This is a genomic window from Collinsella sp. AM34-10, assembly GCF_003469185.1.
Classification (GTDB): domain Bacteria; phylum Actinomycetota; class Coriobacteriia; order Coriobacteriales; family Coriobacteriaceae; genus Collinsella.
Genome location: NZ_QSIL01000001.1, coordinates 1 through 57,671, shown reverse-complemented (window position 1 = coordinate 57,671; position 57,671 = coordinate 1). Strand labels below are relative to the sequence as shown.

47 protein-coding genes and 4 tRNA genes are annotated in these 57,671 nt (G+C 60.0%); 20 read left to right on the top strand and 31 right to left on the bottom strand.

Annotated features, from left to right (window positions below; translation table 11 throughout):
• Window positions 1–203: 203 nt before the first annotated feature.
• The 12 genes from DW823_RS00250 to DW823_RS00195 form a co-directional block, all read right to left on the bottom strand.
• Window positions 204–830, bottom strand: coding sequence for a histidine phosphatase family protein (locus DW823_RS00250; RefSeq protein WP_118079379.1), 627 nt, complete (start codon window positions 828–830; stop codon window positions 204–206).
• A 39-nt stretch (window positions 831–869) separates the two neighbouring features.
• Window positions 870–2,024, bottom strand: a complete 1,155-nt coding sequence (locus DW823_RS00245) for a cation diffusion facilitator family transporter (RefSeq protein ID WP_118079377.1) — start codon at window positions 2,022–2,024, stop codon at window positions 870–872.
• Between the two features lie 140 nt (window positions 2,025–2,164).
• Entirely contained in the window at window positions 2,165–2,473 is a 309-nt protein-coding gene (gene rpsJ / locus DW823_RS00240) for a 30S ribosomal protein S10 (RefSeq protein WP_022094184.1), read from the bottom strand.
• A 61-nt stretch (window positions 2,474–2,534) separates the two neighbouring features.
• Entirely contained in the window at window positions 2,535–4,634 is a 2,100-nt protein-coding gene (gene fusA / locus DW823_RS00235; RefSeq protein WP_118079375.1) for an elongation factor G, read from the bottom strand.
• Window positions 4,635–4,653: 19 nt separating this feature from the next.
• Window positions 4,654–5,127: a 30S ribosomal protein S7 gene (gene rpsG, locus DW823_RS00230; RefSeq protein ID WP_006235013.1), complete on the bottom strand. Its 474-nt coding sequence runs from the start codon at window positions 5,125–5,127 to the stop codon at window positions 4,654–4,656.
• Window positions 5,128–5,200: 73 nt separating this feature from the next.
• Entirely contained in the window at window positions 5,201–5,578 is a 378-nt protein-coding gene (rpsL, locus tag DW823_RS00225) for a 30S ribosomal protein S12 (protein WP_006235012.1), read from the bottom strand.
• 438 nt (window positions 5,579–6,016) lie between these two features.
• A complete protein-coding gene (locus DW823_RS00220) occupies window positions 6,017–10,492 on the bottom strand; it encodes a DNA-directed RNA polymerase subunit beta' (RefSeq protein ID WP_199574269.1) in 4,476 nt (1,491 codons plus the stop codon).
• Between the two features lie 6 nt (window positions 10,493–10,498).
• Complete coding sequence (locus tag DW823_RS00215) at window positions 10,499–13,927, bottom strand: DNA-directed RNA polymerase subunit beta (protein WP_233542958.1); 3,429 nt, start codon at window positions 13,925–13,927, stop codon at window positions 10,499–10,501.
• A gap of 350 nt (window positions 13,928–14,277) precedes the next feature.
• Window positions 14,278–15,186, bottom strand: a complete 909-nt coding sequence (locus DW823_RS00210; protein ID WP_118079369.1) for a UTP--glucose-1-phosphate uridylyltransferase — start codon at window positions 15,184–15,186, stop codon at window positions 14,278–14,280.
• Window positions 15,187–15,499: 313 nt separating this feature from the next.
• Window positions 15,500–15,877 carry a 50S ribosomal protein L7/L12 gene (rplL, locus tag DW823_RS00205; RefSeq protein ID WP_006235005.1) on the bottom strand — a complete coding sequence of 126 codons (378 nt, stop codon included), beginning with the start codon at window positions 15,875–15,877 and terminating at the stop codon, window positions 15,500–15,502.
• A gap of 102 nt (window positions 15,878–15,979) precedes the next feature.
• Window positions 15,980–16,501 carry a 50S ribosomal protein L10 gene (gene rplJ / locus DW823_RS00200; protein WP_006235004.1) on the bottom strand — a complete coding sequence of 174 codons (522 nt, stop codon included), beginning with the start codon at window positions 16,499–16,501 and terminating at the stop codon, window positions 15,980–15,982.
• Window positions 16,502–17,008: 507 nt separating this feature from the next.
• Window positions 17,009–18,145, bottom strand: a complete 1,137-nt coding sequence (locus DW823_RS00195; RefSeq protein WP_118079367.1) for a pyridoxal phosphate-dependent aminotransferase — start codon at window positions 18,143–18,145, stop codon at window positions 17,009–17,011.
• 93 nt (window positions 18,146–18,238) lie between these two features.
• Between DW823_RS00195 and DW823_RS00190 the strand changes: the two genes are divergently transcribed.
• Entirely contained in the window at window positions 18,239–18,898 is a 660-nt protein-coding gene (locus tag DW823_RS00190) for a hypothetical protein (RefSeq protein ID WP_118079365.1), read from the top strand.
• A gap of 1 nt (window position 18,899) precedes the next feature.
• On the opposite strand, the gene DW823_RS00185 is transcribed toward DW823_RS00190, so the two are convergent.
• The 6 genes from DW823_RS00185 to DW823_RS00160 all read right to left on the bottom strand — a co-directional run bounded on the left by DW823_RS00185 (window position 18,900) and on the right by DW823_RS00160 (window position 27,472).
• On the bottom strand, window positions 18,900–19,463 hold the full coding sequence (locus DW823_RS00185) for a DNA-deoxyinosine glycosylase (RefSeq protein ID WP_118079363.1): 564 nt from the start codon (window positions 19,461–19,463) through the stop codon (window positions 18,900–18,902).
• A 3-nt stretch (window positions 19,464–19,466) separates the two neighbouring features.
• Window positions 19,467–20,843, bottom strand: a complete 1,377-nt coding sequence (locus DW823_RS00180) for an alpha-amylase family glycosyl hydrolase (protein ID WP_118079361.1) — start codon at window positions 20,841–20,843, stop codon at window positions 19,467–19,469.
• Between the two features lie 154 nt (window positions 20,844–20,997).
• Window positions 20,998–22,194, bottom strand: a complete 1,197-nt coding sequence (locus DW823_RS00175) for an MFS transporter (RefSeq protein ID WP_118079359.1) — start codon at window positions 22,192–22,194, stop codon at window positions 20,998–21,000.
• A 121-nt stretch (window positions 22,195–22,315) separates the two neighbouring features.
• Complete coding sequence (gene feoB, locus DW823_RS00170; RefSeq protein WP_118079357.1) at window positions 22,316–24,676, bottom strand: ferrous iron transport protein B; 2,361 nt, start codon at window positions 24,674–24,676, stop codon at window positions 22,316–22,318.
• A gap of 446 nt (window positions 24,677–25,122) precedes the next feature.
• Entirely contained in the window at window positions 25,123–26,586 is a 1,464-nt protein-coding gene (locus DW823_RS00165) for a basic amino acid/polyamine antiporter (protein WP_118079355.1), read from the bottom strand.
• A 109-nt stretch (window positions 26,587–26,695) separates the two neighbouring features.
• The gene (locus DW823_RS00160) at window positions 26,696–27,472 is read right to left on the bottom strand and encodes a dimethylarginine dimethylaminohydrolase family protein (protein ID WP_117583089.1); all 777 of its coding nucleotides are present in this window, start codon (window positions 27,470–27,472) and stop codon (window positions 26,696–26,698) included.
• 255 nt (window positions 27,473–27,727) lie between these two features.
• Here DW823_RS00160 and DW823_RS00155 point away from each other — a divergent pair, with 255 nt between their 5' ends.
• Entirely contained in the window at window positions 27,728–28,378 is a 651-nt protein-coding gene (locus DW823_RS00155) for a GntR family transcriptional regulator (protein ID WP_118079353.1), read from the top strand.
• Between the two features lie 246 nt (window positions 28,379–28,624).
• Here the strand turns inward: DW823_RS00155 and DW823_RS00150 are convergent, their stop codons facing one another.
• Window positions 28,625–29,527 (bottom strand): alpha/beta hydrolase, encoded by a 903-nt coding sequence (locus DW823_RS00150; RefSeq protein WP_118079351.1) that lies wholly within the window; start codon window positions 29,525–29,527, stop codon window positions 28,625–28,627.
• Window positions 29,528–29,771: 244 nt separating this feature from the next.
• Between DW823_RS00150 and DW823_RS00145 the strand changes: the two genes are divergently transcribed.
• The 10 genes from DW823_RS00145 to DW823_RS00100 all read left to right on the top strand — a co-directional run bounded on the left by DW823_RS00145 (window position 29,772) and on the right by DW823_RS00100 (window position 41,738).
• A complete protein-coding gene (locus DW823_RS00145) occupies window positions 29,772–30,335 on the top strand; it encodes a PTS glucose transporter subunit IIA (RefSeq protein WP_040359007.1) in 564 nt (187 codons plus the stop codon).
• A gap of 181 nt (window positions 30,336–30,516) precedes the next feature.
• Window positions 30,517–31,920, top strand: a complete 1,404-nt coding sequence (asnS, locus tag DW823_RS00140) for an asparagine--tRNA ligase (RefSeq protein ID WP_118079918.1) — start codon at window positions 30,517–30,519, stop codon at window positions 31,918–31,920.
• 258 nt (window positions 31,921–32,178) lie between these two features.
• Window positions 32,179–32,961 (top strand): hypothetical protein, encoded by a 783-nt coding sequence (locus tag DW823_RS00135; protein WP_118079349.1) that lies wholly within the window; start codon window positions 32,179–32,181, stop codon window positions 32,959–32,961.
• A gap of 160 nt (window positions 32,962–33,121) precedes the next feature.
• Window positions 33,122–34,102, top strand: coding sequence for an ABC transporter substrate-binding protein (locus tag DW823_RS00130; RefSeq protein WP_118079347.1), 981 nt, complete (start codon window positions 33,122–33,124; stop codon window positions 34,100–34,102).
• 204 nt (window positions 34,103–34,306) lie between these two features.
• Window positions 34,307–35,230 carry an ABC transporter permease gene (locus tag DW823_RS00125; protein WP_118079345.1) on the top strand — a complete coding sequence of 308 codons (924 nt, stop codon included), beginning with the start codon at window positions 34,307–34,309 and terminating at the stop codon, window positions 35,228–35,230.
• Complete coding sequence (locus tag DW823_RS00120; RefSeq protein ID WP_117756907.1) at window positions 35,223–36,017, top strand: ABC transporter ATP-binding protein; 795 nt, start codon at window positions 35,223–35,225, stop codon at window positions 36,015–36,017. The genes DW823_RS00125 and DW823_RS00120 overlap by 8 nt, the downstream gene beginning before the upstream one ends.
• 72 nt (window positions 36,018–36,089) lie before the next feature.
• Window positions 36,090–38,126 carry a bifunctional UDP-sugar hydrolase/5'-nucleotidase gene (locus DW823_RS00115; RefSeq protein WP_118079343.1) on the top strand — a complete coding sequence of 679 codons (2,037 nt, stop codon included), beginning with the start codon at window positions 36,090–36,092 and terminating at the stop codon, window positions 38,124–38,126.
• A 128-nt stretch (window positions 38,127–38,254) separates the two neighbouring features.
• Complete coding sequence (locus DW823_RS00110) at window positions 38,255–39,022, top strand: mechanosensitive ion channel family protein (protein WP_118079341.1); 768 nt, start codon at window positions 38,255–38,257, stop codon at window positions 39,020–39,022.
• Between the two features lie 92 nt (window positions 39,023–39,114).
• On the top strand, window positions 39,115–41,031 hold the full coding sequence (locus DW823_RS00105) for a BMP family ABC transporter substrate-binding protein (protein ID WP_118079339.1): 1,917 nt from the start codon (window positions 39,115–39,117) through the stop codon (window positions 41,029–41,031).
• Window positions 41,028–41,738: a metallophosphoesterase gene (locus DW823_RS00100; RefSeq protein ID WP_118079337.1), complete on the top strand. Its 711-nt coding sequence runs from the start codon at window positions 41,028–41,030 to the stop codon at window positions 41,736–41,738. The genes DW823_RS00105 and DW823_RS00100 overlap by 4 nt, the downstream gene beginning before the upstream one ends.
• Window positions 41,739–41,863: 125 nt before the next feature.
• Here the strand turns inward: DW823_RS00100 and rplA are convergent, their stop codons facing one another.
• From rplA to DW823_RS00045, 11 genes are all read right to left on the bottom strand, one after another.
• Window positions 41,864–42,571 (bottom strand): 50S ribosomal protein L1, encoded by a 708-nt coding sequence (gene rplA / locus DW823_RS00095; RefSeq protein ID WP_118079335.1) that lies wholly within the window; start codon window positions 42,569–42,571, stop codon window positions 41,864–41,866.
• A gap of 117 nt (window positions 42,572–42,688) precedes the next feature.
• Entirely contained in the window at window positions 42,689–43,117 is a 429-nt protein-coding gene (gene rplK / locus DW823_RS00090; protein ID WP_022093893.1) for a 50S ribosomal protein L11, read from the bottom strand.
• Between the two features lie 122 nt (window positions 43,118–43,239).
• Window positions 43,240–43,776 (bottom strand): transcription termination/antitermination protein NusG, encoded by a 537-nt coding sequence (gene nusG, locus DW823_RS00085; RefSeq protein WP_099432095.1) that lies wholly within the window; start codon window positions 43,774–43,776, stop codon window positions 43,240–43,242.
• A 3-nt stretch (window positions 43,777–43,779) separates the two neighbouring features.
• Window positions 43,780–44,118 carry a preprotein translocase subunit SecE gene (secE, locus tag DW823_RS00080; RefSeq protein ID WP_118079333.1) on the bottom strand — a complete coding sequence of 113 codons (339 nt, stop codon included), beginning with the start codon at window positions 44,116–44,118 and terminating at the stop codon, window positions 43,780–43,782.
• A gap of 76 nt (window positions 44,119–44,194) precedes the next feature.
• Window positions 44,195–44,270: transfer RNA gene (locus DW823_RS00075), tRNA-Trp, on the bottom strand.
• 13 nt (window positions 44,271–44,283) lie between these two features.
• On the bottom strand, window positions 44,284–44,433 hold the full coding sequence (rpmG, locus tag DW823_RS00070; RefSeq protein WP_102372646.1) for a 50S ribosomal protein L33: 150 nt from the start codon (window positions 44,431–44,433) through the stop codon (window positions 44,284–44,286).
• A gap of 279 nt (window positions 44,434–44,712) precedes the next feature.
• On the bottom strand, window positions 44,713–45,903 hold the full coding sequence (tuf, locus tag DW823_RS00065; protein WP_035137538.1) for an elongation factor Tu: 1,191 nt from the start codon (window positions 45,901–45,903) through the stop codon (window positions 44,713–44,715).
• A gap of 96 nt (window positions 45,904–45,999) precedes the next feature.
• Window positions 46,000–46,076 (bottom strand) — tRNA-Met (locus DW823_RS00060).
• 3 nt (window positions 46,077–46,079) lie between these two features.
• Window positions 46,080–46,155: transfer RNA gene (locus tag DW823_RS00055), tRNA-Thr, on the bottom strand.
• 10 nt (window positions 46,156–46,165) lie between these two features.
• A tRNA-Tyr gene (locus tag DW823_RS00050) sits at window positions 46,166–46,247 on the bottom strand.
• Between the two features lie 403 nt (window positions 46,248–46,650).
• A complete protein-coding gene (locus DW823_RS00045) occupies window positions 46,651–47,484 on the bottom strand; it encodes a MurR/RpiR family transcriptional regulator (RefSeq protein ID WP_158567231.1) in 834 nt (277 codons plus the stop codon).
• Window positions 47,485–47,635: 151 nt separating this feature from the next.
• On the opposite strand from DW823_RS00045, the gene DW823_RS00040 reads away from it, so the two are divergent.
• The 8 genes from DW823_RS00040 (at window position 47,636) to DW823_RS00010 (ending at window position 56,813) form a co-directional block, all read left to right on the top strand.
• Entirely contained in the window at window positions 47,636–49,054 is a 1,419-nt protein-coding gene (locus DW823_RS00040; RefSeq protein WP_118079329.1) for a glycoside hydrolase family 1 protein, read from the top strand.
• Window positions 49,055–49,063: 9 nt separating this feature from the next.
• Complete coding sequence (locus DW823_RS00035; protein ID WP_117646058.1) at window positions 49,064–50,464, top strand: PTS transporter subunit EIIC; 1,401 nt, start codon at window positions 49,064–49,066, stop codon at window positions 50,462–50,464.
• 730 nt (window positions 50,465–51,194) lie between these two features.
• Window positions 51,195–52,403 (top strand): site-specific integrase, encoded by a 1,209-nt coding sequence (locus DW823_RS00030; protein WP_118079327.1) that lies wholly within the window; start codon window positions 51,195–51,197, stop codon window positions 52,401–52,403.
• A gap of 191 nt (window positions 52,404–52,594) precedes the next feature.
• The gene (locus DW823_RS00025) at window positions 52,595–52,801 is read left to right on the top strand and encodes a helix-turn-helix domain-containing protein (RefSeq protein WP_118079326.1); all 207 of its coding nucleotides are present in this window, start codon (window positions 52,595–52,597) and stop codon (window positions 52,799–52,801) included.
• 43 nt (window positions 52,802–52,844) lie between these two features.
• Window positions 52,845–53,003: a hypothetical protein gene (locus DW823_RS09750; RefSeq protein WP_158567230.1), complete on the top strand. Its 159-nt coding sequence runs from the start codon at window positions 52,845–52,847 to the stop codon at window positions 53,001–53,003.
• Between the two features lie 45 nt (window positions 53,004–53,048).
• Window positions 53,049–53,510: a hypothetical protein gene (locus tag DW823_RS00020; protein WP_118079324.1), complete on the top strand. Its 462-nt coding sequence runs from the start codon at window positions 53,049–53,051 to the stop codon at window positions 53,508–53,510.
• Window positions 53,503–54,858 (top strand): hypothetical protein, encoded by a 1,356-nt coding sequence (locus DW823_RS00015; RefSeq protein WP_118079321.1) that lies wholly within the window; start codon window positions 53,503–53,505, stop codon window positions 54,856–54,858. The genes DW823_RS00020 and DW823_RS00015 overlap by 8 nt, the downstream gene beginning before the upstream one ends.
• Window positions 54,855–56,813 carry a type IV secretory system conjugative DNA transfer family protein gene (locus DW823_RS00010; protein ID WP_118079319.1) on the top strand — a complete coding sequence of 653 codons (1,959 nt, stop codon included), beginning with the start codon at window positions 54,855–54,857 and terminating at the stop codon, window positions 56,811–56,813. The genes DW823_RS00015 and DW823_RS00010 overlap by 4 nt, the downstream gene beginning before the upstream one ends.
• Before the next feature lie 177 nt (window positions 56,814–56,990).
• On the opposite strand, the gene DW823_RS00005 is transcribed toward DW823_RS00010, so the two are convergent.
• Entirely contained in the window at window positions 56,991–57,617 is a 627-nt protein-coding gene (locus DW823_RS00005) for a DUF1648 domain-containing protein (protein WP_055287380.1), read from the bottom strand.
• Window positions 57,618–57,671: the final 54 nt, after the last annotated feature.

Below are 57,671 nucleotides of genomic sequence, written 5' to 3'. Positions count from 1 at the left end.
GCACGTTCCCAGTGTGCGGCGGAGGGGGCGGGCCTGAGACATATTAAGGTTGCTGCTCTACAGTCCTGCTCACGACGGAGAGCACATTAAGTGCTCTCCTGTTCGTGCGGAACTCGCGACAACCTTAATATGTCTCAGGCCCGCCCCCTCCGCCGCACACTGGGAACGCCACGTTAATGTCTGCTTAACTCTGCTCGCTCAGGCTAATGACTTTGTTGAGGGTCCACTATTTGCTGGAGGGTGAACTTGCATTGCATTGGCTCGCCTTCTGCTTGTGGCTTTGCTTCGTCAAAATCGAAGATCATGATGGCGCAGTTGGGGAGTTTTGCTGGAAGCTTGAAGCCCTCTGGGGCTGCGGCCCTAATGAATTGGCGGCTGGCGCTGCCGTGGCTTACTGCTAGGAGGGTTTCGGTGTCCTTAGCGCTCATAAGATTGGAGAGGGTGGCCACCATGCGCGCTTGTAGAGCCCGGCTTCCTTCTCCTCCGTAAGGGACCAAGTCCTCGCCTGGATCCCAGACGTCGGTGGGTAGAGCGTCGTGCGGGCCTTCTTCGAAGGTGCCGTAGCAGCGCTCGATGATGCCTTCGCAGGGCTCGACTGCTGCATCCGGACCCAGGAGTTCGCATGCGACGAGCTGAGCTGTGTCCATGGCTCGACCTAAGGGCGAAGAAACCACTTTGTCGGGGACGACGCTGTGGGCCTTGAGCCATGCGGCCGCCATTCCCGCTTGTTTGCGGCCCAGGTCGGTCAACGGTGAATCGCAGCGACCCTGGACGAGCTTTTTAACGTTGAATTCCGTCTGACCGTGACGGAGTAGATACAGCTTCTTCATGCTCTCCCCTTCTGCATCAATAGCTTGCGTGGCTCAATCCTATTCGTGGGTATGCCCTACGTAGTCTTCGTCGATCGTAATCTTGGCAATCGACTTGGGGTATTCCGATTCGACCCTCTGGGCCAGCGCGTGTTTGAGCTCATCGGCACTCATCTGCAGATCCGAGGGACGCACGCAGTCAAAGATCACGTTGGTGTGCGTGGGACCCGGCACGCAGCGCAGATCGTGAATCGAAAGGCGGCTATCAATCTCGTGGGCCATAGCGTTGATGCGCAGGCGCATGCTCGCCACATTTGAATCGTCGGTCACGATGGGATCGTAATGGAGCGTGACGATCATGCCGTCCTCGTCCCTAAACGACTGCTCGATGTTATCGAGCGTGTCGTGACTTTCCAGCGGGCTGGCCTCGGCCGCCATCTCGGCGTGAGCGCTTGCGAACTTCCTGCCCGGGCCATAGTCGTGGACCATCAAATCGTGAACGCCCAAAACGCCGGGATAACTCATGATCTTGTCTCGAATGTGCTTGACCAGCTTAGGATCGGGCGCCTGGCCCAAAAGCGGGCTCACCGTATCCTGGATGAGCTCAAAGCCGCTCCAGCCAATATAGGCGCCAACGGCAAGTCCAACCCAGGCATCAAGATTGATATGCGTCACCTGGGAAACAATCGCGCACGCCAGCACGGCACCCGTGGCCAGGACATCGTTCTTTGAGTCTTGAGCCGTCGCATGCAGCGTATCGGACTCAATACGGTCACCGAGCTTTTGGTTGAGGGCCGCCATCCACAGCTTTACAACCATCGAAAGCGCCAGGACTGCCACCAGGGCAAGCGAGAACTCGACAGGTTCGGGGTGGATGATACGCTCAAACGAAGACTTAACCAGTTCGAGTCCGATCAGCAGCACGAGCGCCGCCACGACCAGACCCGAGAGATACTCGTAGCGGCCATGGCCGTAAGGATGTTCGGGGTCTGCCGGCTTGCTCGCCAGTTTAAAGCCCAGCACGCTCACGATGTTTGAGCTTGCGTCGGATAAGTTGTTCATAGCATCCGCCACAATCGAAACCGATCCCGACAGCACGCCAATTGCACCCTTCGCAGCGCAAAGTGCCACATTGGCGAGAATGCACACCACGCCCGTCAACGTGCCCACGCGCGCACGGTCGCCCTGCGCACGACGAACGATCCACTCGACCATCTATATCTGCCCCCAACAGTTTTACTCATACACCCGTTTGTCGAATAGCTCAGTAGTGTAGACCCTTTATCCCATCGGCACAAAAAAGGCCGCAACCCTTAGGGCTGCGGCCTTGCAAATCGCACTATCGAGCAAAAAGCTTAGAGCTTGATGTCGATGTCGACGCCAGCGGGGAGGTCGAGACGCATAAGCGAATCAACGGTGCCCGAGGTGGGGTCGAGGATGTCGATGAGACGCTTGTGGGTGCGCATCTCGAACTGCTCACGGGAGTCCTTGTTCACGTGCGGCGAGCGGATAACCGTGTACAGGTTGCGCTCGGTGGGCAGGGGGACAGGACCGGAAACGCGAGCGCCGGTCTTCTGAGCGGTCTCAACGATGAGCTTCGCGGACTGATCGACGACCTCGTGATCATAGCCCTTGAGGCGAATGCGGATCTTCTGGGTAGCCAACTTAAACCTCCAAAGAGTGCGAGAAGTGTTCTCGCAGGATTACGTAACAGGGAGCTCGAACTTAGGCGTTCTTGCTCATGACCTCGTCCACGATGGACTTGGGCGCGGGCTCATAAGAGTCGAACTGCATCGTGTAGGATGCACGGCCCTGGGTCTGGGAGCGAAGGTCGGTAGCGTAACCGAACATCTCGCCCAGCGGCACCTTGGCACGGATGAGCTTGCTGTTCTTGCGATCCTCCATGCCCTCGATCTTGCCGCGGCGACCGGAGAGGTTGCCCATAACGTCGCCCATGTACTGCTCGGGGGTCTCGACCTCGACAGCCATGATCGGCTCGAGCAGCTGCGGATCGGACTTCCTGAGGGCGTCCTTGATAGCCATGGAACCGGCGATCTTGAAGGCGGCCTCGGAGGAGTCGACCTCGTGGTAAGAACCGTCGAACAGGGTGACCTTAACGTCGAGGACCGGGAAGCCGGCGATAACACCGGTGTTCAGGGCCTCCTGAATGCCCTTGTCGATGGACGGGATGTACTCCTTGGGCACGACGCCGCCGACGATAGCGTTGACGAACTCGTAGCCGAAGCCCTCCTCCATCTTCTCGAGCTTGATGACGGCGTGGCCGTACTGACCGCGACCGCCGGACTGACGGACGAACTTGCCCTCAGCCTTCTCGACGTCGTGACCAGCGGTCTCGCGGTAGGCAACCTGGGGCTTACCAACGTTAGCGTCAACCTTGAACTCGCGGAGCAGACGGTCGACGATGATCTCGAGGTGCAGCTCGCCCATGCCGGCGATGATGGTCTGGCCGGTCTCGTGGTTGGTGGACACCTGGAAGGTCGGGTCCTCCTCGGCGAGCTTGGTCAGAGCCAGGGACATCTTGTCCTGCTCGGCCTTGGTCTTGGGCTCGATGGCAACGTCGATAACGGGCTTAGCGAACTCGATCTTCTCGAGGACGATCTCCTTGCCCTCGGCGCACAGGGTGTCACCGGTGGTGGAGTTCTTGAAGCCGACGCAAGCGACGATGTCGCCGGCGGCAGCGTCGTCACGGTCGATACGCTCGGCGGCGTTCATCTCGAGGATGCGGCCGAGACGCTCGCGCTGACCGTTGGAAGCGTTGACCACGTAGGAGCCGGACTCGGCGCGGCCGGAGTAAACGCGGACATAGGTGAGCTTACCGACGAACGGGTCGGTCATGATCTTGAAGACCAGGCCGGAGAAGGGCTCGTCGAAGGAAGGATGACGCTGAATCTCCTCGCCGGTGTCCGGATCGGTACCGGTGACGGCCTCGACGTCAAGCGGGCTGGGCAGGTAGTCGACGACAGCGTCGAGCAGCTCCTGAACGCCCTTGTTCTTGTAGGCGGAGCCCACGAAGACGAGGTTGAGCTCGTTGGCCAGAACGCCCTTGCGCAGAGCAGCCTTGAGCTCCTCGACGGTGAAGTCCTCCTCCATGAGGATCTTCTCCATGAGCTCGTCGTCAAAGCTGGCAGCAGCGTCGAGGAGCTCCTCGCGCTTGGTGGCAGCGATGTCGGCGAACTCAGCCGGGATCTCGTCCATCGGCTCGGGGTAGGTCATGCCCTTGTCGTCGGCCTTGAAGTCCCAAGCAGTCATGGTGACCAGGTCGATGACGCCCCAGAAGTTGTCCTCGGCGCCCATCGGGACCTGAGCGGCCACGGCGTTGGCGTCGAGACGATCCTTCATGGTCTCGATAGCGTTGAAGAAATCAGCGCCCACGCGGTCATACTTGTTGATGAAGGCGATGCGGGGGACGTTGAAGGTAGAAGCCTGACGCCAAACGGTCTCAGACTGGGGCTGAACGCCAGCAACGGCGTCGAAGACGGCGACAGCGCCATCGAGGACGCGCAGGCAGCGCTCGACCTCGGCGGTGAAGTCAACGTGGCCCGGGGTGTCGATGATCTGGATGCGGTAGTCGGTACCGTCCTTCTTCCAGAAGCACGTGGTAGCAGCGGAGGTAATGGTTACGCCGCGCTCCTGCTCCTGAACCATCCAGTCCATGGTGGCAGCGCCCTCATGGACCTCACCGATCTTGTGGGTCTTACCGGTGTAGTAAAGAATACGCTCGGTCGTGGTGGTCTTACCGGCATCGATGTGAGCCATGATGCCGATGTTACGGGTATCGGAAAGCTTGTACTTAGGCTTAGCCATGTTAGTTCCTTACCTTAACTTACCAACGATAGTGAGAGAACGCGCGGTTGGCCTCGGCCATCTTGAAGACGTCCTCACGCTTCTTGACGGAAGCGCCCAGGCCGTTGGAAGCGTCGAGGATCTCGTTGGCGAGACGCTCGGCCATGGTCTTCTCCTTGCGAGCGCGGGAGAAGTTGACAATCCAGCGGATGCCCAGAGCGGTGGAACGACGGGAGTTGACCTCCATCGGGACCTGATAGGTAGCGCCACCGACACGCTTGGGCTTAACCTCGAGCGTGGGCTTGACGTTGTCCATAGCCTTCTTGAAGGTAGCGAGAGCGTCGCCACCCTCGGACTTCTCGGCAACAATCTCGAAAGCGGTGTAAACGATGCGCTCAGCGGTGGCCTTCTTGCCGTCAAGAAGGACCTTGTTGATGAGCTGAGTCACCAGACGGTTGTTGTAAACGGCGTCAGGCTGAACCTCACGACGATTAGCTGCTGCACGACGCGGCATGTGAAATCTCCTTAAGTGTCTACCGTGCGGCGCTTAGGCGGCACACGGCGAAAGTATCAAAACGTTATCTGGCTTATTTGGCCTTGGGGCGCTTAGCACCGTACTTGGAACGGGCCTGCATACGGTTCTGGACCGGAGCAGCGTCGTAGGCGCCACGGATGACGTGATAACGGACACCAGGGAGGTCACGGACACGACCGCCGCGGACGAGCACGATGGAGTGCTCCTGCAGGTTGTGGCCCTCACCCGGGATGTAAGCAGTAACTTCGATGCCGTTGACGAGGCGAACACGGGCAACCTTACGAAGAGCCGAGTTCGGCTTCTTGGGGCTCGTGGTGAAGACGCGGGTGCACACGCCGCGCTTCTGGGAGTTGTGCTGCAGAGCAGCGTTCTTGGACTTCTTGGGCACGGAACGACGGCCCTGGCGAACCAGCTGGTTAATAGTAGGCAAAGCGTACTCCTTCTCGAATGATTCCAGCTTTCTGTAAAGTGCAACGGCTTGAATCGAGGGGTCAGCATCCCCCTACGAAACACGCAGTTCGATAGGATACGTGCCGTTAGCTGTGCCGTCAACAGACCACGCCGCCGGGCGTATCCTTAAATAGCCACATTTCCGCAAAGCCTACACAAAAGGAATCCCCTCCTGTGCGCGGGGGTGGATTCCCGGGCCGGGCGGCACAGGGGTTAAGTTTGCTGCTCTACAGTCCTGGCTCGCACGGAGGCCACATTAAGTGGCCTCCGGCTCGTGCGGAACTCGCGACAAACTTAACCCCTGTGCCGCCCGGCCCGGGAATCCGACGTGCTCGTTGGGGCAACGTTCCTCATCAAAAAAGGCCCGCTCCCCTGTTGGGAAGCGAGCCTTTATAAGAACGGTTAACGTACTAGGAAATTACTCCTCGTCGTTGTCCTTGGCCTCTTCGGCGTCGTCAGTGTCCACGAGCTGGTTGAGCAGCTCGTCGAGGGAAGCCATGTCCTCGTTGATCGCGCCGTTGGCGGGAGCCTTCTTGTCGTCGATCGGGGCGCCCAGGAGCTCCTCGTCGGCGTCGGCGTGATGCGTCGGAGCGGAGGTACCCAGCAGGATATCGTCCGGACCGTCGGGGCTAAAGACCATCTGCAGCAGCTGCGAGAGGTCTTCCTCGTCGGCAACGTCGTCGTTGTTCTCGAGGATGTAGAGCAGGTCGTGGGCCTCCAGGCCGTCACGGAGCTCCTCGATCGCCTTGGCACCGATACCATCGATGCGCAGCAGATCCTCCTCGGACTTGCCGACCAGGTCGCCGACCGTCTCGATGCCGACCTCGCTGAACTTGTTGGTCCAGCGCTGCGACACGCCCAGGTCGTCGAACAGGTACAGGCGAGCCTTCTCGGCGGAGATGGTGTGGCCGTTGCGGGTGAACGAACCGTCAGCACCACCGAACTCGTCGTACCCGGCCCAGTCGAGCTGCTGCGGGAGCTGCTCGTCCAGGTCCTTGAGCTCCACAGGAGCCCACTCGGGCAGCGACTTGGCGTTGGGCGAAGCCGGGCCGTCGATGTCCACGTAGCCGTCGGCCGTACGATACGTCAGCTTGGCGTTGGCGTACGGCTTGAGGCCGGTACCGGCCGGGATCTTCTTACCGACGATGACGTTGGACTTAAGGTCGAGCAGGTGGTCGACCTTGCCCTCGATGGCAGCCTCGGTAAGGACGCCGGCGGTACGGATGAACGAAGCGCTCGACAGCCAGGAGTCGATGTTGGACGCGACCTTGAGCGTACCCAGGATGACGGGCTCGGCCACAGGAGCCTGACCGCCCAGACGGGCAACGCGCTCGACCTCGTCAGCAAACTCGTAGCGGTCGACGTACTGACCAAGCAGGTACTTGGAGTCACCGGGGTTGGTGATCTGAACGCGACGCAGCATCTGACGTGCGAGCACCTCGATGTGCTTGTCGTTCAGGTCGACGCCCTGGCTGGTGTAGACGTCCTTGACGCTCTCGACGAAGGTGTGCATCGTCGACTCGATGTCGGTCAGCTTGCGCAGGTTGCGGAAGTTGACGAAGCCCTTGGTGATCTGGTCGCCGGCGCGAACCTCGCAGCCGTCCTCGATCTCGGGCATAAAGCGCACCGAAGCGGGGACGCGACGCTCGTCGAGAACACGGGTGTGGTCCTCGGAGTCGGTGAGCGTCAGCACGTACTCGGACTTCTCGGGCTTAATCGAGAGGTGACCGGAGTACGGAGCCAGCTCGGCCTCGCGACCCAGGATCTTCTCGTTGACGTTGCCGACGATATCGAACATACGGCTGACCGTAGGCAGGCCCTGCGTAATATCGTCGACGCCAGCGACGCCGCCGGAGTGAATGGTACGCATCGTAAGCTGCGTACCGGGCTCACCGATGGACTGGGCGGCAATAATGCCGACCGCGGTACCGATGGCGACCGGACGACGGGTGGAAAGATCCCAGCCGTAGCACTTCTGGCACACGCCGTACTTGGAGCGGCAGGTGAGCAGCGCTCGAAGCTTGACCTTCTTGAGGCCCGCATCGACCATCTTCTGGATGTCGGCGACCTTCTCGATGTAGCCGTCCTGCTCAAAGAGCACGGTGCCATCGGGAGCCACGACGTCCTCAATGAAGCAACGGCCGACGAGGTCGGTGTTGAGGTCGGTGGTGCCGGGGATGATGAGGTTGTAGGTGACGCCCTCGTGCGTACCGCAGTCCTCCTCGCGGACGATGACGTCCTGGGCCACGTCGACCAGACGACGGGTCAGGTAACCAGAGTCCGAGGTGTGGGATGCGGTATCGACCAGGCCCTTACGGGCGCCGTAGGTCGAAATGAAGTACTCGAGCGGCAGCAGGCCCTCGCGGAAGTTCGCCTTAATGGGAAGGTCGATCGTCTCGCCGGACATGTCTGCCATCAGGCCACGCATGCCGCCGAGCTGACGCAGCTGGGTCTTAGAACCACGGGCGCCGGAGTCGGCCATCATATAGAGCGGGTTCTCCTCGTCGAACAAGTCGAGCATGAGCGCTGCAACCTTGTCGGTACAAGCGGTCCACTCGTTAACGACTTCGATGTGGCGCTCCGTCTCGTTGATGAAGCCCTCCTCGAAGTACTCGTTGATCTGGTCGACGTTGGCCTGGGCGCGATCGAGCAGCTCCTGCTTCTCGGCAGGGATGAGAGCGTCCCACACCGAGATGGTGAGGCCGGCGCGGGTAGCGTAGTGGAAGCCGGAGTACTTGATGGCGTCGAGGATCGGGCCGACCTTGGCCTCGGGGTAACGATCGCAGCAGTCGGCAACCAGCTTGGCCACATCGCCCTTGACCATCTTGTAGTTCATGAACTCATAGTCTTCGGGCAGGCACTGGCGGTTGAAGATGATGCGGCCGATAGAGGTCTCGAAGCGCGCGGTCTTGTTGCCGGTAACGTCGTAGTCGACGAACTCGTTCTTGCCGTTCTTGACGCGGAAGATACGGGTGCCGTCCTCGTTGATGACGTTGGCATCGGCAGCGGACACGCGAACCTGGATCTTGGCCTGCATGTCGACCTCGGAACGGCAGTCATAGGCGTGCAGCGCGTCGTCGAAGCTGGCGAACACGTGGTTCTCGCCCGGCAGACCCTCGCGGACCTGGGTGAGGTAGTACACACCAATGATCATGTCCTGCGAAGGGATGTTAACCGGCTTGCCGGATGCCGGCGAGCGCAGGTTGTTCGCAGAGAGCATGAGCACGCGAGCCTCGGCCTGAGCCTGGCTGGACAGCGGCACGTGGACAGACATCTGGTCGCCGTCGAAGTCGGCGTTGAAGGGCGAGCAGACCAGCGGGTGCAGGTGGATAGCCTTGCCCTCGACCAGCACCGGCTCAAAGGCCTGGATGGACAGACGGTGCAGGGTCGGTGCACGGTTGAGCAGCACGACGCGACCGTCGATGACCTCTTCGAGGATATCCCACACAAAGGTGGCACCGCGGTCGATAGCGCGCTTGGCGCCCTTGATGTTCTCGACCTTGCCGAGCTCGACCAGGCGCTTCATGACGAAGGGCTTGAAGAGCTCCAGCGCCATGGTCTTGGGCAGACCGCACTGGTGCAGCAGCAGCTTAGGGTCGGTAACGATTACCGAACGGCCGGAGTAGTCGACACGCTTGCCCAGCAGGTTCTGACGGAAACGACCCTGCTTGCCCTTGAGGGCCTCGGCGAGCGACTTGAGCGGGCGACCGCCACGGCCAGAGACCGGGCGACCACGACGGCCGTTGTCGAACAGGGCATCCACGGACTCCTGGAGCATGCGCTTCTCGTTGTTCACGATGATCGCAGGGGCGTCCAGGTCGAGCAGGCGCTTGAGTCGGTTGTTACGGTTGATCACGCGACGATACAGGTCGTTGAGGTCGGACGCGGCGAAGCGGCCGCCGTCGAGCTGGACCATCGGGCGCAGATCGGGCGGAATGACCGGAATGACATCCAGGATCATGTTCGCGGGGCTGTTGCCGCCCTTCAGGAAGGCGTCAACGACCTCGAGGCGCTTAACGGCCTTCTCGCGCTTCTGCTTCTGGGAATCCTCGTCGGCGATGATGGCCTTGAGCTTCTCGGCCTCGGAGGGGAGGTCGATGGCAGCGAGCAGGTCGCGGACGGCCTCGGCACCCATACCACCCTTGAAGTACATGGAGTAGTAACGGGTCATCTCGCGGAACAGCGGCTCATCGGAGATGAGGTCGCGCTCGGTAAGCTTCATGAAGGCGTTGAAGGCGTCCGTGCGGAGCTGCTTCTCGTCCTTGCACTCTTCCTCGATGTCGACGATGCCAGAGGCGATCTCCTCGGGGGTCAGCGGCTCCTCGTCGGAGAACTCGTCAAAGTTCTCGGGGTTGCCCTGCTCCTTGAGGGACTCGATCTGGCGGGCGCACTCGGCATCGATCTCTTCCAGATCGGCGGCGAGCTCCTCGCGCAGGTCGTCAGCGTCGGCCTCGCGAGCCTCGTAGTCGACCTCGGTGATGATGTAGCTGGCAAAGTACAGAACCTTCTCGAGGTCCTTGGACTTGATGTCGAGCATACGGCTCATCGGGAAGCTCGTGGGGCTCTTGAAGTACCAGATGTGGGACACGGGAGCGGCGAGCTCGATGTGGCCCATGCGGTCGCGACGCACCTTGGCCGAGGTGACCTCGACGCCGCAGCGCTCGCAGACGATGCCCTTAAAGCGGATGCCCTTGTACTTGCCGCAGGAGCACTCCCAGTCCTTGGCGGGACCGAAGATCTTCTCGCAGAACAGGCCGTCCTTCTCGGGCTTGAGGGTACGGTAATTGATGGTCTCCGGCTTCTTGACCTCACCGTGCGACCAGGAACGGATCTGGTCGGCGGAGGCAAGGGAGATCTTTACCGAGTCAAAATCAGTAGCTTCGAAATCTGCCACAGTCAACTACTCCTTATCAGTGGTCGTGGCGGCGACAGCCTCGGGTGCCTCGGCGGTCTCGGCATCCTGGGCCTCAACGTCGGTGTCAACGCCGGCGAGCGCAGCCAGGTCGTCGAGAGCAGAGGTCTCCTCGGCGGTCACAGGGGCGGAGGCGTCCTCGTCGGCATCGTGCATGGGCTCGATGTCCAGTGCGAGGGAACGGATCTCCTTGACGAGAACCTTGAAGGACTCGGGGATACCCGGAACCGGGACGTTCTCGCCCTTGACGATGGACTCGTAGGTCTTGACGCGGCCCACGGTATCGTCGGACTTGACGGTCAGGATCTCCTGCAGGACGTTGGCAGCACCGTATGCGTACAGTGCCCAAACTTCCATCTCGCCGAAGCGCTGGCCGCCGAACTGAGCCTTGCCGCCCAGCGGTTGCTGGGTAACCAGGCTGTAAGGGCCGGTCGAACGGGCGTGGATCTTGTCGTCGACCATGTGGCCGAGCTTGAGGATGTAGGACGTACCCACGGTAATGGGCTCGCGGAACTCCTCGCCGGTGCGGCCGTCGAACAGGCGGGTCTTGCCGCGCTCGTCAAGCTGGGTGACAAACTCGGGGCGCATGTGATCGCCAAAGGCAGCGGTGGCTTTGTTGAGCATGTTCTTGTTGGCGCGACAGATGACCTCGGCGATCTCGTCCTCCTTGGCGCCGTCGAAGACGGGCGTCGAGACGAAGAACGGACCGGGGACATACTTGTCGGAGTCGGCATCCTCGGTATCCCAACCGCAGGCAGCAGCCCAGCCAAGGTGGCACTCGAGCAGCTGACCGACGTTCATACGCGAAGGAACGCCCAGCGGGTTGAGGATAACGTCGATCGGGGTACCGTCAGCCATGTAGGGCATGTCCTCGACCGGCAGAACGTTACAGATAACGCCCTTGTTGCCGTGGCGACCGGCGATCTTATCGCCCTGCTGGATCTTACGACGCTGGGCGACGTAGACGCGCACCTGCTCGTTGACGCCGGGGGCCAGGTCGTCGCCGTTCTCGCGGCTAAAGCGGACGACGTCGATGACGCGGCCATAAGCGCCGTGAGGCATCTTAAGGGAGGTGTCGCGAACATCGTGAGCCTTGGCACCGAAGATGGCGCGCAGCAGGCGCTCCTCGGCGGTCAGAGCGCTCTCGCCCTTAGGCGTGACCTTGCCGACCAGGATGTCGCCAGGGCCGACCTCGGCGCCGATGCGGATGATGCCGTCCTCGTCGAGGTTGGCAAGCATGTCCTCGGAGAGGTTCGGGATCTCGCGAGTGATCTCCTCGGGGCCGAGCTTGGTGTCGCGGGCGTCGATCTCGTGACGGGTGATATTGATGGTCGTCAGCAGGTCCTCGGCCACCAGGCGCTCGGACACGACGATACCGTCCTCGTAGTTGAAGCCTTCCCACGGCATGTATGCCACGGTGAGGTTCTGGCCCAGTGCGAGCTCGCCATGATCGGTCGAAGGACCGTCGGCCAGAGGCTCGCCCTGCTCAACGGTGTCACCGACGCGCACGAGCGGACGGTGGTTGATGCAGGTGGACTGGTTGGAGCGCTGGTACTTGGCCAGGTGATACTCGTCCATGCCGCCGGCGTGCTTGACGATAATCTTGGAGGCGTCGGCATAGATGACTTCGCCGGCGTTCTTGGCCAGGGTAACCTCGCCAGAGTCCAGGGCGGCGCGACGCTCCATGCCAGTACCGACATAGGGAGCGGCGGGGTGAACCAGCGGCACGGCCTGACGCTGCATGTTGGCGCCCATGAGCGTACGCTTGGCGTCGTCGTGCTCGAGGAACGGAATCAGCGTGGCTGCGACGGAGAGCATCTGACGCGGCGAGACGTCCATGTAGTCGACGTCCTCGACAGGCACGTCGGCGGGAGCGCCGAAGGAGCCGTCGAAGTCGCGGGTACGGGCGATCACGGTATGCGGACGGACGATCTTGCCCTCGGCATCGGTCGTGATGAACTCGTTGGTCTTGGGATCGAGCGGCGTGTTGGCCGGCGCGATGACGTGCTTCTCTTCCTCGTCAGCGGTCATCCAGTCGATCTGGTCGGTGGCAACGCCGTTCTCGACACGACGGAACGGGGCCTCGATGAAGCCATACTCGTTGACGCGGGCGTAGAGGGCGAGCGAGCCGATCAGGCCGATGTTGGGGCCTTCGGGGGTCTCGATCGGGCACATGCGGCTGTAGTGCGAGTTGTGAACGTCGCGGACGGCCGTCGGCACGTTGGTGCGGCGGCTGGAGCCCGACTTGTGGCCGGCAAGGCCGCCAGGGCCGAGTGCGGACAGACGGCGCTTGTGAGTCAGACCGGTCAGGGGGTTCGCCTGGTCCATGAACTGCGAGAGCTGCGAGGAACCGAAGAACTCCTTGATAGAGGCCACGATCGGACGGATGTTGATGAGCGACTGCGGGGTGATCTCGTCGATGTCCTGGGAGCTCATGCGCTCACGGACGACGCGCTCCATACGGCTCATGCCGATACGGAACTGGTTGGCGACGAGCTCGCCGACGGTGCGAATGCGGCGGTTGCCAAAGTGGTCGATGTCGTCGACCTTGAAGCCCTGCTCGCCGGCAGCGAGGGACAGCAGGTAGCGAAGCGTAGCGACGATGTCCTCGTCGGTGAGCACCGTGACCTCTTCCTCGGTGGTGAGGTTGAGCTTCTTGTTGACCTTGTAGCGACCGACGCGGGCCAGATCGTAGCGCTGCGGGTTGAAGAGCAGGCCCTCGAGCAGGCTGCGGGAAGCATCCACGGTGGGAGGCTCGCCCGGGCGCAGGCGACGGTAGATCTCGATAAGAGCATCCTCGCGGGTAAGGGCGGTATCGCGCTCGAGGGTGCGCTTGATCACATCGGAGTTGCCGAGCAGCTCGATGATATCGTCGTTGGTGACGGCGATGCCAAGGGCGCGCAGGAACATCGTGGCGCTCTGCTTGCGCTTACGGTCGATGGAGACCATGAGCTGGTCGCGCTTGTCGACCTCGAACTCAAGCCAGGCACCGCGGGACGGGATGATCTGGGCCTTGTAGATCTGCTTGCCCGAATCCATCTCGGAGCTGTAGTACACGCCCGGGGAGCGGACGAGCTGCGAGACGACGATACGCTCGGTACCGTTGATGATGAAGGTGCCCTGATCGGTCATCATGGGGAAGTCGCCCATGAAGACGAGCTGCTCCTTGATCTCGCCGGTCTCCTTGTTGGTGAGACGGACGTCGGTCAGAAGCGGAGCCTGATAGGTCATATCCTTCTCGCGGCACTCCTCGACGGTGTGCGCGGGGTCGCCGAACTGATGCTCGCCGAAGGTAACCTCGAGAACATGGTTCTGGCTCTGGATGGGGCTGGATTCCTTGAACGCCTCACGAAGGCCCTCGTCCTTAAAACGCTCAAAGGATTCCCTTTGAACAGAGATAAGGTTGGGGAGCTCCATGGCCTCCGGGATTTTCCCGAAGCTGACGCGCTTGCGCTCAGTGGCAGTGTATGCGTAGGTCACCAGGTTTTTCCTCCTTCACGGAAATGCTCGGTGGGTTGGCGAGGCATAGCTTCGCCAGTTATCGCAACCTAATAGTTTATCAGGTACCGACCGTTGGGCAAGAAAAGCCTTGACGCGATTGAGTTTTTGGAGTAGCAAAGTTTTTCGACGGAAAACACGCAGGTAGATGTATGTGTATCGAACATCTGTTCATATATTTTCTGTGAACAGGGAGCCAGCAATCGCAGCTCTTATAAAAAACGGGCGCGAACCGAAGTCCGCGCCCGTAAATGTCGATGCCCGAAGGCTTACTTACGCATCAATCCGCCGCGCTCGTCGATGGCGTCCCAGAAGGCGCTGGCAAAGCGGGGGTCGCTTGCAGCCATGAGGGCGTTGGTGGCCATCCAGCCAGAGGGAGTGCCGGTGTCGTAGCCCGACAGCGGGTCGATGACGACTGCATACATGGCCTCGCGGTCGAGCGAACGTGCCATGGCGTCGGTCAGCTGGATCTCGCCGCCCTTACCGGCCTGCTGATCGGCCAGCAGGTCCATGACCAGCGGGCTCAGCAGGTAGCGACCAACGATGTACAGGTTGGACGGAGCCGCCTCGGGAGCGGGCTTCTCGACCAGGCCGCCGATGCGCCAAACGGCACCGGGCTCGTCGTCGGCGGCATTCTCGAAGCCCTCGAGAGAGCCCACGCGATCGCCGGCGATAACGCCGTAGCGGCTGACCTCCTCGGGAGCGCACGCGGCAACGGCGATAACCGAAGCGCCACCGTGCTCCTTGGAAACGGCGAGCATCTTATCGCAGATGTCGCGGTTGGGCACAACGTAGTCGCCCAGAAGAACCAGGAAGTTCTCCCCCGCCACAGCGTCAGCGGCAGAGCGAATGGCGTGACCGAGGCCCTTGGGCTCGTACTGATAACGGAAGTCGACCGGCATACCGCCCGCATGGGCGACGGCGTCGGCATAAGCATCCTTGCCGCGCTCGCGCAGCAGGTTCTCGAGCGAACGATCGGGCTGGAAGTAGCTCAGCAACTCGGGCTTGCCGGGAGAGGTGACGATAATGGCATCATCGACCTCCTCGGGGTCGAGCGCCTCCTCAACGACGTACTGGATGACCGGCTTGTCGAGCACCGGCAGCATCTCTTTGGGCGTGCACTTGGTGCCAGGCAGAAAACGCGTGCCAAGACCGGCGGCGGGGATGATTGCCTTCATGTTATTCAAGGATCCTTTCGCAGGCGCAGGATGCGCCCTGTGCGTGCGGCACGGCGGCCGCAGACCAAATTGCGATACCGAAGTATCTTACCGCCGGAGACATACGTCACCGTAAGGCAAACGCAATTCTTCAGCAGGTCAACGCAAATTATTGCTCGAATGGTGCAATTTTACGCCCCAGCGGTAACGGGATTGGCACGGCGAAGACAACGGTGTTCTGCGTGCCGAGCAATGGGAATGAGAGGCCAAAACAAAAAAGACGGGGCTCGCAATGCGAACCCCGTCTGCAAAGAAATCTGGCGAGAAAGCCTGATTACTTGAGGGTGACAGCAGCGCCAGCAGCCTCGAGCTTCTCCTTGGCAGCCTCGGCGTCCTCCTTCTTGGCACCCTCGAGAACAGCCTTGGGAGCGCCCTCGACGACCTCCTTGGCCTCCTTCAGGCCAAGGTTGGTGAGCTCACGGACGGCCTTGATGACCTGGATCTTGTTGTCGCCGAAGCCCTCGAGCACGACGTCAAACTCGGTCTTCTCCTCGGCCTCAGCAGCGCCAGCAGCGGGAGCGGCGACAACAGCGGCAGGAGCAGCGGCGGAAACGCCGAAGGTGTCCTCGATAGCCTTAACGAGCTCGGAAGCCTCGAGAAGGGTCATTTCCTTAAGAGCATCGATGATCTCATCGGTGGTAAGCTTAGCCATTTCTAAGTCCTTTCGGTTTCCGTGTCTGTGCACGGAGATCAGTTAAAACACGGCGCGAATGCGCCAGGGGTGCGACGTTGCCGCCGCGGGTGAAAGCAGCGACTAGGCTGCCTTCTGCTCGGAGACCTGCTGGATCGAACGAGCGAGACCAGAGGAAACGCCGTTGACGCAGACAGCGATGTCGCGAGCGAAACCGGAGATGAGACCGGCGATCTGGCCGAGAAGCTGATCCTTGGTGGGCAGCTCGGCGATAGCCTTAACATCATCAGCGGAAACGGCCTTGCCGTCGGAGATACCGCCCTTGATCTCAAGGACGCCCTTGGACTTAGCAGAGAAGTCCTTAAGGGCCTTAGCGGCCTCGACCGGCTCGGACTCGTAGAACACATAAGCGACGGGGCCGGCGAGGATCTCGTCGAGCTCGGGCTGCTCCTGGTTCTTGAGAGCGATCTTGACCAGGTTGTTCTTGTAGACCTTCATCTCGGCGCCGCACTCGCGAAGCTGATGACGCAGCTCCTGAGCCTGCTTAACCGTCAGACCGTTGTAGTTGACGACGAACAGACCGGCGTTCTCGGCGATACGGGACTCGATCTCTGCAACCTTGTCGATTTTGTACTGCTGGGGCATGAATTACACCTCCTCGAATTCTTTCCGGGCACGGTCCGCCACAAGGACGTGACGGGGGCATGTCCAAAAAGAAAGCCCCCGCGCTGCATGAGCGACGGGGGCGAGAAGACATATCTACTCGACCACCTCGGCTGGCGGGATATCCCATTAAGCTCGCGGGCGATGCCCGTTTGCACCGGCTGTCTCTGGCAGCGGATTCGTGCGTGAACCGAAAGTATTATGGCGGGGACCCCGGCGTCGGTCAACGGCAACCCTGGCTGCACACAATTCCACCATCTCGGTCGCGCCGCCGAAGGCCAGGCGCAAGCTTTTCGCTCGGTCAGGTCCTGGGCTCGCACGAAGAGCACATTAAGTGCTCTTCGGCTCGTGCGGAATCTACGAAAAGCTTGCGCCTGGCCTTCGGCGGCGCGACCTGCGTCAACTATGGGGCAGCCCGGTTTTCCGTTGGCCGGCGCGCCCCACTCATAATGCTTGGGTCGGTGGGCTGATGTGTTGCGTCCCTGATGGCTACAGGGTTGAAATGAAGGTGGACAGGCGATTTAGGCCTTCGTCCAGATCTTTGTCGGAGACGCAGTAGCTGAGGCGGATGTGGCCTTCGGTGCCGAAACAGTCGCCTGGGACTAGGGCTACGTTTGCTTCTTTGATGGCTTTGATACAGAAGTCTTTGCTGGTTAGGCCATACTGTTTGATGCTCGGGAAAGTGTAGAAGGCTCCTGCGGGCTCTACTACGTCGAGGCCCATGGCGTCTAAGGCTGCGAGTACGCGTTCGCGGCGGGCTCGGTAGACTTTGAGCATGGGGGCTGGGTCGACGGTCAGGGCTCGGGCTGCGGCGTCCATCTCGAAGGAGACGGCGCTCGATACTAGGTATTGGTGAGCTTTTGCGATCTCGGCGATGACGGGGGCTGCGGCTGCGAGCCAACCTAAGCGCCAGCCGGTCATGGCCCAGGGCTTGGAGAAGCTCTCGATAACTACCGTCTGATCGCGAAGCTCCGGGTGACGCTGGGCAAATCGCTCGTAGCCGTCCACGTAGACCAGGCGGTTATATACGTCGTCGCAGATTACGTAGATGCCCGTCTGGTCTGTCACGCGCGCCACGGCGTCGAGCGACGCCGCGTCGAGGATGCAACCCGTGGGATTGTTGGGCGAGCAGATGACGATGGCCTTAGTCGCCGGTGTCACGCAATCACGAAGTGCGTCTTCGTCAATCTGGAATTGTGCAGGCTCTGTATCCAAAAAGACCGCTTTGGCATGATTGGCCACGACGATGCTCTCGTACAGGCCAAAGGCCGGCGTTGGGATAATGACCTCGTCGCCGGGGTTGAGCATAGCCATAAATGTTGCCGACAGGGCCTCGGTCGCTCCGTCGGTCAGGATGACCTCGTCGGCCGAAAACGTAAGGCCCGCGTCCCCCATGTAGGCAGACAGCGCCTCGCGCAGGGCGGGGCGACCGTTGTTGGGCGGATAGTGCGTGTCGCCGCGGCCCAGCGCGGCGGTCACCTCGGCGCTAATCACATCGGGCGTGGGAAAATCAGGCTCGCCAAGCGCAAGCGCGATGCACCCCGGATGCTGGGCGGCGAGCGCATTGATCCGACGGATGCCGGAGGGCTTGAGCGTGGCAAGCGAGGTATTCATGGGCAGACGCATGGCGTTCCTTTCGTAAGGGTTGCACTAGGATAGCGCGGCGAGACGCCGCCAGACGGTGTAACCTAAACGGAAACCAACCGGAAAGGAGGCGGCATGGAGACGACCGCACACGGCGATATACCAAAAACGCTGTATAACATCGCGTTTGTCAGTATTCCCGAGAGCGCCGATCTTGAGTTTTTGCTCTGGGACCTCCAGGATGCCATCGCCGCCTATGCCCAGCTTTCTGGCACCGTACTCCCCCGCCCAGTCAACTTGAAGGCAAATGATGCCGGTGCAGTCGATGGCATGGTGCTCGCTGTTGACGATGCATTTGATGATGAGGCTATGATTGCTGTCGAGCAGATACTCGATCGCCTTGGGAATACAGAGACACGCATCTATGTCGTCGTCCAGGCCCTGTCAAAAAACAACAAGCAGGCGGACGAAGTCCTCGACCGCTTGCACCGGGCATGCATTCTACGTGACCTGCCATGGTGCGACGGCGTTGTCATCTGTGCCGGCAGCGGCATCGCAGCGCTTCACCATTCCCCACGCATGGGCGTCTTGCGCCGACCATTTTCGGAAGCGATGGATAAGCTTGTAGGCGCTGTGCGCATGGGCTGCTCCATCGAGCATGCGCAGCTGCTTGGCGGTGGCAATGCCGGTAGTGTCGATGCCGACGGCATGGTGCGTGCCAGGCCCGCCGTGCCCGCACCAATCTGGCGCGTCATCATCAAACGCCTCGGCACCCGCGCCCAATCAGATATCTAAATTACAGAGCGCCCCAATCAACGGCATCGCGCCAGCGCTCGACAAGGCGTTCCAGGCGCCATGCCGCATTGGCGGGACTTGTCGACGGCAGAACGATGGCGGGCAGCCCGGTGCGTTCTTGTAGATAGCGCCTGTAGAGCCGACCAGCTGTGCCACCGTTGCATATCACCTGCTCAATGGGGGCTGCGCCGGTAATGCACTCGATATGTGCCGGCACAACGTTGCGAATGCTCGCGTCACTCGAGCCCTTAATGTCGCAGCTCTCAATCACATCCCATAGGGCTACGCCGCCGTAAAGCAGCATAGATCGCTTGACGGCAATGGAGGCATCGAGCGCCGCGTGCTCACCGCTTGCCAAAGGATCGCCCTCGTTGGGCGGCACAGGCACACCGAGGCACGCGGCCATCACGCGCCAAAAGCGATTCTGCGGATTGCCATAGTAGAAGGCATTGGCGCGCGAAAGCACCGAGGGAAACGACCCGAGCACCAAAACGCGCGAGTGCTGGTCGAACACGGGCTCAAACCCATGCTCAATATGTTGATAGCCCTCGTCGGACGCCGCCATGATCTAGGCCCTCAACAGATAGCGCACCTCGTAGGGCGCAAGCTCGAGGGTGCCCGTCAGCTCGACCGCGAGCGCGTCGTCGGCAAGCAGATCGACAAAGGAGCCGTTGAGCTCGCCGGCGCCAAAGGTGTAAGGCTCGCCCACGGCGTTCACCGCCACGAGCACCGTCGCGCCGTCACAGGCGCGCTCGAACAGCAGCTGCTTGTTCTGGATCACCACGTTGCGATAGGCACCGTAGTTGAGGGCGCGGGCCGCCGCGCTGTCTGTCGAGCGCAGGTGCGTGAGCTGCTTGATGAAGGCCGTCAGCTCGTTGGGCGCAGGCTCATCGAGCGCAGGTCGCAGCGCCCAGTCGCCATCGGGGCCGCCCTTTTCGCCAGGAATTCCCCACTCGCTACCATAGTAGACGCACGGGATGCCCGGCATGCCAAAGAGCATGCCATAAGCGGGGCGCAGGCAGGACTTGTCCGTCAGGATGCTTGCCAGGCGCGGCACATCGTGGTTGTCGACAAAAGACAGCAGGTGTTTGCCGCGGTAGATGCACCACGGGTCGCCGCCAAACTGACGGTGCAACGAGTGGGCGATCTCGAACATGTTGACCGAGTTAAAGCTGGAGTACAGGCCCTTGTAGCACTCGTAGTTGGTGCAGGAGTCGAGCATCTCGTCGTTGACGATCTGGTTGTAGTCGCCGTGGAGCGTCTCACCAATCAGCACAAAGTCGGACTTGAGCTCACGGGTAAAGGCGTGCAGGCAGCGCATGAAGTCGCGGTCGAGCATATAGGCGACGTCCAGGCGCAGGCCGTCGATGCCAAAGACCTCGGCCCAGTGACGCACGGACTCAAGCAGGTAATCAACCACAGCGGGGTTTTGCAGGTTGAGCTTCACAAGCTCAAAATGGCCCTCCCAGCCCTCGTACCAAAAGCCGTCGCCGTAGCACGAGTCACCGTCGAAGCTGATGTGGAACCAGTCCTTGTACGGCGAATCCCACTTGCGCTCCTGCACATCACGGAAGGCCCAAAAGCCGCGACCGACGTGGTTGAAGACGGCATCGAGCACCACACGGATGCCGTGGGCATGCAGCGTCTCACACACGGCGGCAAAGTCGGCATCCCTACCCAGGCGGCGGTCAATATGGCGCAGGCTGCGCGTGTCGTAGCCGTGGCTATCGGACTCGAGCGGCGGGTTGATGAGCACGGCGCCAACGCCGAGTTCCTGCAGGTAGTCGGCCCATTGGGCGATCTTCATGATGGGAGCGTCGGGATTGGGCGCGGCGTTGGCAACCTGGGCGAGCTCGTCCTCGGCAACGGGCGCGGCATTCTCGTGCGGAGCTCCGCAAAAGCCCAGCGGATAGATCTGATAGAACGTCGTCTCGTATGCCCACATAACAGCCTCCCAGAAATCCTTCACGCAACGCCACCCATTGTATGCCCAGCTTGTATCCTCTTCCCCAAAATAAGTTGCGGTAGAATAGTTCCTGCTTGGGTCTTCAGAGGCCTTAAACAAGAACTATTCCACCGCAACTGATGAGGGGACGTGATTAGGCGACGGGCTTGGCGCGGCGTATGGCCGGGAACAGCACCGTAATGGCGAGGATGACGCCCACGACGGCGATCGCCCCGCCCGCAAAGCCGATCCAAGCGATACCGGGACCCGAAACCACGGCGCCGCCGATCGCGGTGCCCGTGCCAATACCGAGATTGAACAGGCCCGAGAAGATCGACATGGCGACAGCCGACGAATCCGCGGGCGTGTACTTGATGAGCTCGGCTTGAAACGCCACATTAAAGGCCGTGGCGCAGCAGCCCCACAGCGCGCAGACGGCAAGCACTGCCGCGAGCGACGATGCGGCCGGACCCATGAGCAGCAGGGCCGCCGGCACGCCGGAGAGCGTAATTGCAAGGAACGGGAAGCGATGCCCATCGAACAGGCGGCCAAACAGCCAGCTTCCGAGCAGACCAGAGCAGCCGAACGCCGTCAGCGTCATAGTGATGGCGCTTGCGTCGACATGCGCGACCTGAGCCAGGAAAGGCTCGATATAGCTATAGCCCGCGTAATAGCCGGTCGCCATGAACACCGTGACCACATAGAGTGCGATGAGGAACGGGTTCTTGAGCAGCTCGGGCAGCTGCTTGAGCGTAAAACGCTCGCCCGCTGGCATGACAGGAAACACCGTGGCCTGGTAGACGACCGCGACAGCAGACAGCGCTCCGACCACGGCAAACGTCATGCGCCAGCCCACGGCCAAGCCAATGGCGCGACCGAGAGGCAGGCCAAAGATCTGCGCGATGGACGAGCCCGTAGCGATCATGCTGATGGCGAGCGCGCCGTGGCGCGTGTCAACCAGACGCGAGGCCATAATCGAGGCGACCGACCAGAACACGGCATGTGCGCAAGCGACCACCAGGCGCGCGCAGACCAGGATGGGATAGGTCGGCGCCACAGCGGACAGGAACTGACCGAGCGAGAACACGGCCAGCACGCCCAGCAGCATCCGCTTGAACTCAAAGCGCGAGGCGAACACCATGAGCGGCAGCGACAGCAGCATGACGCCCCAGGCATAGACCGAGATCATGATGCCCGCCTGGGCCTCGGTGAGCGAGAACGACGCGGCGATATCAGTCAAAAGGCCGATGGGCATAAACTCCGACGTGTTGAACACGAACGCACAGCAGGTGAGCCCGACGAGCGGGAGCCACTGCCTGAGCGTGATACCGTCTTGCCTTGCCTGACTCATATATAACGTCTCCAATCATTTTGAGCGGAGGCGATTATATAGCAACGGCCCCGCATCCGTCAGCAACAGATGCGGGGCCGAAAACAATTCGATACATAGAGGTTGCGCCGTCAATGCAAAACTAAGCCAACCCCAGCAATAAGCCCGCCGAATGCACGACAAACGCCACGATCCAGGCGACCGTCACCTGAAACGCGAACACGGCCACGGCATAGCGCGCGCCCAACTCGCTCTTGACGGCGCCGATGGACGCCACGCACGGCGGGTACAGCAGCGTAAAGACCAGGAACACGTAGGCGGTAAACGGCGAAAACATGGTCGACAGCACCGCGGGCGACGTTGCGCCTAAAAGCACCGTGAGTGTCGAGATGACACTCTCCTTGGCGATAAGTCCGGTGACGAGCGCCGTGGATGCACGCCAATCGCCAAAGCCGAGCGGTGCCAGCAGCGGCGCGATAATGCTACCCAGACCGGCAAGCAGACTCTGCGACTGGTCGGCGACCACGTTAAAGCGAATGTCGAACGTCTGAAGGAACCAGATGACCACGGTAGCGGCAAAGATAATGGTAAAAGCCTTGGTAATAAAGTCCTTGGCCTTATCCCACGCCAGCATCACCGTCGTCTTGACGCTCGGCAGGCGGTAATTGGGAAGCTCCATAATAAACGGCACCGGGTCGCCCTTAAATGCCGTGCGGTTGAGCACCAAAGCCGCGATGCAACCGACCGCAATGCCAATCAAATAGAGCGAGACCATGGCGGGAACCGTCGCCTGCGGGAAAAACGCCCCGCACAGCAGGCCGTAGACCGGCAACTTGGCCGAACAGCTCATGAACGGCGTGAGCATGACCGTCATCTTGCGGTCATGCTCGGATGGGAGCGTACGGGTCGACATAATAGCCGGCACGGTACAGCCAAAACCGACGAGCATAGGCACAAAGCTGCGGCCCGACAGGCCAAAGCGACGCAGCACCTTATCCATGACAAAGGCCACGCGCGCCATGTATCCGGAGTCTTCCAAAATGGAGAGGAACAAGAAGAGCACGACGATAATCGGTAGGAAGGTCAGCACGCTGCCCACGCCCGTAAGCACGCCGTCGACAGCCAGCGAACGCACCACGTCGTTGGTGCCGAACGCCTTGAGGCCCGCATCGGCCGAGGCGATGATGGCAGCGATGCCGTCCTCCATAAGTCCCTGCAACGCTGCGCCGATCACGCCAAACGTCAGCCAAAAGACGAGACCCATGATCACCAGAAACGCCGGGATGGCCGTGTAGCGACCCGTCAGGATGCGGTCAATCTTGACGGAGCGTACGTGCTCGCGGCTCTCGTGCGGCTTGACGACGCAACGCCCGCACACGTCGCCGATAAAGCCGAAGCGCATGTCAGCCAGCGCAGATAGACGGTCGGTGCCGGCCTCGCCCTCCATTTGGCTAATGATGTGCTCGATGGCGTCGAGCTCGTTGCGGTCCAGGTGAAGCGCCTCGGTCACCAGCTCGTCGCCCTCAACCAGCTTGGTCGCCGCAAAACGCACGGGAATGTGCGCCGTCGCGGCATGGTCCTCGATAAGGTTGGCGATGCCGTGAATGCAGCGATGCAGCGCACCGCCGTCCGGACCATCGGGCGCGCAGAAGTCCAGGCGACCGGGACGCTCGCGGAACCGCGCCACGTGCAAGGCATGATCCACCAACTCGCCAATACCCTCGTTGCGGGCAGCACTAATGGGAACAACAGGCACGCCCAGCAGGCTCTCGAGCAGGTTGACGTCCACGGCGCCGCCGTTGGCCGTCACCTCGTCCATCATGTTGAGCGCGATGACCATGGGTCGATCGAGCTCCATAAGCTGCAGCGTCAGGTACAGGTTACGCTCGATGTTGGTGGCGTCGATGATATCGATGATGGCGTCGGGGTGCTCATCCAGGATAAACTGGCGGCTTACGATCTCCTCGCCCGTGTACGGCGACAGAGAGTAAATGCCGGGCAGATCAGTGACGCTCGCCTCGGGGTGGTTGCGGATGGCGCCATCTTTGCGGTCGACCGTCACGCCAGGAAAGTTACCGACATGCTGGTTGGAGCCCGTCAGCTGGTTGAACAGCGTGGTCTTGCCGCAGTTTTGATTGCCGGCGAGGGCAAAATGCAGCGGTGCGCCCTCGGGCACGGCCGTCTTTGCCGCGCGGGGCGAATACGTCCCCTCGCCCAGGGCCGGATGCTCCGTCGTGCCGATTGCGGCGTTAGCGCGCGGACCCGTATCGGTGTCGTGAATGCCCGCGAGCTCGATGCGAGCGGCATCGTCCTTGCGCAGCGTCAACTCATAGCCACGCAGGCGAATCTCGAGCGGGTCGCCCATGGGGGCGTACTTCATCATGGTGACTTCGGTGCCCGGCGTTAGGCCCATGTCCAAAATATGCTGTCGGAGTGCCTGGTCGTCCGATGCCACCGATGCGACAACGGCGTCCTTTCCAATCTCGAGTGTATCGAGTCTCACGTCCGCGTTCCTCCCCCGGCGCCCACAGGGCGTTGCATTTTGTTTATCTTGGCTAACCGTTTGCCATGGCTAACCATTTAACCACGCATGATAGCGCGAACACACACCGATGTTCAATCGACAGATTGGTGCAAGGGGGATTCCGGGCCGTGGTTTCCCCGAGGACCGAAAGCCGCCCGCCCCCTCGACAAAATGATCCATTCCCTTCGTCGCATGCAAAACAACCAAGGAGTGTCCCAAGGCGCCGGCACAACAGGAACGTCCCCAGCTGCCGGCAGCATTTCGCCGCAACAGCAAAGGCCCGCGCTGGCAACAAATGTCACCTGCGCGGGCTTGGTGGGCGCTCACATAGGCACGTTATAGAGACCCACATCAGCTATGGAATGCCAAGTAGCACCGATACGCGATGCCCGCCGGCTTACCTAGCAATGAAACTCGCCATAGCCTTAGACAATCGGCGCAATGCCGGCAAAGTGCAGATACAGCGAAATGATTGCCACGACAATGACCACCGCTGCGATCAGCTTGTCGTGCAGATGCGGAAGTACCGGCTTACCGCGGCCTCGCTCGCCCAGCATATAAACGGGAATGGCCGGAGCAAAAAGAATCGTCGTGATCATAACGCCCTGAAGACCCGTCGACCACACCAGGAACAATGTGTAGATGAAGCCGAGCGTACCGAAGAAGCGCGCCTTGCCGACGCTTGGCGCATGCGGCCCGTCCAGATGCTCGTTCTTCCAGCCAATCACCATGTAATAAGCTGCCGAGCACACGTACGGAACTAGGATCGTATTAACTGCGCAGCTGTAGAAGAACTGGTACGTGCTCGCCGCCACATACGACACGATCAAGAAGAGTTGCGTAATGCCGGAGCTCACGAGAACCGTTACCACCGGGGCGTCGTGCTTGTTCGTCTTGGCAAACGCCAGAGGGAAGGATCCCTGGCGTGCTGCCTCGAACGGCGTCTCGGACGCAATGATGACATAGCCCAGCATCGCGCCGACCAGCGAGAGAATAACGCCAAGGTTTACGATGGCAGCGCCAACAGGACCGATTGCGCACTCGAGAATTCCCGCCATGGAGGGCGTTGCGAGCTGTGCCATCTCCTCGCGCGGCATAATGCCGAGTGACAGCATCGAGATGATCAGATACAGCGTGAACACAGCCGCGAATCCAAGTGCCGTCGAGCGGCCGACGTCACGCACGTACTTTGCACGGCCCGAGATAACGACAGCGCCCTCGATGCCCGTGAAGACCCAGACAAGGGCGATCATGGTCGAGACAACCTGCTCGCCAAAGCCAGGACCAGCCGGCTCTCCCCAGAAGTTGTCCATAAAGATATCGACGTTGAACTTGCCCAGGAGCACGATGCTCAGCACAAAGAGTCCCAGCGGCACCAGCTTCGCCAACGTAACGATCGTGTTAATGCCCGCAGCCTCCTTAACGCCACGAAGCACAAGGGCGGTAAGGAACCACAAAAACACACTGGCGCAGACGATGGAAAGCAAGTTGTTGCCCGCGCCAAACGCAGGGAAGAAATAGCCCAGCGCGCTAAACAGCAAGAGCGCAAAGCTCACGTTGGAAAGACATGCGCTGATCCAGTAGCCCCAGGCGGAGTTGAATCCAATGTAATCGCCAAAACCGGCCGCAGCGTATGCATAGATGCCGCCGGTCAGGTCGGGACGGGCCTGAGACAAACCGTTGAACACCATCATCAGCGCAAAGACGCCAATAAAGCAAATTCCCCACGAGACGATAACTGCACCGGTATTTGCCCCGCCCGCTGCCATATCGCCGGCAAGCGAGAAGATGCCGCCACAAATACTGGCGGTAATGACCATCATGGTCAGACGAAAGAGATCGAGGCCATTAGGGTCGATAATCTCGTCGTTTTGAGCTTTAGAGGCCATTGTATGTGCACCCCCTTCATCATGTGATCGAACGAAAGATGACCCGGACGTCCCGAATCGGGTGCCGGGCCATCGGTCAAGCGATCATCAGACTGTTACAGCTATCGCGTTAGAAGCGCAGCGACAGGCAAGAAAGGCCGCCGTCGACCTTGCGATACTCGGAGGTATCGACGACGAGCGTCTTGTAGCCCAGATCCTGCACGGCCTTGAGCACGGTCGGATAGCCCTCGGCGACGATGACCGTACCGTTGACCCAGATGCAGTTGGCGCCGTAAGCCTCGTCCTCGGGCACGACGATCTTGTTGTACTGGGCAAAGTCGGGTTTATCGATAAACTCACCGGAGACGAGCATGTTGTTGTCCTCGATGTAGTTGACGCCCGTCTTGAGGTGCAGGACCTCCTCCAGCGGAACCTCGGAACCCTCGAGGCCCCAGCCCTCGAGAATCTCGCAGAACTGGCGGATGCCCTCTTCGTTGGTGCGAGCGGAGCGACCGACGTAGAAATGGTCGCCGACCATCATGACGTCGCCGCCGTCGAGCGTGCCCGGAGAAACGATGTGCTTGACATGCTCGTCGTCAAAGAAGCGACGGACGGCCGGCTCGATCTCGTCCTTCTCGCCGTTGCGGCTATCGGCGCCGGGGTTGGTAATGATGGCGCCGCAGCGAGTGATAACGGCCGGATCTTCGACGAAGCAGCTGTCAGGATACTGCTCGAGTGCCGGCAGCACCGAGACATCCACGCCGCACTGCTCGAGCGCATGCTCGTAATCGTAGTGCTCCTCGATGGCGCGCTCGTAGATGGGCTGGCCAAGCTCGGGGGCACTCGTGATGCCATTGCTCAGGGACTTGCCGGGGCGGCGGATGATGACGTGGCTGAACTTGGTCATGATGATCCTCCTTGGATCTCTTAGCAGAGAGCGGGACTTCTTCGCGCCCGCCTTCCTTTCGATGGCTTTATCTTAGTGCGGTTTTCCTGTTTTGTATATTGTATACAATACTGAACGGTAGATATTCATCGGTAAGCGTATTCTTACGTATCGGCGCAAAGTAGCACGATTTAGCTGGTCGTTCTATAATTCAATTGAGCTATTCAAGCGAAACGTATTTATTTTTAGAAATATACAGTTAAGGAACATAAGCTCATGGAAACGCTCAGAAGGCCCCTGAAGGACCACGTATACGACTATATTTCGAGCCGTATTGACGCCGGCGAGTTGTCCGCCGGCGACCGGCTGAGCGAGCAGGCGATCTGCGATGCCATGGGCGTGTCGCGCACGCCGGTCCGCGAAGCGCTCATCCAGCTGGCAAGCGATGGCTACCTGGACAATCTCCCCCGCCGCGGATTCCGCGTCCGTGGGTTCGATCAGCAAAACGCCGTTGAAGTCTTTGAGATTATGGGACCGCTCGACGGGCAGGCCGCATATCTCTCCTGTCCGAACCTAACCGACGATGACATTACGCAGCTGAAATTTCTCGTCGGCTCTATGGACCTCGCGATCCAAGGCGGTCTCATCCGAAAGTACGACGACATTCAGCGAGACTTTCATCTGACGTACTTCAACCGCTGCGGCAACGACCGTCTGCGCGATATGATCTCGCAGCTCGAGCGCTGCTTTATCAAGCGCGATTACGAGACTGTCGACCAGGAGACGGCGTGCAAACTGCTCAATAAAGCCAACAACGAACATGCCCATATTCTTGAGTTGTTCGAAGCACGAGATGCGACGGGCGTGCGCGACTACGTTCGCGATGTCCATTGGAACACAGAAAACGCCCAGTTCACCGTCTGGTAGGGAAGCAACAAGGGACAACGTCGGTCTTAAACCTTGGCGCCAGCACCGCCCAAACTGATCCGTTTTCCTCCGTCCCCAAGGGATCATTCTTTTGGCAACGACAGCGAAAGCCCGTCAGAGCGAGCAAGGTGCCTTGAAACGAGGCGGCATTGACCTTCTGGTCATGCCGCCGAAGTTGAAAGGCAGATTGCCGCCCTGGCGGGCTCGCAGCGTCAAGTGGTTGCGGCGTGTGGTAAAACGCCGCAACTAAAACCCGTGGCGCTCCAGGAAGCGGAAGGCTAAGCGGATCCAGGGACGGACTGCCACCTGCTTGTCCTCGTTGTCGACCGCGGTGTTGGCGTTGCCGAGCGAAAGGCCATGACCGCCCTGGTCAAAGACGTGCATCTCGCAAGCGACGCCCTCCTCCGCCATGCGTTGGGCAAACGGATAGACCTGCGCGATCGGCGCCGTCTTGTCATCGGACACGCCCCACACAAAGGTCGGCGGCATCTGGCGCGAAACATGTGTGGTGGGGCAGATATCGGCCAGGTGCTCGTCAGTTGCCTCGCCACCCGTCACCATCGATAGGTAGTCGTTGAGCAGGTCGCGCCCCGTCTTGCCGCCCGTCTTGGGCACGCGCAAGTCAATGCGCGGATCGCGCGTCTGTATGTCGCGCACATAGGCAAGGTCGAGCAGCGGATAGCCCAGCACCACGGCATCGGGACGAATATCGTCCGGACGCGCCCCTGCCAGGCCCGCGAAGGGACCAGTCTTCCATTGCGTTGCCAGCGAAGCGCTGATCATGCCGCCCGCCGAGAAGCCCACGACGCACACGCGCTTGGGATCGACATGCCACTCGTCGGCGTTGGCGCGCACCGTGGCGACCATCTTGGCAAGGTCTGCCTGCGGGTGCGGAAAGCTCACATCGCCCGTGCCGCTCGTCACATAGTTGAGCACAAAGGCCTGGTAGCCGCGGTCCAAAAATGCAAACGCCACCGGGTCCTGCTCGTGCGGAGCGATATGTGTAAACCCGCCCCCGCCACAAATGATCACCGCGGGGCGGCGGCCATTGGGCTTGTCGGGGAGCGGCTCGGCGCCCAGATACGTAAACGTCGCCGGATATTCCTCGGTCGGCTCCTCGCCCCACAGCGCATGGTTCTCGACAATCATATGTGCTCCCTTCGCGCAAATTAAGCGCCCTTGTTTTTCGCCTTCAAGCGTACCCCACTTGAACTCATGGCGCAGAAACACGCCAGCAATAAGTTTCCCTTCAACTGATATATCACATAATCCCAGCTCAGAGGTATCGCTGAGCAGCGTAGAATAGGGGACGTTGACCAAGCCGCGAAACACATATGAAACGTTTCCGGCAAACCAAACGCGCGATATGCGCCTATTTAAGTTGGAGGCAACTATGGGTCTGCTCGATTCGCTTAAGTCCACCTTCACCTCGACGGGCGAGGCGTCCGTTCCGCCCGCAGCAAGCTTCGCCACCCGCGAAGGCGTCATCTATGCCCCCGTCAACGGCGTGCTCGTCAACCTGAACGAGGTCCCCGACGAGACGATCGCCTCGGGCATGCTTGGCCAGGGCTATGGCATCGAGCCCATTACCGGCACCATCTATGCGCCCGCCAACGGCCGCATCGGCGCTACCACCGTCACCAACCACTCCATTGGCATGATCACCGAGGACGGTCTTCGCGTGTTCATCCATGTTGGCCTGGGCACCGTGGAAATGAACGGCAAGGGTTTTGCCCGCTTTGTCGAGATGGGCGATGTGGTCAAGGCAGGCCAGCCGCTCATCAGCTTCGACCGCGAGGCCATTAAGGCCGCTGGCCACGAGGACATCGTGACCGTCATCGTCTCCGAGCTCGATCGTCTTAAGAGCATCGACCATGTCGGCGAGTCTGGAACGCTTATCGGCGGCAACCCGCTCGTCAAGCTTGGCGACCCGCTGCTGGTTGCCAAGACCAAGTAGTCAGGCCCCGCGCCACACAGCCAAAAGGCACCTCGTCAAGCGCCCGCGACCATTTGGCCGCGGGCGCTTTTCGTTTGAAAAACCATCCCGCCAATGCCTTATCTGTATAGCCCAAATGAGCCGAGCTGCTAGAATATCGAACTGTATGGATAACTATCATTCAACCGTTATGGGAGGATACGTGAACCGCACCAAAATCGCGCAGCTCTACGCCGACGCCGAGTCGCTCGGCGGCCAGACCGTCACCGTCGCCGGCTGGGTCAAGTCCGTCCGCGACATGAAGAACTTTGGCTTTGTAACGCTCAACGACGGCAGCTGCTTCCGCGATCTGCAGGTCGTCATGAACCGCGATGCACTCGACAATTACGACGAGATCGCCCATCAAAACGTCTCGGCCGCCCTCATTTGCACCGGCATCGTCAAGCTGACCCCCGATGCGCCCCAGCCTTTCGAGCTTTCTGCCACCTCCATCGAGGTCGAGGGCGTCAGCGCCCCGGATTACCCGCTGCAGAAGAAGCGCGCAACCGTCGAGTTCCTGCGCACCCAGCAGCACCTGCGCCCGCGCACCAACCTGTTCCGCGCCGTGTTCCGCATCCGCTCTGTCGCAGCTGCCGCCACCCACCGCTTCTTCCAGGAGCAGGGCTTTGTCTACGTCAACACCCCTATCATCACCACGAGTGACTGCGAGGGCGCCGGCGAGATGTTCCGCGTGACCACGCTCGACCCCAAAAATCCGCCCCTCACCGAGTCCGGCGAGGTCGACTGGAGCCAGGACTTCTTTGGCAAGCATGCGAGCCTGACCGTGTCCGGCCAGCTCAATGCCGAGAACTTTGCCATGGCCTTTGGCGACGTGTACACCTTTGGTCCCACCTTCCGCGCCGAAAACTCCAACACCACGCGCCACGCCGCCGAGTTTTGGATGATCGAGCCCGAGATGGCCTTTGCCGATCTGAACGACTACATGGATAACGCCGAGGCCATGCTCAAGTACGTCCTTAAGGACGTTATGGCCACCTGCCCCGACGAGCTCAATATGCTCAACAAGTTTGTGGACAAGGGCCTGATCGAGCGCCTGGACCACGTGGCAAACTCCGACTTTGCCCGCGTCACCTACACCGAGGCCGTCGAGATCCTGGAGCAGGCAGTCGCTGCTGGTCACCAGTTTGATTACCCCGTCAGCTGGGGCATCGACCTGCAGACCGAGCACGAGCGCTTCCTGACCGAGGAGCACTTTAAGCGCCCGACCTTTGTAACCGACTACCCGGCAGAGATCAAGGCCTTCTATATGCGCATGAACGACGACGGCAAGACCGTCGCCGCCGCCGATTGCCTGGTGCCGGGCATCGGCGAGATCATCGGTGGCTCCCAGCGCGAGGAGCGCCTGGATCTGCTCGAGGCCCGTATCAAGGACCTGGGTATGAATCCCGAGCAGTACAAGTACTATCTGGACCTGCGCCGCTACGGTTCCTGCAAGCACGCCGGCTACGGTCTGGGCTTCGAGCGCTTGGTGATGTACCTCACCGGCGTGGGCAACATCCGCGACGTCCTGCCGCACCCGCGCACCGTGGGCAACGCCGACTTCTAATCGTCGGACGTTAGCTCGCGTCGCCACACGACAACGCTCATCGCACAAGCGTCTCTCGACATCGGTCGAGAGACGCTTTTTTCAACAGCATCCGTCAAGCTTTTGGCAAGTTTTTGGTCAGTTGAACAGGGCTGTTGAAAACTCGAACCGCCGTTTGCCGACGACTACCGACCGCCCAGAGCGCCCTGCGCCCCTGGGAAAACCCCGCGTCCTAGGCTCCATACCGTCGCCACCCAAAACAGAAAGGACGTGGGCACCATGACCGAAGCCGCTGTTGAAACCTACGACACCACAACGAGAGGCGCCGCCTCGATGGCAGCCTATCGCGCCGTTCGCATCCTGCAACTATTAAGCGAGAACACCGGCGAGGACAGGGCCATGTTTTCCGATGAGTTGATCCGGCACCTCGCCCATCCCGACGACCCCGCCCGCATGCCCATCTCGGCGGCGCGGCGCAGCATCTACACCGCCATCTCCGCACTTCGCCATGCCGGATACGAAATTGAGTACAAACGCGGCGTGGGGTATCGGCTCTTGACCCGTCCGCTCACCGACGAAGAGATCATCCGGCTCCACGGCATGGTCATGCGTAACCGCTCTACGCCCATCGCCATTCGAAAAAGCATGGCGCAGCACTTGGTCGCCATGGCGAGTGCCGACGTTCGCGGCTACCTCGATGCGCCCGAGCCCGCTCCAAGCGCCGGTGGCAAATCCACCAAGGCCACGCGCACGCCCGTCAAGCGCATCGACACCTGCGAGCTCATCGAGCAAGCCATCGACCACGGAACCACGGTGAGTTTTGATATTTCGAGCGTCACGACACGTGGCGAAACCGAAGTAGCACGGATGACACTCCGCCCCTTTGCCATCAAGCAACGAGACGGCATCTCGTATTTGCTGGGAACGGTCTATGACGCCCGAGGCGCCGATGACACGCTGCGTACCGTAGAGATCGGGCGCATGAGAAACGTCACCACGCGTCTCCTCGACGGCAAGAAGCTCTTCGCCGCCCTGGAGGGGGACGACGCCTCCGCCGCATAAGAACCTCCGCCGTCCATTCGACTACCCGTACCGCCCATCCGGTTCTGTATTAAAAAACCCGCCAGGTTATTGTAAAAATGGACATCCGCGCTACTATAGTTCCACTTGCACTTTGTTTGAGTGCAGTGTTTCCAGCCATTTCTATACTGGGGGTAACGATATGAAGGACATCACCATCAGCCGCAGGAGCCTTCTGGTCTCTGCCGGCCTGCTCGTGCTCGCTCCGCTCGCCGGATGCGGCGGCAACTCTGGTTCCGGCTCTGCTGCCGCCGGTTCCGACTACACCGTCGGCATTCTGCAGCTCACCGAGCACTCCGCACTCGACGCCGCCAACGACGGCTTCGTCAAGGCCATCAAGAAGAGCGGCCTTAAGGTCAAAATCGACCAGAAGAACGCCCAGAATGACCAGTCCACGTGTAAGTCCATCGCCGACAAGTTCGTGGGCGATGGCGTCGACCTGATCTACGCCATCGCTACGCCCGCCGCGCAGGCCGCCGCCGGCGCCACCGCCGATATCCCCATCGTGGGTTGCGCCATCACCGACTACGCCGCCTCGGGCCTGGTCCAGGACAACGAAAAGCCCGGCACCAACGTCACTGGCGCCTCCGACCTCACCCCGGTCGCCGAGCAGCTCGAGATGATGCAGAAGGTCCTGCCCGACGTAAAGAAGGTCGGTCTGCTCTACTGCACCGCCGAGTCCAACTCCGACGTCCAGATCAAGGCCGCCAAGAAGGAGCTCGACAAGCTGGGCCTGGACTACACCGACTTCACCGTCTCGAGCTCCAACGAGATCCAGTCCGTCGTCGAATCTGCCGTGGGCAAGGTCGACGCGCTGTACTCCCCCACCGATAACACCATCGCCGCGGGCGCTTCGCAGGTCGGCCAGATCTGCAAGGAGAATAAGCTCCCCTTCGTAACCGGCGAGGAGGGCATGTGCATGGCCGGCGGCCTGTTCACCCTCTCCATCAACTATGAGGACCTGGGCTACGCCGCGGGCGAGATGGCCGTTAAGATCCTGAAGGGCGAGGCCAAGCCCGAGGATATGCCGATCAAGCACCTCTCGAGCAAGGACCTGGTCGTCGTCAAGAACGACGAGATGGCCGAGGCGCTGGGCATCGACCTTTCCGCTCTGGACGAGTAGCGCCATGCGCGGTAACGCGTCTAGGACCCGCACTCGCGCCGTTGACGTGTTATTCAATATCTGAGCCACAGGGGCGAACGCCAAAGACCGGCGTTCGCCCTGCTTGTTTCGGATGAGTCAAAACATCCGGCCGCAGCTCTTTTATACATTGTTACCGCTATCATGGTGACTCACGTGTCCACCCTATCCTAGGAGGTATGAAGCATGCTTATTGCATTGCAGGGCGCCGTTTCTCAGGGCGTCCTCTGGGGCATTATGGTGCTTGGCGTGTTTATCACGTTCCGCCTGCTCGACATCCCCGATATGACCTGCGACGGCAGCTTTGCCCTCGGCGGCTGCGTCTGCGCCGTACTCATCGTCAATGACAACGTCGACCCGCTGCTCGCCGTTTTGGCCGGCATGTGTGCCGGTGCCATCGCGGGCGCCGTCACGGGCATTTTGACCACCGTCTTTGAGATTCCCGCGATCCTCGCCGGAATCCTCACCCAGATCAGCCTGTGGTCCATCAACCTGCGCATCATGGGCAAATCCAATACGCCCATCCTTGCCAAGGGCACCGTGTTCTCGGCCGTCAGCAACATGACGGGTCTGCCGCAGTCCACCGTCGCCATCATCCTGGGCATTGTGCTGGCCGTGGCCATCGTCGCCATCCTGTACTGGTTCTTTGGCACCGAGATCGGCTCCGCACTGCGCGCCACCGGCAACAACGAGTACATGATCCGCGCATTGGGCGTCAACACCAACTCCACCAAGATGATCGCCCTCGTGCTCTCCAACGCCCTCATCGGCCTCTCTGGCGCGCTTATCTGCCAGAGCCAAAAGTATGCCGACATTGGTATGGGCACCGGCGCCATCGTTATCGGTCTTGCCGCCATCGTCATCGGCGAGGTGCTCGGCCGCCTGCTGCCCGGCGGACTCACGCAGTTCTCCGTCCGTCTGGCCTCTGCCGTCTTTGGCTCCGTGGTCTACTTCCTCATCCGTGCCATCGTGCTGCAGCTGGGCATGGACGCCAACGACATGAAGCTGCTCTCCGCCGTGATCGTCGCCGTTGCCCTGTGCGTGCCTGTGGTTTGGGAGCGCTATAAGCTCCGCAGCTCCTATACGAAGGGGGATGAGGCAGATGCTTAAGCTCTCGCACGTCAAGAAGACCTTTAACAAGGGCACCGTCACCGAGAAGCGCGCTCTCACCGGCGTCGACCTTACCCTCAACGATGGCGACTTTGTGACCGTGATCGGCGGCAACGGCGCCGGCAAATCCACGCTGCTCAACATGATCGCCGGCGTATATCCGCTCGATTCGGGCGTTATCGAGCTCGACGGCACCGACATCTCGCGTCTGAGCGAGTCGCAGCGCGCCAAGTACCTGGGCCGCGTGTTCCAGGACCCCATGCGCGGCACCGCAGCCGACATGCAGATCGCCGAGAACCTGGCCCTCGCCAAGCGCCGCGGCCAGCGTCGCGGTCTTTCGTGGGGCGTCACCAAGGCCGAGAAGGACGAGTACGTTGAACTGCTCAAGCGCCTGGACCTTGGTCTGGACACGCGCCTCAACGCCAAGGTCGGCCTGCTCTCGGGCGGCCAGCGCCAGGCACTCACCCTGCTCATGGCCACGCTCACCAAGCCACGCCTGCTGCTGCTCGACGAGCACACCGCGGCGCTCGACCCCAAGACGGCCTCTAAGGTGCTCAATCTGACCGAGGAAATCGTCGACGAGCATCACCTGACCACGCTCATGGTCACGCATAACATGAACGACGCCATCCGTCTGGGCAATCGTCTGATCATGATGCACGAGGGTCACGTGATCTACGACGTGGCAGGCGACGAAAAAAAGTCGCTCACCGTTGCCGACCTGCTGCAGAAGTTCGAGGAGGTCTCGGGCGGCGAGCTCGCCAACGACCGCATGCTGCTGAGCTAACGACCTAGAAAACCACCACAAAGGGGACAGGCACCTTTGTGGTGGTTTTTATTAAAGAGTAAGGAGACAGCCATGAAAAGACTCCCCCGCCTTGCGTTAGCTGCCGCGTTGTTTGCCGGCGCGCTCACAGGCATCCCAAGCCTCGCTTTCGCGGGGAACCTGCCCGCCGCTATTGACGGCGCCGTAACCGTCATGCACACCAACGACATCCACGGCAGCTACAAGTACAGCTACAACGCAAGCAAGGGCACGGGCACCATTGGCTTTGACGGGCTGGCGGTTCTCTATAGCGCTCAAAGCAACGCCCCCGACTTTCTGCTCGATGCAGGCGACACCTTCCACGGGCAGTCCTTTGCCACCATGAGCGAGGGCAAGAGCATCGCCGAACTCATGAACACCTTCTACGCAAACGGCTACGACGCGACCACACCGGGCAACCATGACTGGAGCTACGGCGCGGACAAGCTTCGCACGATGGCCGGCAATGGTGCCACCAGTACACCTTTCGCCATGCTCTGCGCGAATGCAACGTCCTCGAACGGCGTATGGAGCTCGAGCATCACCAAGACGCTCAATCGCACTTGGAAGGACGGCGAGGGCAGCCCCACGTTTAACTACAAGATTAAGGTCGGCGTCGTCGGAGCCATGGATGAGTCGCTGGGCTCCTCGCTACGCGCGGACCTGGTCGCGGGCACGTCGTTCTCGGGTGCGGCGGACGCCATCAATGCCGAGGCCAAGCGACTGCGCGAGGATGAGGGCTGCAACGTTATCGTCTGCATCGCGCACACGCTCAACGCCAAGACCTTTGCCGCAAAGCTCGTTGGGGTCGATACACTGGTCGCGGGCCACGAGCACATCAACTTAGACGAAAACGTGACGGGGGCCGACGGCAAGCCGGTCCGCGTCGTCGAGGCAGGCAGCGCCTTTGCCGAGGTTGGTCTGCTTTCCATTCCCTATGAGTACGACACCAGGGGTACCGAAACCACCAACGACGACATGGTGACGGTCTCCGCAGGCGACAGCGACGAGAAGCTCTACACCGCCAAGGACGTCGACGACCTTTTGGCAGACTCTAACAACCAGAACATCCTTGACGAGGTTCGCAACAACAAAATCAAGCCACTCGACGATGCCTTTGAAAGCGAATCGAACAAGGTGCTCGGCACATCCTCCACCAACTATTTCTACGGCGAGGACGCCGCGGGTACGCATGGCTGGGAGATGGTGCGCACCACCGATCTGCGCCCCAGCAAGGAAGGCGATACCACCAAGGCCCAGACCATCGGCCACGTGATTTGCGGCTCCTATCTTTCCCTGACGGGCGCGGACCCTGGCCTGACGAGCGCGGACCTTGCTATTGAGAACGCTGGCGGCATCCGCGGCGGCATCGCGGCGGGAAACGTGACCGCCGGCGACGTCATCGCCATCTCGCCCTACGGCAACACCTTGGAGACCTGGACCATGACCGGCGCGGACTTCCTCGCAGCGCTTGAGCACTCGTTGGAAATTAGCGACAAATGCAATGACAGCTACGAACTTCAACAAGCCTACGTCGCAGCCGGCCACACCGAGCAGGAAGCCCAAGACATGTACAAGTGGCCCGACGACTCCGGCAGCGTTCTTTCCTTTGGCGGCATCAACGTAACAATCGACTGGACGCAGTCTGAAGGCAAGCGCATCGTGAGTGCCACGCTCACCAAAGACGGCAGCACGCTCGACCCCGCCAAGACCTATACCGTCGCCACCAACAACTACATCATCACCAACACGACCGACTTCCCCACCTTCGCAAACGCCAAGAAGCTCACCGAGTGGGGTACGTGCGAGGCAGCGCTGAGGGCATTGATCGGGCAGGACGACTGGGAGCACAAGGTGGCCTCGCTCGCGGGCACCATCAGCTTTAGCTCCGCTGAGAGCCCCGCACCCCATCCGACCCCAACGCCTGAGCCCTCACCCAAACCCGGCACGACGACCACGCAGATCACCACCAAGAAGACGGCCGGTAAGCTTGCCGCAACGGGAGACCGTACGCCGACCGTGGTCGGCGCATGCCTTATCGGCGGCATCGTCATCATCGTTCTCGGCATTATCTGGAAGCGCCGCCGCTAAGCTACACCGCCGGGCCTTGCAGCCCCGCCGTACAAACCTTATATCGAGCGCAAAAGCCCGTCCGAATGTGATCGGACGGGCTTTTGGTGGGTATCATGGTTGGACGATCATGAGGAGGTTTTCCCAACATGGAATTGTTTGAACCGATTCTTCATTTCTTTGAACAACGGTGGGTCCACAACATCATCTGGGCCGGCATCTTGGTAATAGGCACCGCCATCGCCACCAAGGTCGTATCCAAGACCCTGCGCCACCTGCTCAACCGCGACGACAACCCGCTTCCGGCATCGAGTATCTTCATCAACATTGCGCGCGCCGTCATCTGGATGATCGGCGGCAGCTTTATCCTCGACAACTGCTTTGGCATTAACGCAAACGCCCTCGTCGCCGCTCTTGGCGTCGGCGGCATCGCCATCTCGCTCGGCTTTCAGGACACGCTCTCAAACCTTATCGGCGGCATGCAGGTAACCTTTATGGGCATCATCAAGCCCGGCGACAATATCGAAGTCGGTGGCGTGTCGGGCGTGGTCCAGGACATCACCTGGCGTCATACGACCATCGAGGACGCCTGCGGGCAGACCATCATCGTCCCCAACTCAAATATCTCCAAGAACACGCTCGTGCATCTCATGCCCTTTGGGCGTGTGGCTGTGCCCGTTGCCGTAAAGGACACATCCAAGTGGGCCTCGCTCGACGCGCTGGCAGACGAGCTGACCAGCGCCACCAAGGCCGCCGTGCTTCCCATCTCGAGCTTTGACAAGGAGCCCTACGTGCTCTTTAGCGAGATCGGCGACTTTGGCATTAAGGGCAAGATCATCTTTATCGTCAGCGACGACAGCACCACTTTCACGGCGGCCGACGCCTGCATTCGCGCCATCGCCCCCATCATCGCCTAAACCACCACAAAGGGGACAGGCACCTTTGTGGTGGTTTTCATTCGTGGTACCATGGTTCATATAGTTGTTTAAACGACTAAGGGAGCAAAACTATGGAAGAGGCCTATCGTCAAGCACGCAAGCGCGGCGAGCAAGGACGTCGACGCGCCATTAGTCAAAGCGAGCATCCGTACCTTACGGACCTCGATAGCTTGGTTGCCCAGCTCCCCTTGGGCCAGCGAGAGAATGTCGGCCTGAGAGACATTCCGCTCGAAATGGTCGTCGGCACGGTTACCAAGGGCCGTCAGTCGGCCTTTTCATGCAACTTTATGCCCTTGCTGCCGTTTAGCACGGAGTTCGCCCGCAAGTGGTCCAACCTCTACGACATCCAGGTGACCGAGGGCTATCGCGATCCCGTCATCGTCACCGAGTTCATGCATCGGTTTTACGTCCAAGAGGGCAACAAGCGCGTCAGTGTCCTCAAATTCCTGGACGCCCCGACGGTTTCGGCCAAGGTCACCCGTCTCTACCCCGGCACGTGGGATTCCGTCGAAAGCCGCCTGTACGGTGAGTTCTGCGCGTTTTGGCGCGTCTGCCCCCTATACGAGATCGAGTTCTCGCGCGAGGGAAGCTACGAGACGCTCGCCAAGATGCTCGGTCAGGACCTTATCGAAAAATGGCCGCAGAAAAAGGTCGACTACCTGCGCCACACCTTCCTACTCTTTAAGCGCGCCTACTTTCGCGCGGGCGGCGACCACCTGGACATTACGCCCGCAGACGCCATGCTCGTCTACCTCAATGTGTACAACCAGGACCGCCTGCTGGATACGCCGACGGATATCGTCGTAAACCGCCTGTGTAAGATTTGGCGTGAGCTGGTCATTGCCGGCAAGAATAACGAGGACAAGGTCGATCTTGTCGAAGCACCGAGCGTCGATGAGGAAGAGTCGCCCGCCAAGTCCACCTCCGGCGTGCTCAACTTCTTTATGGGCAAGACCGTCTATTCGGCGGCCAATCCCCTGCGCATCGCCTTTATCCATGAGTTCCCCTGTGCGACGTCGAGCTGGGACAGCCTGCACGACCAAGGGCGTCAGTATCTCGATGAGCACTTTGGCGGTATCGTGCGCACCGAGGCGTTCGAGGACTGCCACGATCCGGACGTGTTCTACGCCGCCGTGGAAACGGCTGTCAAACATGGAGACAGCGTCATCTTCTCGACCTCGCACCGCCTGATGGAATACACGCTCAGGGCTGCCGTTGAGTATCCCCAGGTTCGGTTCCTCAACTGCTCTATCGGCCTTCCCCACCAAAGCGTCCGTTCGTACTTTGGCAAGATGTACGAGGCCAAGTTCCTCCTGGGCGCCCTTGCCGCCAGCATGGCGGACAACCACCGCATCGGTTACCACGCGTCGGTCTTCGCCTCGGGCGCACTCAGCGAGATCAACGCCTTTGCGATTGGAGCCTCGCTACTCGATCCCCGTGCGCAAATTATCCTGACCTGGGGCGATGTGCCCGCCGGTGGCCTTGCCGAGGCCATGTGCCGCGAAGGCGTAAGCGTCATGTCCGGCGCCGACATGTCAAAGCCGCTCGAAGACCCCACGGCCTACGGACTCCACCGCTTGGTCGATGGCAAGGTTGCCGGCATTGCCATGCCGGTATGGAACTGGGGCCGTTACTACGAGCTTATCGTGCGAAGCCTGCTGCATGGCACCTGGGATGAGACCAGTGACGACAGCCAGGTTCGCGCCGTCAACTACTGGTATGGCATGAGTTCGGGCGTTATCGATATTCGCTACGCTCCAGGCCTGCCCTATCAGACGCGCAAGCTCGTTCAGCTACTGCGCAATGGCATTGTCGAGGGCTCCATCAATCCATTTGGCGGCGAGCTCCATAGCCAAGACGGCGTGGTGCAGATCGAGGGCTTTCCCCCACTGCCGAGCACTCAAATCGTCGAGATGGACTGGTTGGCCGACAACGTGGTGGGCACCATTCCGCAGCCCAACGATGAGCCGAAGGTCCACGCCCTATGAAAATCCTTGCCATAGCCGATACCGAAGAACGATGCCTATGGGAGTGCTTTCGCAAGGAACGCTTTGAGGGTGTCGACCTGATTTTGTCCGCTGGCGATCTGGACCCGGATTATCTTGAGTTCTTGGTCACCGTCATCAACAAACCGCTCATCTACGTTCGCGGCAATCACGATGACCGCTACGCGCGTCATGCACCAGGCGGCTGTATCTGTGTCGAAGACTCCGTTTACGTGTATCGCGGCGTCCGCATTGCGGGGCTTGGCGGCTCCATGCGCTACCGAGATGGCGCCAACATGTACACCGAGCGCGAGATGGCCAAGCGCGTGCGCAAGCTGTCACGCAAAGTGAGGATGGTCGGCGGCTGCGACATCCTGCTGACCCATGCGCCCGCCGCCGGCATGGGCGATCTGGATGATCTGCCACATCGAGGATTTGAATGCTTTAACACAGCGCTCGAATCCTGGAATCCCGACTACATGGTGCACGGGCATGTGCACCAATGCTATGGTCGCGACTTTCAGCGTGAGCGTCAACATGCATGCGGGGCAATGATCATCAACGCCAGCGGATATACGCAGTTTGAGCTCGACCAGACGCGCTACCCCATCCGTGGCTGGCAGGCAGCCTGGCTCAACTCACAAACCATGCGCCGCGAGCTCAAGCGCCACGAGGCCATCGAGTCCTCAACCGCCAGAACACCCTGGTAACTACCTCAAAGGGGTCACTGCCCCCTTTGAGGCAGTTTTGACGCGATAGCAAGAAACCCGGTCCTGCACGAGACAGAACCGGGTTTCTTTAGCAATGCTTGCTTTGCTCAGGCAGTAACTAAAAGTTACTCAGCCAGGAAGTCACGCTGGATAGCGGGATCGACCTTGACGCCAGGGCCCATGGTGGAAGACACGGAGATAGACTTGACGTACTTGCCCTTAGCAGAAGAGGGCTTGACGCGCAGGATCTCGGTGTACAGGGCGGCGTAGTTCTCGACGAGCTGCTGCTCGGAGAAGGACTTCTTGCCCAGGGGCACGTGGCAGATGCCGTAGCGGTCGGCGCGATACTCAACGCGGCCGGCCTTGAGCTCGGAGACCATCTTGGCGACGTCCATGGTCACGGTGCCGAGCTTGGGGTTCGGCATGAGGCCACGGGGACCAAGGATCTTACCGATGCGGCCAACCTTGGCCATCATGTTCGGCGTAGCGATAGCGGCGTCGAAGTTGATCTCGCCCTTCTGAATCTGGGCGACGAGCTCGTCGGAACCGATGATGTCGGCGCCGGCAGCCTCGGCCTCGCGAGCCTTCTCGCCCTCGGCGAAGACGGCAACACGAATGGTCTTGCCGGTGCCGTGGGGCAGGGAGATGGAACCACGAATGTTCTGGTCAGCCTTACGAGTATCGACGCCCAGACGGAAGTGGGCCTCGACGGTCTCGTCGAACTTGGCGGTGTCGAGCTCCTTGATGAGCTTGGCAGCCTGAAGGGGGGTGTAGAGCGTGGCGCGGTCGATCTTCTCGGCAGCGGCGTTATAGCTCTTACCATGCTTAGCCATGTGCATTACCTCCTGTGGTTAAACGGGCGTGAGCCCTCCCACATCGTATCGTGTGCCCTATTGCACACATTTAACGGGCGCCCCGGTTGGAGCACCCGTCATTACCTAAAGAAATCGCTACTCAGCGATGGTGACGCCCATGGAACGGGCGGTACCGGCGATGATCTTCTTGGCGGCGTCAATGTCGTTGGCATTGAGGTCCGGCATCTTGATCTCGGCGATCTTGGTGAGCTGCTCCTGGGAGAGCTGGCCAACCTTGTCGGCCTGGGGCTTAGCGGAACCAGACTTGAGGTTCAGCTCCTTCTTGATGAGGTGAGCCGCCGGCGGGGTCTTGGTGATGAAGGAGAAGGACTTATCCTCGTAGACAGAAATCTCAACGGGGATGATGTCGCCCTTCTTGTCCTGCGTCTCGGCGTTAAAGGCCTGGCAGAACTGCATGATGTTCACGCCAGCAGCGCCCAGGGCGGGGCCGACGGGAGGAGCGGGGTTAGCTGCACCAGCAGGAATCTGGAGCTTAATGACGTTGGCAACCTTCTTCTCAGCCATGGTCATTCCTTTCAAATCACGAGTGTGAAGTAGTACTTGCTATATCGTAAGCACGCACGTGTTAGAAGCACTCCTGAGATGAGCAGTCACAGAAGAAGCACGCTCGCGCGAACGGACAAAACTTAAGCGATGACAGCGACCTGGTTAAAGTCGAGCTCGACCGGCGTCTCGCGGCCAAAGATCATCAGCGTGACCTTGAGCTTGCCTGCCTCGGTGTTAACCTCGGAGACCTTGCCATCAAAGTCGGTAAGCGGGCCATCGGTAACGCGGACGGACGTGCCGACCTCAATATCAACCGACGTACGCTTGGGCGAATCGCCCTTACCGGGACGACGAGTCATCTTATTGTACTCGTCGCGGGAAAGCGGAGCGGGCTTGCCGTTGCCGCCCAGGAAACCGGTGACACCGGGCGTGTTACGAACACACGTCCAGGCATCGTCATCCATCTCCATGCGAACCAGGACATAACCCGGGAAGATCTTAGAATCCTTGGTCTCGCGCTTGCCACCCTCTTTGATCTCGGTGACGCGCTCCATAGGAATCTCGATATCAAAGATACGGTCCTGCATGCCCATGGTCTCGATGCGATGCTCGAGATCGGACTTAACACGGTTCTCGTATCCAGAGTAAGTGTGAACGACGTACCAACGCTTAGACATGGTTTAGCCCCTCAATCCGGAGAACAGAGCAAGAGCCTCGCCAAAGCCAGCATCGAGCAGAGCGATGACGACGCCGACAACGACCAGAGAAGCGCAAACGACGACCGAGTAGTTCACGAGCTCCTTCTTGTCGGGCCACGTGACACGCTTCATCTCGGACTTCACCGAAGCGAAATACTTCTTGGTACGGGCGAAGAAACCAGGCTTCTCGTTCTTCTTAGACTTCGCAGCCTTCTCGCTCTTCTTGGCAACGGCCTTCTTGGCCTCAACCTTGGAGTTGGCGGCAGCTTTGTTGGCAGGCGCCTGCTGCTGTGCCTTCTTCTTGTTCTTCTTGTTGGCCATTTGGGTTACCTCCGCGCAATGCGCTTTTACATGAGTAAACCGTAAGCCCCCAAATGGGAGCTTACGGAATAATGACTGGCACGCCAGGAAGGACTCGAACCCTCAACACTCGGTTTTGGAGACCGATGCTCTACCAATTGAACTACTGGCGTATGTAACTAGAGACTAGCGAGTCTCTTTGTGCAGCGTGTGGTGACGGCACCAGGGGCAATACTTCTTGATCTCCATACGATCAGGCATGTTCGCCTTGTTCTTGGTGGTCGTATAGTTGCGGCGCTTGCACTCAGTGCACGCAAGAGTAACTAGAGTACGCATGTATCCTGAACCTTTCATATCCGCCCCGTACGGGCACGAGATGGTACTTTATCAGCTCTGTGTAAGTGCTGTCAATGAAAACCTCGAATCAATTGGTTCTCGCTGGATCCATTCATATTTGGAACACATCAATGAAGCCAGCGAGATCTAATCGATCCCTCACGCTCGGCTTAAGGGCGAGCGAAGCGTAATCGGCGGGGAATAAGTCCCGCGTAGAAAAGAACCCGGCACCCTATAAGTGCCGGGTTCTCTCTAAGTCAGCTATATCAAAGAGCTAATTTACTCAATGATCGTGGAGACGATGCCCGAACCGACGGTGTGGCCACCCTCGCGGATAGCGAAGCGCAGGCCCTCCTCCATGGCGATCGGGTGAATGAGGTCGCCCTCGATGGTGATGTGGTCACCAGGCATAGCCATCTCGGTGCCCTCGGGGAGCTTGACCGTACCGGTAACGTCGGTGGTACGGAAGTAGAACTGAGGACGATAACCATCGAAGAACGGGGTGTGACGGCCGCCCTCCTCCTTGGTCAGAACGTAGATCTCGCCGGTGAACTTGGTGTGCGGGGTAACCGAACCGGGCTTGCAGAGAACCTGGCCGCGCTCGATGTCCTCGCGCTTGATGCCGCGGAGCAGCAGACCGACGTTGTCGCCAGCCTCGCAGAAGTCCATGGACTTACGGAACATCTCGATACCGGTAACGACAGTGTTCTGGGTATCCTTGATGCCGACAATCTCGACGGGCTCGTTGAGCTTGAGCTCACCGCGCTCGACACGGCCGGTAGCAACGGTACCACGGCCGGAGATGGTCATAACGTCCTCAACGGCCATCAGGAACGGGAGGTCGTTGTTACGAGCAGGCGTCGGGATGTACTCGTCGACGGCCTTCATGAGCTCGCGAATGGCGTCCATCCACTTGGCGTCGCCCTCGAGAGCGCCCAGAGCGGAACCACGGATGACGGGGATGTCGTCGCCGGGGAAATCGTACTCGGAGAGGAGCTCACGGGTCTCCATCTCGACGAGGTCGATGAGCTCGTCATCGTCGACCATGTCGCACTTGTTCAGGAAGACGACGATGTAGGGAACGCCGACCTGACGGGCGAGCAGGATGTGCTCGCGGGTCTGAGCCATGGGGCCGTCGGTAGCAGCGATGACCAGAATAGCGCCGTCCATCTGAGCAGCACCGGAGATCATGTTCTTGACGTAGTCAGCGTGGCCCGGGCAGTCAACGTGAGCGTAGTGACGGGCAGCAGTCTCGTACTCAACGTGGGAGACGGAGATCGTGATGCCGCGCTCGCGCTCCTCGGGAGCCTTGTCGATGTTCTCGAACGCAGTGAAGTCAGCCTTGCAGCCCTCGGTCTCGGAGAGAACCTTGGTGATGGCGGCGGTCAGCGTGGTCTTGCCGTGGTCGACGTGACCAATGGTGCCGATGTTAACATGCGGCTTAGTGCGCTCAAACTTCTCTTTGGCCATAAAGCCCTCCTCTTAACAGGTCGTCCCCGGACGGGACTTTGCCTTTATACCATAGTGGCCTCTCAACATACTATTGAGAAGCCACCGTGTTACCTATGGTAGCGGTGACTGGATTCGAACCAGTGACGCCACGGGTATGAACCGTGTGCTCTAACCAACTGAGCTACACCGCCGGATGGAGCCTGCAACCAGACTTGAACTGGTGACCTCTTCGTTACCAACGAAGTGCTCTACCGACTGAGCTATACAGGCACTTGACGGGTGGGAGCTATAGGATTCGAACCTATGTAGGCAGAGCCAACGGGTTTACAGCCCGTCCCCATTAACCACTCGGGCAAACTCCCAATCGTTCAAGTATCCGCAGGTTCTTTGGTCTTTTGGACCGCCGCCCCCGCGAACGAAAAAGATAATACGATGCAACCTTGGGGGCTGTCAACGAAAACCTCTAGATACACGGTGCCGGGCGTATCTATATACCTTTGACCTGCGTTTTTGCTGAGTTTGGATATGAAGGACGGTGGATTTGGCTGCGCTGGTGACATTTCCCGAGGGAACACTTTGGCATAGTGGAGTACGCCTACAGCATCGACCTTCGATAACGACCCTCTTGCACTGTTACATAGGTCACGATCGGGCTTCCACGACACGATCGAGCGTGGATAATCTCCCACTTTTAGCGCGGCCCTAAGGCCAAAGCGGCAGATTATCCACGCTCATTCTCCAGGCGGGAGAACTAAAGAGCCGCAACTACTCGGGCCAGGCCAAAGTAGACCCATAGAGCGGCTCCCCCTTGGTGCAGGGGTAGCGACTCAAGTAACACGACGATAGCAAGTCGAATAAATAAGTTATGGCGTATTTCGAATAAACGCCGAGTCGGTCAATTCCGTTTCCCGCATTACCAAGACGATATACACGGTCAAAAGACCTCGATTTGTCATCGTTGCTAAACGCAGTAATTAGAATCTTCCTGCCCGAACGGCAATCAAGATACTCACGCGCCTGTGACGCAAATAGCCCGGAGACCGATACGAGAATTATCAATGACTGCGAAGCGTCTCCCATGTTTTTCAATTCCGCGACGTTAGCCCCAGCAACTATGCGAACTATCTTGCCCGCATAAAACATTTCCTGCTGAAATCGTACGAGATTGGCGCTCACATTATTGGTGCACCAGATTTCAACGTTTTTATGGCCATCAATTTCGTCGGCAAGGTGCTTAATAGCGATATCGGACACGCCGCTTTCAACCTCAGCGAACATCTCGATCATGCGAACGTCGAGCTCTGCCCTGTACTCCTCGTAGCCATATTCCTCCTCTCGATGGCTTAAGTCGCTTGGAAAAACTGATTGAGTAAATGATTCTTTCAAATCGCTAAGAGACTGGTAGCCCAATCGATTGCAGAAACGACGAACAGCGGAACGGGTCACGAATGCATCGCGGGTTATTGCGGCAACATTGATTTCGCTCGAACGCCTAATGTGAGCGATGAGATATCGAGCGATGGCGGCATCGTTTGACCCAAACTCGCTGTTGATGATGGAGCTAATGCGATTGAGCACATCGAAGTCATTGATATTCACGTGATCCCTCTTTCCGCCCTCCTCGATATTATGGTTCATTTATTGAATCAAACAGCTTTGGTCGTTCTCCTATGATTCAAATCAGTTGACGTCATCTTAATCGTAATTCCGTCACACGTATCCACCGTGTTGAATGATGGAAAGGGGATTCATGGGCAACGTGAACAACATGCCGTTTCTCTGGGGTTCCGCCACGGCGTCTTATCAGTGCGAGGGTGCCTGGAACGAAGACGGCAAAGGCCTCGGCGAGTGGGATTTCTTTAACCACACAAGCAATAAGAACATCAACCATGTTGACGGTGATGTATCTTGCGACTTCTACCATCGCTATGAAGAAGATATCCGCATGATGAAAGAAGGCGGACAAAACACCTATCGCTTCTCTCTTTCATGGAGTCGAATCATCCCCACGGGTATCGGCGAAGTGAATGAAGAGGGTATCGATTTTTATAATCGAGTCATTGATTGCTGCCTCGAAAATGGCATAGAGCCCAACGTTACGCTGTTCCATTACGATCTGCCATTCACGCTTGCTTGCAAAGGCGGATGGCTGAACAACGACATGGCAGAGTGGTTCTGCAAATACGCCGAGATTTGCTTTGAGCGCTTTGGAGACCGCGTCAAAATCTGGGCTACCGTTAACGAGCCGCATTTCTACAGCTACTGCGTAAACATGTTGGGCAACTATCCCCCCAATCGATCGCTCGACGTTCAGTCGTACATGCAGTTTCAATACAACCTGATGCGCGCAAGCGCGCTCGCAGTCCGAGCATATCGTCAAATGGGCTACGACGGCATCATCGGCGCCGTCCACGATGGCGGCGTTGTCGAACTCGACCCGGCAACCGAGCACCCCGATGACGTATTTCGATACGCAGACTTTTTCGCCAATCGCATGATTCTGGCACCAGCGCTTCAGGGTCAACTGCCGCCAGAAATGGACGAAATCCTTGAAAAACTTGGCGTCTCGCTCTATCGATCCCCAAATGACGTAGAAGAATTCAGAGACGGTAAAGTCGATTTTATTGGACTCAACGTGTATTGCCGAGAGTATGTAACCGACTGGCACGGTGGAGAGCTTGCCGTTTCGGCGAACAATAAGGGCGGTTCGAGCAAAAAGGTCGAAGGAAAATGTATTGCGCCCTTGTTTGAAAGCGCCCGCGACAGCAATGTTCCCCGCAATAAATGGGGCCGCGAAATACTCCCAAGTTGCATGTATTCAACCATCATGGATGTCCACGAGCGCTATGACGCGCCCCGCATCTTTATTACGGAAAACGGACATGGCGCCTATGAGCAACCAGACGCAGACGGAATGATCCACGATGATGACCGCATCGAGCTTCTGGGCCAGTTCATCGAGCACATGATGAGGGCTAAGCGCGACGGCGCGCGCGTTGAGGGCTACTACCTCTGGTCGACGATGGATCTGTATAGCTGGATCAACGGCTACGAAAAACGATACGGACTTGTCCATATCGACTTCGAGAACAATCTGGAGCGCACCCCCAAAAAGAGCTGGTATTGGTACCGAGACCTTATCTCGAAGTATCAGGAGCAGGAAGGTTAGGAGAAAGAGATGAAATATCAGGCAATGTCCGAAACAGTCCTAAAGGCTGTTGGCGGCAAAGAAAACATTACATCGGTAACTCATTGTGCGACGCGCCTTCGCATCGACGCACGAGACACCTCGATCATCGATCTCCAGCTCGCCAAATCGGCCGACCAGGCGCTCGGGGCAGTAGTCAGCGGTGGCCAGCTTCAGGTGATCATCGGCCCCAACGTCACCGAGGCTTACAACGACTTCCTCGACTTCGCGGGAATCGAAGTCGGCGGTGGCACGGTTGCCGACGATGCCCAAACCGCCAAAGACCTTGCAGAAGGCATTAAAAGCGGTAACACCGCCATGGGCTTGATTGAGAAATTCGGGAACGTCTCTGCACAGGTATTCATGCCCATCGTCCCGGCGCTCATCGTTGGCGGACTCATTCTTTCGATCAAGAATCTCCTGGTCAATTATTGCGGATTGAGCACCGATAGCGGAACCGCCCAGGTCCTGTTGGCGATCTTTAGCGCTTCGTTTAGCTTCTTACCCGTTTATCTTGGTTATCAGCTCGCGGCCGTCATGAAGATGCAGCCCATCATGGGCGCATTGCTGGGCGCGATCATGATCAGCTCGTCCATTAGCGGTGCCGAGGGTCTCGACTTTCTTGGTATTCCCATCCCGACGAACGACTATTCGAGTACGGTAGTGCCCATCGTACTGGGCGTTGTATTCATGTACTTTGTCGACCGCGGCCTTCAGAAGATCATTCCCGACGTTACCAAACTGTTCTTGAAGCCGCTGCTCACCATGATCATCGTCGTGCCCGTCGAGCTTATTATCCTTGGCCCCGCCGGCAGCATGATGGGCTACGCGCTGAGCGATGCCGTCACGTGGCTTATGGACAACGTGGCATTTATCGCTACTCCGATCCTGGCAGCCCTTAACCCCTATTTCGTCATGCTCGGTCTCGATAAGGCTTACATCGCAATCGAAGTTACGAGCCTGGCGCAGCTCGGTTGGGCACCCATTATCTTTGGATTCATCTCGAACCTCTGCATTGGCGGCACGAGCCTCGCCCTGGCAACTGCCATGAAGGGAAACAAAGAGAAGAGGGGTATGGTCACCACGGTTGCCGTCACCGCACTCTGTGGCGTAACCGAGCCCGCGTTCTACGGTTGCCTCATCGAGCGTCCCCGCCTGCTTGTCGGCACGGCAATCGGCGCGCTCTGCGCTGGACTCCCTGCAGGCATCTTTGTTCTGAAAGAGTATGTTGCGGGAGCATGCCCCGGCCTTCTTTCGGCACTCATCTTTATCGCTCCCGATGGGTCCATGGGTAACTTCGTGCTGGCATGCGTTGTCGCCATCATCGCCATCGTCGTCTCCTTCATCGCTGCACGCGTGATCATCAAGAAGAACCCCAGCTATATTGAGTAGATGCCCGCTGTTTGCATTGGGGACATCCTCGGCAGACCATTAGCAAGAACCCAAGAAGTTCCTTAGGAGCTCGATTAATCCATTCGGATTCCTGAGGCACAAACGACCCCGATTCCACAATGAAATCGGGGTCGTTGTTTCTAAAGCCGTCGATAGACAATCGTTGTTTACCTTAGCTCCCTATCCAAGTTAATTATCCACGCTCGTTCTCCGGTCGGGAGATTTTCTTCGCTCGCGTATCCAGAAATCCACGCTCGAGCAGGACATCCAGATCCGCGCCCGCCCTTGTCTCGATCTGTAACAGCAAGAGGCCTATTCCGCTTCTACATGTTACAGATCAAGATATTCCTAAAACACCCTAAGTTTCATCTCAATCTGTAACAGTTAGATGCCGAATATCGGTCTTGGTGTTACAGATTTAGACAAACTGGAGGACGAGACAAACCAAAAACGGGATGGACGCTAACCCGATGGCGCACCACCTAAATAGAAACGGGCCCTGTCCCATATAGAGACAGAGCCCGAAACTCTCATGGAGCCAGTGACAGGAATCGAACCCGCAACCCACTGATTACATCGGTTTCCTTATCGTTTATTAACGTTCATCTGCGACTATGCCGACCGTGACCTCGAGCTTTTCTTTCATCTTCCGCCTATAGTCTCACTTGAGACGTCTCCGAAACAGTCAAATTGCACAGTCATTGCACACGTGATTGCACACGGAGGAACAATGGAAGAGAAATACGCTACTTCATCTATATATAAGTACATGGACGATCGCTGGCGCGCGCAGTTCCCCTACTTCGAGGACGGCGCCTGGCATAAGAAAACTCGGCTTCTTGAACATCGAGGCCGCGATAAAGGTCGTAGCCATAAGCATCGAGACGCGGCCATGGTGGAAGCTGAGGTCGTTCGCGCCCGCCTAGATGCAGAAGCGGAAGCCGAAGCGAGTAGGCCGGCAGAATCGATTTCAGTTGCCGAACTAGTGTCTACCTATATAACAATGGAGTGCGCCGACATCGCGCGCTCCACCGCGACCGGCTATTCAGGCATGCTCCGCCGAAACATCGAACCATATATCGGCAGCATTCCCCTGGAGGACCTAACTGAAGAAGACGTCCAGGAATGGGTCAACGCAATGGCGAAGAAGCACGCAAGGTCAACTGCGTGCAATTCCCTAAGGCTGCTGCGGGGCTCATTGAAATACGGACTGAGGAAAAAGCTGGTTTCAGAAAATGTAGCCGCATGGGCAAAGGTCCCTAAGAACGAGGATGCCGATTACGGACGGCCGAATTCACTTACCGACAAGGAAAGGGCCCGCGTCCTAAACACCCTCAACGCATCCATTGATGTCCCAACAATACTGGCGGCCAAGATCTCCCTGTATACAGGACTCCGTCGAGGCGAACTTTGCGCCCTGAAGTGGAAATGCGTCGACTTTTCCCAATCCTCAATTCGTGTGGAAGCCGCAATCGGGCATACCGACACCGAGTTCTACATCAAAGGACCCAAAAGTGTCAGTAGTAGACGGGCGATTCCAAATTGTCCAGAGGATCTCATGCGCGACCTAGCCGCGCGCAAGCGAGACATGAAAGAAGAATGCATCAGACTCGGGATTGAGTTCAGCGAGGAAATGTTCGTACTGGGATTTCCCGACGGCTCGTTCCTTAAGCCTCCCAGGATTAACGGTGCCTGGCGTGCGCTCTCTAAGGCGCTGAACCTTCATGGAGTATTAAACAGGAACACGGTAACCTTCCATGACCTAAGGCACAGCTTCGCAACATATGCCGTCGCCAACGGCGTAGACCCGAAAACACTCGCAAGTTTGATGGGCCACTCCAAAGCCTCCATGACCCTAGACAGATACGCAAGCGCCGACCCGAAAGCAACCGCATCGGCAATGGACGCTCTCGGACGCCTTTACAAGAGCGCCTCATAGCTTACGAAAACTGAATTGGACCTAACCGAAGGCCGCGATACCACATCGCGGCCTTTTCCATGCCTTTCCAGAGCAAGTCATTTCAGTCTATCGGGTCCATATCGTCCGCCGCGACCGTAGTTTTGAGACCGCCTTCCAAGACAGTTCAGACTTGAACTCAAAGAGACGACAGCAAACAGAAGGAGGTCGAAATGGAAGTTGAGAACAAGCGCATCACTCTTGATGCCTTTCGTACGATGCCGGATATCGTTGACCCGATGCCGGTCGCACGCCTGCTCGGCATCAGCGATCGCTCCGTCTACAGGCTCTGCCAGAACGGAACATTCAAAGCCGTGAAGTGCGGGAAGCTGTGGCGCATCAATCGCGACAGCGTTCTTAGCTACATCGGCGTCAACTGAATGTAGTGAACGCCGGCTAAGACCAACTGAGCCCGGAGCAAACATGGGTATTAACAAATTCAACGCCGGACCCATTGAAATAATTGCAGAGTTGATTGATTTCGATGCCGTCCAAATCAAAAACGAGCACATCGCATATACGCCCTTGCCGGCGGCCAAAGCGCCAAAAGGCTATCCGATTACATACACGGAAGACGAATAGACGCCACAGGGGGCCAAACGGCCCCCTGTTTTATGAGGAGACCCTATGGCCGAAACCAAAACCATCAGCGTAAAAATCGACCACAAGCTCTACACCGCCCTCAAGACGCGGGCGGAGCTCGACGAGTCCAACGTCAGCGACGAGATCCGCTCGCTCCTGCGCTCGGCGCTCGCCGCGGAGGGGCTCGACCTCTACGGCAACGAGGTCGCAGATTTCATCCGCGGCGTCGTCGACGCGCGGATGGACGTCGCCGCACTCGACATCGAGCGCAAGCTCGACGCCGCCGAGGACCGCATCGCCGCGGTCCTCTCGCGGCCCATGACCGCCGCCATCATGGCCGGCCTCATGTCGGCCGACGTCCTCAAGGCCTCCTACGCCTCGCTCGACGACGTCCCCGTCGCGGACATCTGGAAGAACTACCTCGCGCAGGCCGGCGAGCTCAGCCGCGCCGGACTCGGCCGAATCGACGAGGTGAAGCTCCACGCGCGCGAGCGCGCCGATGGCTAGCCCGCCCGTCATCGTCAACCACTCCGTCGTCCGCGCGGGGGCGTCCACGAGGGCGTCCGCCGCGGGCCTGGCGGCATACGCCGGCACCCGCCGCGGCGTCGTCATCGAGGTCAGCGAGGCCGACGGCAGGAGACTCGGCGTGGACGGCCTGGCCGCCTACGCCGCGAACAGGACCGGCTCGACGGGCGGCCTCTGGGGCGCGGACGGCCCGGTCCCCGTGGCGGAGGCCAGGCGCGCCATCGCCCAAAACGGCGGCGCGGTGCTCACCACCGTCGTCACGGTCCCGAACGAAATCGCCCCAGGCGCCGGCCTCGACCGCCTGGACGCCTGGCAGGCCCTGGTGCGCTCCGAGTGGCCGAGGCTCTTCTCCGAGATGACCGGCGTGCCCGAGAGCCGCGTGGAGTTCTACGCGGCCATGCACGTCAACGGCACGAGCCACCACGTCCACATCCTCACGGTCGACCGCAAGGGCGGCTGGGACTCCCTGCTGCCCAGGGGGAAGATGGAGGCGGCCAGGCTCGAGATCTCCTCGAAGGCCATGGCGCCGCTGCTGCGGGAAGCGTACATCGAGCGCGACCTCGCGAGGAAGGCGGCCCTGGAAGCAGTTGCGCGAATCGACCGCGGAAAGCTCGACATCGGCCTGCCGCCGAACGGAAGAATCGAGGCCGCCCACCTCAGGCGTTTCCACCCGGAGGCCTCCGCCGCGTTGAGGGAGGCCCTCGACCGGGCGGCGTCCGACTCCCCCGCACTCGCCGGCGCACTGGAGCGCCACAGGAAGGCGGTCGAGAGGTGCGCCGACCTCAAGTGCCTGACCGGTGAGGCGCGGGATGTCTACGTCCGCAAGGCAGCTGCCGACCTCGGCCTCCGGTGCGAGAACGCGGCGCTTCGGGTCATAGTCCCAGACAGAACGCCGGCTCGCGAGGAGGTGCCGACACGACGCGCCGCGCCCCAAACCGGCCCCGCGACGGAGAGGCGGCGGGAAGCCGGACTCACCACCGAGGCCCGGGCCTGCATCCCGAAGACGCGCCTCGAAAGGCTCGCGCGAAAGGCCGCTCGCGGCCGGACCCTCGAGCCGGCAGACCTCAGGGGGTGTCCCACGGCGGACCGGGCATTCAGGCGCGCCCCGTCGGCAGGCACCGCCCTAGGGCGCGCCGCCGCGATGGCGACCCTGGTCGCCAGGGAGGCCACACGGGACGCCAGAGGACGCGACATGGGAGACGAGGCCGGCGAGAGGGCGCTGAGACTCATCGCCGCGACCCTGAGGGCACTCGCCTCCGGCGGCACCGGGCCGTCGAGCGCCCCCGCGCTGAAGATAGCGAACAGGATAGAGAGGACGATCACGAGATGAAACCGAAATCCTTCAACCGCGACATGAAAAGGGAGCTCGCCGGCACGCTCGCGGCCCACGGCGTCGCCGCCGTCATAGCTTGCGCCGCGGCCGCCAGCGCCTGGGACTACGCCAGGTGGTGGACCCTATCCCTCATCTCGGGCCTCTCCGTCCTGCTGCGGCTGCCCACGGCCGACCCGGGCCCCGAGCCCGCCTACGTCTTCCGCGGCCCCCTCGAGGCGGCCGCCGACGCGGCGGCGTCGGGCCAGGCGGGCGAGCTGCTCGCGGCGCTCGCCCTCGTCGCGGCCTCCGTCCTCGCGCTCGGATTCGTTTCTTGGGGCCGTTCATGGGCGAGGCTCCACGACGGGACGTTCGCCGGCGATCGCGCGCCCACGCGCACGCACGGGGACGCTTGGCTCGAGTCGAGGCCCTCCAGGGTCGCGAGGCGCTGCCCTCCCTGGGACGGGAAGGCCGCCGCGGAGGGGCTCGTGGCGGCCGGCTGCATCGGCGGTGGGATCGCGATGGTCCCCGCCGTCCACTGCCTCATAAGGGCGGGCAGCGGCGCGGGCAAGACGAGGAGGTCCCTCGCGATCAGCGTGGCCGCGGCAATCGACCGCAACGCCCACGGGATCCCGACGTCCGTCATCGTCCACGACCCGAAATCCGAGATTCGCGCATGGACCGAGCCGCTCGCCAGGAGGGCCGGGATGGAGGTCGTCGCCATCCGGCTCGACGAGCCCGTCAAGTCGGCGAGGTTCAACCCCCTCGACCGCGCCATCGCGGCACTCGGGATCGAGGGCGTCGCAGGTGCCGTGGCCGAGCTCCGCGAGCTGTCGGCGGCCATCGTGCCCGACGCCTTCTCCTCCGGCCAGAGGTTCTTCACGGACGCCAGCCGCAACCTCATCACCGGCCTCTGCCTCCTCGCGATCACGGACGGGCGGATCCCCATCGAGGCGCGAAACCTCTCGACCGTTCTCGCGCTCCTCGAGCCCAGGGGCGGCAAGAGCGCCGTCAAGTCGCTCGAGGAGCTCGCCGCGGACCTGCCGGCGGGAAACCCGGCGCGCCAGTTCCTCCTCGTCGCCTCGTCGAACGGCGGCGGGGGCGAGGCCCTCGTCTCCACCGCGCGCAACTACCTCATGTCCTTCTGCGACGACGACGTCAGCCGCATGCTCCGGGACGGCGAGGTCGACCTCGCATCGGTCGGGCGCAGGCCCACCATCCTCTACATCGCCAGCGCGACGGACCGCGGCGACCGCGGCGCGCTCGTCTCGTGCATATTCTCGCAGGCGCTGTCGGCGCTGCGCGAGACCGCGCGCCTGTCAGGCGGCAGGCTGCCGGCGGAGACCCTGCTCGCCATCGACGAGGGGTCCGGGATCCCCAAGATCCCCCGCCTCCTCGGCGACCTCGCAGAGGTCCGCAGCATCGGGCTGCACGTCGTCTTCGTGCTCCAGAACACCCATCTGCTCGAGGCGCGGTGCGGCTACTCCAGGGCGGAGTCGGACGCGCTGCTGGCGCTGCTCGGCACCCAGGTCGTCCTCTCGGTGGAGTCCGTCGGCGAGGCGGAGGAGATCAGCAAGCGCCTCGGCGACTACAGCGTGAGGACGACCGGGCAGAGCTCGACCAAGGGGACGCAGAGCTCCTCGTCCGGCAAGTCGTTCTCCGTGGCGCGCCGCCCGCTGATCACCCCGTCGGAGCTCATGGCCTGGAGCGCGCGCGAGAACGGCGCGCTCGTGATCGACGCGGAGGGCCCGATGGCGCTCGCCAGCCGCGACATCACCGAGACGTTCCTGGGGCCGCTGCTGGGCATGACGTCGCCGGAGGCCGAGGGCGCGCTGCTCGCGCGGGCGCTCGAGGGGGAGGTCCGGAACACCTCCCCGGCACCGGTGTGGCGCATCCCGGATAAGCCGAAAAAGCCCAAGGGGTCGCCGTCCGGCGGCAGGAAGCGCAAGGTATCCGCCGCGCCCGACGGGTTCTGATGCGTCATACGGCCCTGCCTGCGAAAACGGCCCGCCGTCATACGGTGCGCGAGGCGCGTATGACGGCGGGCCGTGGCGGTCTTTCGGTTTATCTTTCCACGCTACCAGCGGAAACGAACTCGGCACGCCGAGTTGCGCCGCAAAATCCCGGGCGCCCGTAGTGCGCCCTTATCCTGCTCATAAGGACCGGCTATCCCTTACCTGTGACACAATCTCAAACGCACAGAACAGAATCATCAGTCCAATCATCGCATAAGAGGCAGCCGAACCTTCAAGCACTATTCCACAAAGAACAATCTCCGCGCCGCCAATAAGAACTGTTATCAGGCGCTCTGCCTTTTTGCTCTCGCCGCTCGCATAAAAAGGCGGCAAAGCGCACAAGATCACATATAGCCCGGGAAGGGAATACAGGATCGATAGTCCAAGCCCCCCATCAACCGCAGTGTTTTGCGTAAGAATCAACTGAACCCAAACGGCAATTATCACTGAGCAGGTTGTCGATAAAAGAAGACTAGAAATATAGCACGCAACAAAGTCCCGTCGCATTCGAACAGAGAAATCCGCGAACTCTCTTCGCCGCGTGGAAACAATAAGGTACACAGAAATTGCAATAGAACCAATCAGAGAAAACAGCGGAACAACCAGCAATTCAAGCTTATTACCCCATCGATCAACCACACCCCCACTCCAATGAGCGGGAATTGTATCAGGGAGGACTGACCAAGCCGCCCATAGAATCAGAAATGGAAGAATAGAGAGGATGAAAGATGATAACACTGCAGTAATTTTTTTTGAGGCTCTCATCGATTCCGCATCTCCTTGCGCGCCCACATTCCACTCCGCCTTAAATCAAGTATA

Excerpts from the sequence above, each read along its gene's own strand:
- DW823_RS00005 (WP_055287380.1), bottom strand. The coding sequence starts at position 57,617 with ATGAGAGCCTCAAAAAAAATTACTGCAGTGTTATCATCTTTCATCCTC.
- DW823_RS00035 (WP_117646058.1), top strand. The coding sequence starts at position 49,064 with ATGAAATATCAGGCAATGTCCGAAACAGTCCTAAAGGCTGTTGGCGGC.
- rplA (WP_118079335.1), bottom strand. The coding sequence starts at position 42,571 with ATGGCTAAGCATGGTAAGAGCTATAACGCCGCTGCCGAGAAGATCGAC.
- DW823_RS00175 (WP_118079359.1), bottom strand. The coding sequence starts at position 22,194 with ATGAGTCAGGCAAGGCAAGACGGTATCACGCTCAGGCAGTGGCTCCCG.
- DW823_RS00110 (WP_118079341.1), top strand. The coding sequence starts at position 38,255 with ATGGAATTGTTTGAACCGATTCTTCATTTCTTTGAACAACGGTGGGTC.
- secE (WP_118079333.1), bottom strand. The coding sequence starts at position 44,118 with ATGGCCAACAAGAAGAACAAGAAGAAGGCACAGCAGCAGGCGCCTGCC.
- nusG (WP_099432095.1), bottom strand. The coding sequence starts at position 43,776 with ATGTCTAAGCGTTGGTACGTCGTTCACACTTACTCTGGATACGAGAAC.
- DW823_RS00030 (WP_118079327.1), top strand. The coding sequence starts at position 51,195 with ATGGAAGAGAAATACGCTACTTCATCTATATATAAGTACATGGACGAT.
- DW823_RS00145 (WP_040359007.1), top strand. The coding sequence starts at position 29,772 with ATGGGTCTGCTCGATTCGCTTAAGTCCACCTTCACCTCGACGGGCGAG.
- DW823_RS00150 (WP_118079351.1), bottom strand. The coding sequence starts at position 29,527 with ATGATTGTCGAGAACCATGCGCTGTGGGGCGAGGAGCCGACCGAGGAA.
- DW823_RS00115 (WP_118079343.1), top strand. The coding sequence starts at position 36,090 with ATGAAAAGACTCCCCCGCCTTGCGTTAGCTGCCGCGTTGTTTGCCGGC.
- DW823_RS00010 (WP_118079319.1), top strand. The coding sequence starts at position 54,855 with ATGAAACCGAAATCCTTCAACCGCGACATGAAAAGGGAGCTCGCCGGC.
- DW823_RS00015 (WP_118079321.1), top strand. The coding sequence starts at position 53,503 with ATGGCTAGCCCGCCCGTCATCGTCAACCACTCCGTCGTCCGCGCGGGG.
- DW823_RS00185 (WP_118079363.1), bottom strand. The coding sequence starts at position 19,463 with ATGGCGGCGTCCGACGAGGGCTATCAACATATTGAGCATGGGTTTGAG.
- DW823_RS00105 (WP_118079339.1), top strand. The coding sequence starts at position 39,115 with ATGGAAGAGGCCTATCGTCAAGCACGCAAGCGCGGCGAGCAAGGACGT.
- DW823_RS00195 (WP_118079367.1), bottom strand. The coding sequence starts at position 18,145 with ATGCGTCTGCCCATGAATACCTCGCTTGCCACGCTCAAGCCCTCCGGC.
- rpsG (WP_006235013.1), bottom strand. The coding sequence starts at position 5,127 with ATGCCGCGTCGTGCAGCAGCTAATCGTCGTGAGGTTCAGCCTGACGCC.
- rplJ (WP_006235004.1), bottom strand. The coding sequence starts at position 16,501 with ATGCCCCAGCAGTACAAAATCGACAAGGTTGCAGAGATCGAGTCCCGT.
- DW823_RS00125 (WP_118079345.1), top strand. The coding sequence starts at position 34,307 with ATGCTTATTGCATTGCAGGGCGCCGTTTCTCAGGGCGTCCTCTGGGGC.
- DW823_RS00135 (WP_118079349.1), top strand. The coding sequence starts at position 32,179 with ATGACCGAAGCCGCTGTTGAAACCTACGACACCACAACGAGAGGCGCC.
- DW823_RS00155 (WP_118079353.1), top strand. The coding sequence starts at position 27,728 with ATGGAAACGCTCAGAAGGCCCCTGAAGGACCACGTATACGACTATATT.
- DW823_RS00120 (WP_117756907.1), top strand. The coding sequence starts at position 35,223 with ATGCTTAAGCTCTCGCACGTCAAGAAGACCTTTAACAAGGGCACCGTC.
- DW823_RS00040 (WP_118079329.1), top strand. The coding sequence starts at position 47,636 with ATGGGCAACGTGAACAACATGCCGTTTCTCTGGGGTTCCGCCACGGCG.
- DW823_RS00020 (WP_118079324.1), top strand. The coding sequence starts at position 53,049 with ATGGCCGAAACCAAAACCATCAGCGTAAAAATCGACCACAAGCTCTAC.
- DW823_RS00245 (WP_118079377.1), bottom strand. The coding sequence starts at position 2,024 with ATGGTCGAGTGGATCGTTCGTCGTGCGCAGGGCGACCGTGCGCGCGTG.
- DW823_RS00215 (WP_233542958.1), bottom strand. The coding sequence starts at position 13,927 with ATGGAGCTCCCCAACCTTATCTCTGTTCAAAGGGAATCCTTTGAGCGT.
- rplK (WP_022093893.1), bottom strand. The coding sequence starts at position 43,117 with ATGGCTGAGAAGAAGGTTGCCAACGTCATTAAGCTCCAGATTCCTGCT.
- DW823_RS00160 (WP_117583089.1), bottom strand. The coding sequence starts at position 27,472 with ATGACCAAGTTCAGCCACGTCATCATCCGCCGCCCCGGCAAGTCCCTG.
- DW823_RS00250 (WP_118079379.1), bottom strand. The coding sequence starts at position 830 with ATGAAGAAGCTGTATCTACTCCGTCACGGTCAGACGGAATTCAACGTT.
- DW823_RS00190 (WP_118079365.1), top strand. The coding sequence starts at position 18,239 with ATGGAGACGACCGCACACGGCGATATACCAAAAACGCTGTATAACATC.
- fusA (WP_118079375.1), bottom strand. The coding sequence starts at position 4,634 with ATGGCTAAGCCTAAGTACAAGCTTTCCGATACCCGTAACATCGGCATC.
- tuf (WP_035137538.1), bottom strand. The coding sequence starts at position 45,903 with ATGGCCAAAGAGAAGTTTGAGCGCACTAAGCCGCATGTTAACATCGGC.
- DW823_RS00025 (WP_118079326.1), top strand. The coding sequence starts at position 52,595 with ATGGAAGTTGAGAACAAGCGCATCACTCTTGATGCCTTTCGTACGATG.
- DW823_RS00180 (WP_118079361.1), bottom strand. The coding sequence starts at position 20,843 with ATGTGGGCATACGAGACGACGTTCTATCAGATCTATCCGCTGGGCTTT.
- DW823_RS00100 (WP_118079337.1), top strand. The coding sequence starts at position 41,028 with ATGAAAATCCTTGCCATAGCCGATACCGAAGAACGATGCCTATGGGAG.
- rpmG (WP_102372646.1), bottom strand. The coding sequence starts at position 44,433 with ATGCGTACTCTAGTTACTCTTGCGTGCACTGAGTGCAAGCGCCGCAAC.
- DW823_RS09750 (WP_158567230.1), top strand. The coding sequence starts at position 52,845 with ATGGGTATTAACAAATTCAACGCCGGACCCATTGAAATAATTGCAGAG.
- DW823_RS00165 (WP_118079355.1), bottom strand. The coding sequence starts at position 26,586 with ATGGCCTCTAAAGCTCAAAACGACGAGATTATCGACCCTAATGGCCTC.
- DW823_RS00130 (WP_118079347.1), top strand. The coding sequence starts at position 33,122 with ATGAAGGACATCACCATCAGCCGCAGGAGCCTTCTGGTCTCTGCCGGC.
- rplL (WP_006235005.1), bottom strand. The coding sequence starts at position 15,877 with ATGGCTAAGCTTACCACCGATGAGATCATCGATGCTCTTAAGGAAATG.
- DW823_RS00210 (WP_118079369.1), bottom strand. The coding sequence starts at position 15,186 with ATGAAGGCAATCATCCCCGCCGCCGGTCTTGGCACGCGTTTTCTGCCT.